Raw genomic sequence first — 56,107 nt, forward strand, 5'->3', positions numbered from 1 at the left:
GACTTTCTTGGGATTCCGTTTACGCTTGGCCTTGTGGTAACCGGTGTGAGCGTTGTGTTAGCCGTCCGGTGGACGCTGACGTTTTTTGTTCGCTGGATGCGAGAGGCGTTGGCAATCGACTACACGCGCAAGATCCAGACACAAGCATTCGATAACGCACTCGATGCGCGGATAGAGTACTTCGACCGCGAAGGGTCTGATGACATCCTGAACGCAATCGTGACGCAGGCCGAGTATGCCGGACGGACAATCAAGTACGTCGTGGACCTGATCGAGCAATCTCTCTTAGCCCTAATGTACTTACTCGTTGCACTTGTTCTCGCTCCGTTTCTCACACTATTCGCGATCGTTTTTCTCGGCGGCTTTTCCGTTCTCTTTCGGTACGTCCTTGAACCGGGATACGAACTGGGGGATCAAGTCGCTGAGGCAAATGAACGGTTACAGGAAGCCGCACAGGCTGGAACGCAGGGAATCCGCGATACCAAGCTCTTCGGGCTCAAATCGGAGTTGCGAAATGACTTCCTCGAGTCGGTGAACAACTTCGCCCAATCGAGCATCAAACTCCGTCGGAACGAGCAAGGGATCAACAGTTTCTACAATTTACTGACTGCAGTGTCAGTATTCCTGCTAATTTACCTCGCAATCTCATTCGCTGAGATGTCCCTCGGAGCGCTCGGTGTGTTTCTCTTCGCAATGTTCCGCCTCGGACCGAAGGTCAGTCAGGTAAACAAGCTAATCTACAAGGTGGAAAACAACCTCCCGCATCTGGTTCGAACGCAGCAGTTCCTTGACAAACTCGAGGCGAGTCAAGAACTCGAGACGGCGAGCGAACCCGTCCCTGAGGAGATCGAGCAAATCGAGGTCGATGATCTTCACTTCTCCTATCAGAGTCAGGACGATGAGGCTCTCTCAGGGGTATCCCTCGAGTTCGAAAAAGGTGAGTTCATCGGCTTCGTCGGGCAGTCCGGTGCCGGGAAGTCGACGATCGTCTCACTGTTGTCGCGGATGTACGAACCCGATTCCGGAGAGATTCGGGCAAATGGTCGGTCGATCCACGAAATGGACGTCGACGAGTGGCGGTCAAAGATCGCGGTCGTGCAGCAGAACCCGTTCATTTTCAACGACACGCTGGGATACAACCTGACGATCGGGAATCGGGACGTGAGCGACGGGGAGTTAGATCGGGTCTGTGAAATTGCGAAGGTGGACGAGTTCCTCGCAGAGTTGCCCGACGGCTACGAGACGCAACTGGGTGACGACGGCGTGCGGTTGTCCGGTGGACAGAAACAGCGGGTGGCGTTGGCGCGGGCACTGTTGAAAGATGCAGAGGTACTGGTACTCGATGAGGCGACGAGCAATCTCGACTCGAGTCTGGAGCAGCAGGTTCAAGAGTCCATCGAGAGTATGGATCGGGAGTATGCGATGGTCGGAATTGCGCATCGACTGTCGACGGTGAAAAATGCCAATCGAATCTACACTGTGGAGGCAGGCGAAATCATCGAGACTGGCAAACACGAGGAATTGATCGACAACGGTGGACAGTACGCCGAGTTGTACGCGATTCAGTCGAAAGGATAAACAGTTAATTATCATTGGGGTACAGACCCTAACCGAAGAGAAAATTACAGTGTGATAAAACAGACCACTTATGTCAGGTAAAATACTATCCGTAATCCCTGCTCGAAAAGGCTCAAAGGGAATACCAAGGAAGAATTTACGGAAGCTCGGAGACCATCCTCTTGTAGCCCATGCAATCAAAACAAGCAAGGAATCCGATTTGATCGATCATGTGGTTCTGACGACAGATAGTCGGGAAATTGCGCAGATAGGACGTCAGTATAATGTTGACACAGTGATTGACCGTCCGCATCGTCTATCAAAAGACGAGGTGCCTCTTGCTCCGGTTATTGAACATGCTTTTAATCAAGTAAATAAGGAATTTCAGTATGTTCTCTGTTTTCAACCAACTGCACCCTTGGTCTCGGTAAACTCTATTAACAAAGGGATTACAGCAGGAACGGACGAAAAAACAGACAGTGTTGTGTTTGTTAGGGATAGTAGTCATATATATTGGAGGGAGAAAGAGGATGGATATGAACCTATCTCAAGCGAAAGAAAAAACAGGCAACAACTGGATCCTATTTATGAGGAAATCGGAGTTTTTATCTCAGATAAAAGCGTAGTAAAAGAAGGAAATCGAGTTGGAAACTCCCCTGAATTCCACGAAGTAGAGTCACAAGAAGGCATAGACATCGATACATACTCCGATTGGATTCTTGCAGAGAGTCAACTACAGCGTAAACAGATAATATATCGGTTGATAGGGAACGGAGATGCGGGAACGGGTCATGTGTATCGAGGAATTACGATCGCAGATCACCTCTTCGAGCATGATATTCTGTTCGGAGTTGAGCCGACAGAGGACCTCGCAATTGAGAAATTGGAGGAGAGCAACTACGACTACCAGATATTCGATGATGAACAGTCATTCTTGGAGTTCGTTCATTCGACTAAACCCGATGTAGTCGTTAACGATATTCTTGATACCTCCGCAGACTACGTTAAATCACTCAAACAGCACACACCTCACGTCGTCAATTTTGAAGATCTGGGCACGGGTACCGACCACGCCGATGCAGTGATCAACGCACTGTACGAACATTCCAACCCACCAGAAAATCATCACTTTGGATTCGAACATTTTTGTCTACGAAACGAATTCCTGTATGCTACGCCACGGGCAGAAATCTCGTCCGTCAACAGAATCATGATTTCCTTCGGAGGGACCGACGAGAATAACCTCACCGCCAAAACCCTGCGTGCGCTGTCAGATATCGATCGAGATATCCATCTCGACGTGGTTTTGGGACTGGGATACACCGAACAAGAGTGGCTTGATCCAATACTGTCGGCGTATCCATCAAACGTTAGCGTCGAAATCAATCAGGACATCAGATCTATGGCGGAGCATATGGAACAGGCGGACCTTCTCATCACGTCCAACGGTCGAACGCTGTACGAGGCGGGATCGTTGAATGTCCCCGTGATCTCGATCGCTCAAAACCATCGCGAACAGAAACACCCGTACGCACACATCTCGCGAGGAGTACTTTTCTTGGGACAGGCAGATTACGTCACCGAGGAGAACGTACTAACTGCAGTCAAAGATTACATCACGGATAGAGAGAAGCGTGAAACGATGCGCGAGGCACTGGAAGACCACGACATTGCCAATGGCGTCGAGAGAATCAAACAGATATTGTTCGAAGAAACCAATGAAAATTAACAACATAGACATCGAAAATCGCACGCAACCGTACTTGATCGCCGAAATCGGCGTCAATTATTTTGACATCGCTGAACAGCGAGGTATTTCACCGATCGCTGCCGCAAAAGAAATGGTGAGAGAAGCGGCCACTGCCGGAGTTGACGCGGTAAAGTTTCAGTCGTATTCGGCGGATCAACTCGCGTCTAAAAACTCACCTGCATACTGGGACACAAGCGAGGAGTCGACAGAATCGCAGTACGAACTGTTCGCCCAGTACGACGATTTCGGAGAAGCCGAGTTTGAAGAAATAGCGACGTGGACGGCCGAGAATCACGATGTCGACTTTCTTTCGACACCCTTCGACTTCCACGCCGTTGAGTATCTTGAAGACCTCGTTCCAGCGTATAAGATCGCTAGTGCGGACATCACGAATCACCCCCTCCTTCGGCAGATCGCGCAAAAAGAAAAACCGGTTTTACTGTCGACAGGAGCGAGCACGATTGGTGAGATTGACCAAGCAGTACGCGTCATCGAAGACGAAGTTGAGGATCCAGAAATATGCTTACTCCACTGCATTCTCCAGTATCCTACCGATCCGGAGAATGCCAATCTTGGTATGATTAACCATCTGGATGAAGTGTATCCTGAGTATATGATTGGCTATTCAGATCACGTTCCGCCGGACGATGGGATGGTCACCCTACTGAATTCAGTTGTCAACGGAGCAGAAGTCATTGAAAAGCACTTTACACTCGATAAGTCGCTTGAAGGGAATGACCACTATCACGCTATGGATCCAGAAGATGTTCGAACATTTCGGGAAAATGTTGACCACCTTTCAGTAACAACTGGACGGTCAAAGAAAGAACCTATTTCAGCGGAAACAGATAGTAGAGAGTACGCTCGTCGAAGCCTTGTCGCTGCGACGGAGATTAAGCCAGGGGAGGCAATTACGCGGGAGCAACTGGCTATCAAACGACCAGGGACTGGAATATCGCCGACGATGCTTGATACAATTGTAGGAAGAAAAGCACGAGAACAAATAGCACTGGACAGTATTTTAACGTGGGATCTGGTTTAGCAAAACCCAGATTTTAAATTACTGTGTCAATGCCGTTGTAGTCGTGGTAAACAGCCTCACATGCAGAAATTTATTCGTTTCTGGATCGACAGCAGCGTACAGACAGAACTATTGCCGTTGATTCGAATCACTGTCTGTTAAGCGCAATGTGATCCAGGTTCACGTCAGTGGCGGGCTGTAGATCGGCTTTTTGTACCCAGTCATAAATGGACTTCCGCGACCGTTCGACGCCGATTTTCTCTAGTTGGGTAACGTATTCGAAAGTAATAGTCCTGTCAAGTGGAGCCGAATACTGAACTCCACAAAATCCAAGTCCATATAGTCGCTACGACCGCTTAGGCAATCGATTTCAGCCATCAACCGGCCACAATTCATCTCGCCTCACTTTTTAGTCTGAACTAAGCATGACTAATTGGATAGCCCAAGAATATTTGAGAGGGTAAAACAAATAACAGATAGAGATGGGAAAAGATCCAGATATTGCGTTAGTAGTTCTTGACACATTACGAAAAGATTATTTTGAAGAAGAGTTTGAATGGTTACATTCAACCGGAACATATTTTGATAACGGTTGGTCCACATCACACTGGACGATTCCAGCACACGCGAGTTTATTTAGTGGGAGATACGCCTGTGAGATCGGAACGGGGGCAAAAAATCGGCGTTTGACGGTCAAGAAGACACTTGGAGAATTACTTTCTAACGCAGGTTACCGAACCATGGCAATCACGGCCAATCCTACAGTTAGCCCAGAGTTTAACTACAACTCGGGATTCGATAGATTTGATTCGTTATTTTCCCGTTCTTGGAAACAATATGTCAATCCAGGCCTGCCAAGCCCGCTCAAGTATCTCTTTTTTGTAACCCGCTCTCTCCAATCTGATTCTTCATTAGAAACATTGAGGTCAGCATACGAACATAAAATCAAATTTGATGAAGTTGACCTTGCAAATGGGGCAAAACAGGCACATACCCGGTTTCCACAAACAGATAAGGAACCTACGTTTCTGTTCGTGAATTTAATGGAAGTTCATTCTCCCTACAAACCTCCCCAAGGCTACAGAACGGGGCCGGCTGCACGACTTACAGCCACACAAGCTTTACTGAAAGATGGACCAGAACAAGATGGTGATCGAATAATTAACGCGTATTCTGATTCCGTCTCTTATCTTTCCGACGTATATAACGAGATCCATTCAGATCTGTGTCGTGACTACGATCTTGTTATCACCATCTCTGACCATGGCGAGGCTCTTGGAGAGGGTGATTACTGGGGTCATCCACCTGTTCTCACACCCGAGATTACCCGTGTACCGATTCACATTGCAGGCACAAATGAAAATAAAACCGTCTCAACCCCAGTCAATCTCTTAGATGTATTTCAGACTATCTGTGACGCAGCTGAGACTTCAATCCCATCTAACTCCCATGGAACCTCGTTGTTTAATAGCCATGCTGGGTCACGCTCATTGTTAGTTGAGTCAAGTGGGATGACTGAGAGGGCACTTGAAATTGCCAAGAATCTTGATGTTCCTGAAAAGGAAGTAGCACGCTTAGATAACCCTCGATATGGACTCGTCACAGATTCAGGTTACGCCTTTGAGACAATAGCTGGAGATCTCTATACGATCGGATCAATTGATAATGCCCAGAATCGTCTGGAAACGAAGCTAGATAAGATTGAAATGGTTGACGCAGAGGAATCATCATCCCCGTCCAAGGAACTCTTAGATCATCTTCAAGATCTAGGATATGCATGATACATTGCATAAATTATATTGCACACGAAGGTTTACAGTTAGGCCCGTGCACCCCAATAAAAACTAGCATTCGTCCCAAAAACTAACATTCTGAGAAAAATATTAAGGAGATTGTAGTGCAGTTAATGAGTGGGTGCGTACTAACGTATGCCTTGGCGAATATTCTATAATATATGTGAAAGTTATTTACAGCCACTTGGTGACTACGGTAGTGTTTTTATAAGCCGTTCCATTTCATCGTGTGTTTTATCAATCGCATTAGCAACATGATCAAAAGAATCAAAGCCATCGTTGAGGTCGTCGTTAATATTGTCCAATATCTCTTCAACCGGTCCTTGGTACGAGCCTCGATCAAATGTGGCGATATCACTGGGGGCAGATAGGGACTCGGAAACGCCGGTTCCCCGTCCATCCACCTGAAAAAGATAACTAGGATGACGAATCGCGAGGAATGAGATGTGTCCGTGAACGCGATACCCGATATGCAGGTCGATATCTCGATATTGTCCCAACTTTTCGGGTTCGTAAGCGGGATTGATTACCGTATATCCTCGTTTGTCTGCCTCATATTTGAATCGGCGAAGGTGAAGCGAACGAATGAAAGGAGTATGGTCGTCGTAGGAAATTCCTCTATGGAACGAACAGTACAAATCTGCGTCCGGAAACTCCTCGCTCACACGGCGAAGCAAGTATCGAAACTGTTTTCGGTAATACCGTGATCGGGGTACGGCCGTGGAGATAGCAATACTATCAATAGTGGACGGTTTCTCGAATGGTTTTCCGAGAGACTCAAGATCGTACCATGCGGGACAGCCGACAAGCTTGACGTTAGCTATTCCATGCTTTTCGAGGACTCGCTTTGTAGGGAGGTCACGCACTCCAGAGAATTCGATTCGTTCATGTATGCGTTCGAGAAGTTCAAGGGATTCAGACGTGAATTCATACGAGTCTTCGTCTGTTCCTTTCCATCCCGGTCCGAGAGGATAAACCGGGACACCCTCATCAAGAACGTCATTAAGTGAAGGATAGATACTAGCGAAGTTCCCGGAGGCATACGCTGGCCCGCCAGCGATTATTACAGCATCGGTTTCTTGTACTCGAAGAAGTTCTTCCTCAGAAATATCCTTTCGGACCATTTCTAACTCCAACAAGTCCGCTTCTTCGAGATCTGTATACTCGAATAACAGCTTCTTAGCCCGGTTCCGAATCAGATAGTCACCAACATTTTTCTTGGCCCCGTGAAACAAGGTATATTTCATCTATAGCCCACTCCAAGGGGAGTCTACTAAGAAATTCCGGAGACAAACCGAGTGATCCCATGTATCATAAACCGAGTGATTTATGCCGATTCTCGTTAGCTATATTGCAGGCTGTACATGGATAAGACGGATCATCGAAACCTAGACGGCCAATCGGTTCTTGTTACGGGGGGTGCGGGTTTCATCGGCAGTCGCCTTAGCACCAGACTTACAGAAAACACAGAATTAACAGTTGTCGACAATTTTTCAGTCGGCAATATATCTGCCGTACCAGACGAGGCCCGAATAATCGAAGAAGACATAACTGATCGTGAATCCGTCTTAGATTCAATCACAGACGTAGATGTTATCTTCCATCAGGCAGGTCTCGTTAGCGTCTCGCAGTCAGTCCAGTCTCCTTACGAAAGCCATACCAGCAATGCAACGGGAACAGTGAATATCCTTGATGCCGCTAGAGAGCACAATGCGAGAGTTGTTATTGCCTCAAGTGCCGCGATCTATGGTCATCCTGAGTACACTCCAATAGACGAGAAACACCCGTTCGACCCTACGTCTCCATACGGGCTTGACAAGCTCACGACCGACTACTACACTCGTCTCTATTCCAATCTCTACGATCTCGAAACAGTTGCCCTCCGATATTTCAACGTCTTCGGCCCTGGACAGACAGGAGGGAATTACGCAGGAGTAATACCGACATTCATTAAACAGGCTCTCTCCGGGGAAGACATCACTGTTCACGGTGATGGCGAGCAAACTCGTGACTTCGTTTACGTAGACGACGTGGTTCGGGCGAATATCTCTGCTGCACAGACAGACCAAGTTGGAGCAGCGTACAATATTGCTACCGGAGAATCGGTTTCTATCCGGAAATTAGCCGAAATAATTCGTGATATAACTGACTCTAATTCTGATATTGTGCATACTGGGTCTCGATCCGGCGACATCAAGCATTCGGTTGCGGATATCTCGAGCGCAGAAACCTCTCTAAGATACCAACCATCAGTCACACTGGAAGAAGGGCTCGAACGTACCATAGACTGGTGGCAGAACAAGAACTCCGAATCGTAGTCCTATTCGCATATCATATTTGGGACTGGTAGTGCTAGTAGCAGTCTTCCTGATACGGCGTACCCTCATCAGCCAAACGCTCAAGGATGTCACATACATTTTCGGTTGCATTCGGTGCAAAATAATAGTCGCTCTTGAACGAGTTCTTTTCTGTTCCTAATGCAGCGACCAGTTCATCAACCGACGCAATCAGTTCGGCCGATCCCTCTTCAATTAGCGGCTCAAGAACGTTCGGCCCCGCACAATCGTAGACATACGTTTCGAGATCAAACGCCAGTCCTTCATATATCGCAGTCGAATAGACACCGACCTGTACACTTGATTCTGAAAACAACTCATATAGTGGTGGTTCAGACCCATCGATTACTTCGAAATTTGCATTAACTAGCCACGGATACTCGTCTTGCCATCGATCGTATTCTCCAGGATGGAGTTTATACACGATATCGTGGTCGATTTCCGAATGCCGGTCGACTTCAACCGCAAATTTTGAAAGTTCTTCTCCGATTGTTCCTTGTGAAATAAAAACAATCTGCTCCTGAGATGAAGTGCTTTCGTACTGATTGATGGATCGCTCAAGATACGGATATCCGACTGTCAAGACTCGATCGTCCGGAATCGGAAACGTAGCTTGTGTCTTCCAGTAGTCACCCCACACGAGCAAATAGTCGGGAAACGTAATTTTGTCCCGGGTTCCAGGGTACGTGTATCCCAAATGCTTCGGATGAATTATGCCGTGTTGAAGCTCCGCAACTGGAATATCCATCTCAGAACATGATTCGATGAACGTCTCTCGACCGTAGCTCACAACCAGTAAGACGAGTTTGGGATCTATCCGTCGAAGCATCTGTTGATATAGCCGATGAAGAGGGCGACGGATCTCTAACTTGTACCGTACTTGCTCTGTGAGGTCCAATTTGACTTTGAACTCTTCCTCAATTTGATCCTCAATGTAATCGATCTGATCAAGTTCGGTAGCGTTGAACTGGGGAATATCAATCCCTGTCTTTCGCCAAACACGTGCAAGACTATGAATAATATCTCTATACTTGATGTTATCTGTCTTAGCAGGCGTGAGATGTCCGTTCTGATATTGTTTTTCGAGATAGGCAAAATCTACGTCCAATTCCTCGTAGATCGGATCAAAATAAATATCCCACCATAAATCATCCTTCAACTGTTTTCGTCTCGCGTGACCATATGTTAAAAAGTTCTTGTCAGTCACCAGCAACGGATTTTTATCTACAGCAGAAGTCACGAACGACTGTAATACGTGCAAATACTGCTTCGGTTTCGACTTAATCGTTGACGAGGTATGCGCTTCGTTTTCTACCCCAAGTTCTTTTTTTATATCTCGATAAACGGGATGACGAATTCGTTCCCATATGGGGACCCCGTCTATCCTAACATCGAAAAATTCGGCTGCTTTTTCAAGTTCTAAGAACGTTTGAAAGACATCGTCTGTGGTCGCGGAACTCATTTGTATACCGGGTACTTCGAGAGGAGTGGTAGAAAGGTTTGTCAATATTAATCTTTGTCACCGAATAGAAATAGGTGCGTTCCTCACTACAACAGGAAATGTGTTATCCTGTGTTTTTCACATCAAATGGTCCAGTGAACAGCTATGGAAAACGTCATGTGATAAATCTTGAGGATTCGTTATTCAGCAATCTCAACCCTTAAATGTCTGTTCCTGTACAAAGATACCAAGGAATGGAACTCTATGACCTACTTGTAGAGGGTGCATCAGCTGGTATAGAACTGCAGGATGAATCGGGGAGTATGCCTTCAGGTAACAACGGACCTTGGAATGACCCCGAAACGCCGGTACGAAACACGTCTCACTGGTTGATTACATTTCTCAAAGCATACAATATCACTGACGATGATCAATTTCACGAAGCAGCGGTAAGTGCACTTGAATATCTTCAATCGGAGGAAACACGTCCACAAGGAAAGACCTTCCATCACCGTAAGAACCCAGAGAAGGACTTCTGTAACGGTCTTATCGGACAAGCGTGGGCGTTTGAAGCCCTAGTGACCGCAACCAGGGAGTTGGGCGACCCAGAACCAGAGTCACTCGCCGAAACTGTGTTCCTGCAACATCCCTTCGATTACGAACGAGGACTGTGGCAAACTGTAGAGATCACTGGTGAAGTGTTAGGATACGATATGACCTTTAATCATCAACTTTGGTTTGCAGCAACAGGGGCTATGCTGTCAGACGAAGAAATACTGGAGCAAGTTAGGATTTTTCTAGACAACCTCGAGGAAAACCTTCGTTTGTACGACAGTGGGCTAGTGTACCACAAGGTTTGGAGGGACTTTTCCGTTAGTGATCACGTGAGGTATCTAACCGGAGGGAACGACCTAGAGTTCGGACTTCGTAGATACCGTGATATCGCTCGGACATTATTATCGAGGAATAACTACGATGAGCAGATTATCTACCGTTCAATCGGATATCACTCCTTCAACACGTATGCCTTTGCAATGTTGAAAGAACGGTTCCCAGATCATGACTTTTGGGAATCAAAAAAGATTGGATCAATTCTGAAATATTCTCGTTCCAACGAGTATCATAAAGCGATCCAAGATAACGATTACGGCTATCCGTACAACCCACCGGGATTCGAGAACGCCTATACGCTATCGGTGTTCGAACCCGATAGTCAAACTAAACAGCAAAAGTGGGTTGAGGAACAAGTAGATCGGACTTTCAATTTTGAGAGTAGTTTATTGGAATCTGTTCCAACGGACGCAACTACATACGCAGCTAGGATCTACGAGGCTACACGTTTGCCGAACCTTGAGTTTGGACCTGATCATGACGCAAAACCAAAGTGAATCGCCGTTCGTTTCGGTAATCGTACCTGTGTACAATGCTCCGGAGGACATTAGAAACTGCCTCGGTTCACTTGTTGAACAAACATATCCGGACAAACGATGGGAATTACTTGTAGTGGATAACGATTCCACAGACAGAACACCTGAAGTAGTCAAAGAGTATGACGAGGCGAAACTACTTAGGGAACTTGAGATTCAAGGATCATACGCAGCGCGAAATAAAGGAATGAAAAACGCAGATGGTGAAATAATTGCGTTCATCGACTCTGATTGCACTCCTGAACCCGACTGGTTGGAGCAAGGAGTCAAAGGACTTTCATGTAAATCGGCTGATCTCGGCGGTGGAAAGGTTCGATTCACCTATTCATCAACACATAGTGCCGCTGAAATGTATGATTCTATGGTGAATATGCAAATAGAACAGAATATAAAAGAACGGTCTGTCGCAAAGACGGCGAACCTTTTTGTCCGAAAAGAAGTCTTTGAGGCGATCGGAATGTTCCCTTCGGGAGTCAAATCAGGAGGTGATGTGGCTTGGACGAAAAAAGCAACAGACGAAGGCCATCAGCTAATTTATCTTGAATCAGCTATCGTTAGCCATCCGGCTAGATCGTTCCGACCTTTACTTCGAAAGCAATGTCGAGTAGGTAAAGGAAAGTACGATTCAGGAACTAACTCCGGTATTCAATATTTTCTAAGGCAATTACTTCCACCTAAACCAACAACATTCCGAGCGACTCTGAACGAAAAGTTATCGGCAGAGCATCTATCTCGAAAGTCAGTGGTCGAAATATATTTTGTTGGATGGGTATGCAAAATTGCTACTGCGACCGGCTGGTTATTCAGTAATATAAGAAGCTGAATTAGTGTTTCCCGAATTGACTTCGTGATTGGTGGGTGTCTCGTCTTTATTTGGGGAAAAATAGATTGCAACGCTAGTCGCAAGTCCAACGACTAACCAAGCAAACGGTAGATGGATGAAGTCATACAACAATTCTCCGACCAAGATGCACAGAACAATGGCTAACCAAGTTAAATTCAGGTAGAACTTGAATGACTTGGTAGAATTTGCAACATTGCGGGAAAGGATAATGAATGGATAGACATACATTGGAAGGGCTAATATTGTTCCAACGATTCCACGCTCAACCAGAAATTTCACATAGGTCGATTCTGGAGTTATCCAACCGGTATGTACTACATAGTTATTTAACCCAACACCATGTATAAAAATATTTGGATTACTTAACCATAATCGAATTGCATAAATTCTAGAACTTAAGTGGGCATGAATCGAATTTTGCATTCGTGACAAAATAACCTGTTCTGGAAACACGAGCGTTAAGAGGATTATTCCACCCACAATTGTCACACAGATGAGAGCTATTTGTCGAAGTGATATACTTCTTAATATGAAAATTAGGAACGTTATTCCACCAACTATTAGGAACGTAAATATTCCCGACCGAGACACAGTTGCGAAGAGAGCCACGAATAGAATCATAGTCGCGCCACCTGCAATATATGTAAAGACTTTCCGATTGCAGAGTAGCGTGTACCCTGCCATGAGAAATATACCCATTGCCAAAGCAAGAGATGTGTGTGGTGGTTGGGTCAAGGGTAAGGCTAGCCGGGGAAGACCTCCAACTGTCGTCACCTCGAGTTCGCTAACGAAGTTGAGATACGGAAAGAAGTCCTGAAAGGGGACTTCAGTGATTAGAGAGTCGTTCACGTACCATTCGTAGTAAGTATAAACGAAAAACAGGATATAGATTGAGTACGTGGTAGCAAAGATTCGAATAAAATACAGTACGTCTGACTTTGATTGAATGATAACAATGGCGAGCAGAGTAAAAACTAGCCCTGATGAGTTTGTAAATAGCATCGGAACAGTGTATCTAAGATCGGTTGCCACCGATACGGAAAGAAATAGACTGACAAACGCTAGGGAAAGAAAAGCAAGGGCATATAATTTTCTTTTTTGGATGTATAGATGGGTACGCTGTTCAACTCCGTTAGATCGGTACTGTCGTAGCGCGTTAGCAACAAATGCTACGAACGTCGAAATGAGTAAGAAACGAAAGAGCGACATATTAACTGGATCTAGCGGGATTCGATAGAGATCAAAGGGAAGTGAAAGTATAGTGAGGGCAAATAATGACTTTCCTTTGAATGATTTACTAAGGCCAAAAATGAGTCCGACAAAGGATGCAAGGCAAACAAGTATAGCAATATTAATCATTCCTTTGGGCTATTCTCGTTTCTCGAGTTGATAAAACCACCGAGAACAAGAAAGCCCTTGCCGAGACGATATTTATTCCAAGGAAATGGGAGGACTACTAATCCCCAGAGATCCACAATCAAGGATAGATGTTATATCGTTCTCAACAAAGTCTTGCCTCAAAAAGATCATGCTCTCGTCAAACGTAACGGGAACAATAGGAGGAAACTACTCTCCTTTTGAACCATCTTAAAGAGGTAGTTCACGGTAACCAATTAGCAGGTTTGAAAAGAGTGTTAGTTGAACTTACTCCAAATTAATGAACCTTCGCGAGGCTACGATGACCAGCTTAAACAAATACATTCATTCTCAACCATTCAATCATAATTAAATGAACAAAGAAGATCAACTCCCTTTTGTTTCAGTCATAATCCCAGTATACAACGAGCCGGACAATATCCGAAGTTCTCTTTCCAGCATAGTCGACCAAACGTATCCTGAGACACGATACGAAGTGTTGGTTGTCGATAACGGATCGACCGATGAAACTAGAACAGTCGTTCGTGAATTCCCCGTTCAGCTACTTGTCGAAGACGAAGTCCAAGGATCATACGCAGCACGAAACAGAGGGATTGAACGAGCCACCGGTGAAATTCTGGCGTTCACTGATGCTGACTGCGTGCCTGAGCAGGAGTGGCTTTGGAGTGGTGTCTCGAAAATGCATCAAGCGGACGCAGAACTTGTTGCCGGACGTATCCGATTTAACTTTTCCTCGGAGAAGACCGCTGCCGAACGGTTTGATGCAATGGCTCATTTGCGGAATGATAAAAAAGTACAACGTGGTGTCGCAATGACAGCGAATCTCTTCGTATGGAAAAAAGCGTTCGAAGAGATAGGTAAATTCCCGCAGAACCTGACATCTGGCGGCGATGTATACTGGACCCGGTCCGCAACGAACTCAGGCATGGAACTCGTCTATTCCCCAGAGGCGATTGTAAATCACCCATCACGTCAACTTCGTCCGCTCCTAAAGAAGATGTATCGTGTCGGGAATGGAAGCATCGAAATGTGGTACTTGGACGATCAAACGACCGCTTGGAGGATTGTTTCCGGATTGATTCAGTTCCCGTTGAAGGTATTTCAGTTTGTGAAAAGTGAGAGCAGTAACAAAACGGAACGAAATACACAAACACCATCTGATCGTGATCCCGAACAGACCATCGACGTCTACCTTGCTGCCGTACTCGCGGTCATCGCGCTACTGATCGGAAGGGTTGTTGGCCTCGTTAAATTGCTCTCGCGCCTACTCCACCGTTAGAAGCTGATAGAAGCTACGAATTGTTCTTCCCTTCGGTTCGACTGGAGGTCTCCCAGACAACAATATTGGATCCGCGAACGAAGTTCCATAATCCGAGCAACATGCCGTAGTTTGAGTGAAGAAAATAAAATGGAACATGAGTGACGACCGGATCGTCTACCTCGAGACGGGCCGCGAGTGCGCCGATTGCAGCAAGGAGATAAAAACCAAACTGACCGACCAGCAACAGTTGATAGAGCAGCGAGCCAGTCATCAGGACGAGGCTTGCGCTTGCAACGAACACTAAAAATAGCAGGACCGGTGATAGCCAGCGAACAAGTTTATGAGACCACAATTGATACGAAAACAGCGGATATCGAATCGGATTCAGTAGGTCAGGATAGTTCGCTATTGCGTGCCAACATCGAGTGACGATCCGAACGCGCCGGCGGGACTCCGACGTTGACGAACTCTCCGTATCCTCCCACGCGACTGCCGTAGGTGCGTACGTGACAAGTTCTCCTTGGCGAACGATTTCTAACGGCTCGGCGAAGTCACTAATGGCGTCTCGAGGAAGCGGGATGTACGATTCGGCACGGATCGCGTAAATTGACCCGTTGCCGGTCACGAGGGAGTTAACATGCGACTCGAAGCGCTTGATCAGCGATTCGTAACGCCAGTAGACAGATTCGCCTTCCACGCCATTGGATTGGCGGTATCGAAGTTCGCCGACTACACAACCGACGTCAGGGCCGAAGTTCTGCACTAACTGCTGGATCGCGTCCGATTCGTACATACTGTTTGCGTCGGAGAATACCAAAATATCCTCGTCAACTAGTTCGGCTACTTCGTTTTGGCAGGCCGTCTTTCCGACGCGACCTTCGATTCGCACGAGTTCGACGCCGTGGTCAGCATACTCTTTGACGATCTCGTCAGTTCGATCTGACGATGCGTCGGAGAAAACGACAATTCTGAGTTTCTCATCTGGGTATACTAGCTGGAGGCAGTTCTCGATCTTTTCACCGATAATCTCTTCCTCGTTGTATGCAGCGATAATTAGTGCGACAGGTGGATGCTCAGATGGTGAAGCGTCGGATGTTCGACCGCGTATGCGGCTTCCGATCCACATTGAGAGTGGATAGACGGCGTAGGTATGGACGAGTAAATACAGCGCACCCCAGAAGGTGATCAGGGAAAGAATTTCAATTACCATCGCTACGAGTGAGTACACTTCACGAAGGATCGATTTTAAGGGTTTGGTTCATTTTCGTGAATTAAATTGCGAGATGCCGATTATGTTATTCTAGTTAAATTTCGACTCGTATGTGTTCTATAATGTTTTCAGATTATATATGATGGAAATATTTAGTGTAAGCTAGTCAAATACTCAGGATATTCGAATAACCAAACCATTAGCCATAGATATATGACTCAGACTGGTTCAATAAGAATATGACCGCAGTCCGTCTGGAAGAGGTCCTAAAAAAAGACCCAGAGACAATCAGTACAGACTTCTCGCACATTCAGCATATGTATACTGGACATTTTTCTGACTATTATTATAATAGGTTCGACCGATCTCTCGATATTGCTGACCTTCATCCTGCTAATCAGGCCCTTATTATCGGAGGTGGTACTGGAGTCTTTGCCCTTTCGCTAGCCAAATACGTTGATGATGTTCATTTCACAGACATTCCTCGAGAAGAGCCGATGTTTTCAACTGCCCGCACTCTCTTTGACTATTCGACAGTCGACGGTAGTGGGGTTAAGTATACGGCGGCTGATGCAACCAACCTTCCATACGATTCCGATTCATTCGATGTGGTGTTTGCGCTTGACGTGCTCGAACACATTCCAGACGAGCGAGCAGCAATCTCCGAACTTAAACGCGTTACAGCGTCCAATGGACAAGCCATTGTCTCGTCGCCGATCGAAGTAGGACCGGCGGTCGGCATCCGTGAAGCATACCGTTTTATTGACGGCCGGCGCTGCAAAACAAAATCGCTCACAGAACTTGGTTTATCTATCATCGGAAAATCTCCACTTGAAAGAAATGACCATCACCGTGGATATGACTTCCGTCAGACTATTAAATGGCTATCAGAGGAATTCAACGGCACCTCAACTGAATATTGTCCCTACCCAGCGCTCAAATGGCTAAATCCGACTGTGATAATTAAGAGTAAGTAGGCGACATACCCGGTTCGGTGATCCTTCCCTGGAGTTGGGTCTCAACTGACTCCTTGAGGATATGGTGAATTCCTAGTCGAACTACCATCGTTGTCGTCTCATACAACCACACGCTCCAGTCGGATTTACCTGCCAATTTTGTTCACGCAGACTGCTCGGAACGCGGTCGCCCCGACAGATGTCGTCGGCATGATATTTTAAAATAGTCTTCCTGAGCGAATACTCTGAATGATCATATTGTTTGTTCTTACTCATATTGACAATTCATTTATGATCTTATCTGAGGGATATGAATTGGCCGTGCGACAACCGAGGGTAGAGGACAAACGTATTGTCTTTGAGGACATATTATTCTAATACACTCTCACACCACAGTGACTCGAGACCCGGAAACCTATGTCAAATTATATTTATTCACAGTCTTGGTCTAAGGCGAACACCGCGCTCACCCAGGACAAAACACCTATACCTCTCCGACGGACTCACCACAAATATGAACACTTCGGGTGAGCCATGGACGTGATCGACGATGACGGGAACCTCTTTGGCGCGGTCAACGTCGTCGACGCACTCGTGGTCCTGCTCGTTCTCGCGGTTGTCATCGCTGGGGTTGCCGCTGTCGGTGTCCTCGGTGCAGAAGTCAACGACCCTGACGAGGATGATGAGAACCTCACCGACACACGCTATGCAACCCTCGAGATCGGAACCGAATCGATCACAACCGCCGAAGCCGTCACCGCGGGCGACGAGCTGACAGCAGGCAACGAACGCCTCGAGATTACAGACACGTACGCAGTCCGGACCGCGAGCGACGACGCGCATCTCACTGTCCGAACCGAAATCGAGGCGACAGCACACGACAACGGGACGCTCGAGTTTGCCGACAGGGAACTCACCACGGGCCAGAACGTCTCAATCGAGACGGATGCCTACGACGTGACGGGCACGACCACCGTGCTCGAGAACGACACGGCCGACCTCCCGACGACCGAGACGGACGTCGTGTTCGAACAGACCGTCGATCACGCGACGGCCGAGCAGATCGACGCTGGTGACGTCTCCCAGATCGGCGACGAGACGACAGCCACGCTCGAGAACGTCTCCGTCTACCCTATCGCTGCTGACCAGTATCGCGTCATCGCGGGGGCAACACTCACAACGCTCGAGGGTGAGGACGAATACAACACCGTTCGCTACGGTAACGCCATCGTCGAACCCGACTCGAGTATCGCGTTCGCGACCGACGGCTACACGCTCGGACCGACGATCCGCGAGACGGGGACCACAGCCGAACCGGGCGAGGACACGACGACGACCGTCGAGATCGACCTCGAGGGACTCGAGGATCGCGAGGCGTCCCAGTTCGAACCTGGCCTGAGCGAAACGATGGGTGGGGACACCTGGGCAACGATCACCGATGTCGAGCGCGACCCCGCCTCGGTCATCGTCGAAACCGACGACGGCGACATACACGAACGCGAGCATCCGACACAGGACGACGTCACCCTGACTGTCGAGTTAGACACTCGCGAAACGACCCTCGGGACGCAGTTCAAAGGGACACCGTTGCGTAACGGCGACAGCGTCTACCTCGATTTCGGCGTCACGACTATCGACGAACGCGCCTGGATCATCGACTGACCGCCTATGACAGATTCGAACGTCGACACCCACGCAGACCGCGATTCCATCGAGCAGCGCCTGCGAGCGGGTGCTGAACGATCCAGACTCACAGCCACGACACGAACCCTCGCACGCTACGTCCGCCACTCGTGGTGCTATCGCTGGCTCACGAAAGAGCCCGATCCGGACGTCATCGTGATCGACCTGCGGGAAACGTACACCGTCGGCCCGTTCATCCGGATTCTCGACGCGATCATCGCACAGTTCGCTCGAGCAGCCCACTCCTCGCGTGCGGTCGACATCGGCCGCGACATCGCGGCTCGCTTCGAACGCCGACCGCTTCGCGTGCTGGGCATTGCAACGCTCGCTGCACTCTCCATCTCGCTGCTTCTCTCGGTCGCTCTCAGCCAGACAGGAACGCTCTGGCTCGGCGCACACGTTGCACTTGCCGGCGCGGCAGCACTCGGCCTGCGCTCGGAGCGAACGCTCGAGGACCTGACTGAAACCCGAACCTGGGAACTGCTCAGTGCGGCATTCGAGCCGCCGGAGCCACCGGAGTCAGAAGCACACGAAGCCTCGGCTGACGAGGAAACGACTCCAGATGCCGACGCGGACACCAACCGGTGCTAAAACGCAGTCGCGGCTACGACTCTGGCTGTGACTCTGAGACTGCGTCCTCAGCAGCATTGATTCGGACGGAGTCCGTTGTGACAACGATTTCTGTACCCTCGTGGACAAACCGGACAGTCAACTCGCCCTGGTGGTCGACGAGTGCATCGAGAGCATCCGGCTCGACAATATCGTACAGCGGCCCAACCGACTCGGGCGGCTGGTCCGTGTAGGCCGCGAGCGCGGAAACCACGGCGGTACTCGCAGACTCACCGCGTTGAATAGTGTATTCCATGGTAGGGACGGGAACGGGGACTCCCAACCTGAGAGGAAGAACCGCTGACGAATAAGACTGACTGATTAGTTAGTAAAACAGAGTGCCAGATATATCGGTACTTGTGAATGATATAATTATACACAACCACTATCGGTAATCAATTCGAATTCCCACCATCCCACTCCGAGACACCCACCTCTCCATTACGAACGCCGACGCAACACTGCGGCCCAGAGATCCGTGAGGACGGTCCAAAGCTGCCGAATCACGATTTTCACGTCGAACCAGAACGACTGGCGCCGGATGTATTCGAGGTCGTAGCGCAGTTTCTCGTTCGGGTTCGTACTCTTCGCGCCGTTTACCTGTGCTAACCCGGTCAAACCGGGTTTGACGAACCAGCGCTTGCGCCAGGAGGGAGCATCGGCCTCGAGGAGGACTTCCTCTTCGGTCCAGGCGGCCCGCGGGCCGACGACGCTCATCTCGCCGATCAGAATCGACCAGAGCTGTGGGAGTTCGTCCAGATGCGTTCGTCGTAACAGGCGACCCACGCGCGTAATTCGGTCGTTTTCCGCATCCGCAGCGGGAGTCACCGATTCGCCCTCGGGGATCATCGTCCGGAACTTGTAGACGGGAAACGTCTCGCCGAAGCCGGCGGTCCGGTCCTGATCGTACAGCACCGGTCCGGGACTGTCGAGTTTGATCGCAGCGGAGATCACGATCATGAGCGGTGCGAACACGAGCAGTCCGACCGTCGCAAAGACGATATCGAACAGTCGCTTGCCGAGGTGGTCGAGCGGGTCCCACGGCTCGAGGTCGACATCGACGAACTCGTCGACATCGCCTTCGGAGACAAGCACGCTGTCCGCGTAGTCCCGATGAACCTTCACATCGACGCCGTATTCGTGACAGGCATCGAGCGCGCCGAAGAACTCCGCGCGGTCGGCGTGACGAAACGCTAGGACGACCGTATCGACGTCGTGCTCGAGCAAGACATTCTCGAGGCGTGAGAGCCCGCCAAGGCGTGCGAGGCCGTCAACGTTGCCGTAGCCGTTGGCCGCGAGGCGGTCGGCATCAGTTTGTTCGATTCCGCCGTCGGGTGCGGGTCGGACGGACTCAAGGTCGGTTCGAGTGCCGACGACGGACGGGCAGAGATAGCCGTGAACGGGGACCGAAAGCAGCGGGGCGATGCGGTCGATTTGATCGAGGTCGTCCCCGACGACGAGCGTCCGTGCGGCACCGTTGCCAGGGCGGCGACGAATCCAGACGAACCACGCGGGTACTGCGACCGACAGAATACCGAACGTCATCACGAGCGTCGCCCGCGGGAGCCGATAGGTGTAGTTGAAGTACCCAAGCGTCGCGAGGACAGAGCCGGCCACGAGCACGCGCTTTTGAGCGAAAAAGACAGTATCGAGCACGCGCCGCGGATGGGGCCGATACAGCGGCGCGAGACACCCCATGACAGCGCCGATGCTCAGGATGAGCGCCCAGTAAAACTCACTCCCCGAGAGAACGGTCACCTCGAGGCGGTTGAAGACTGGCACGTGCGTCGTAAACAGACGCTGTGGAAACGGGTGATTCGCAACGGCGACGGCACCCGCGGTCACCACAATCACGCCGACGACGCTTACCAGCCGGTACTTCCATCCGGTCAACATTCGTTCCGTCGCACACCAGCGGGTCGTATAATATATTTTATATTTTATCCTGAGCGTTTGTCCACCGAAGATACTCACTCTGATCGGAGTGACTCTCGATTGTCGTGTTATGTCAGCAACAGTAATCAGTCAGCGTTGCCGAGGCAGGCACACTCGCCTGCTCGAGTGATTCACGATTCTCCTGAGTACCCAGATGCAGTCCCGCGATTCCGAGTGCCCACTCGAGACATTCCGCTCACGCACAGACTGGCAACAGTATGAACTGACTACTCGAGTGCGACTGTCTCGCCGGTTTCGACAGCCGACGCGGAGACCTCGAGCGTCTCATCGCCGACGGTGTACTCGCCCGGGTACGGCACTGTCACAGAGAGTTCGCCATCGTCGTCAACCGTCACCTCTCGCTCGTAGACAATCGTCTCGTCCGAGACGGACTGTTCGGTCTCGAGGGCCACCGTCTCGCCGGGTTCGCCAGTCGCCGTGATGTTCGCACCGGGGACGACGGCAAATGCCGAGGCCTCCTCGTCGAGGTAGATTGCCTGATAGTGCTCGAGTGGGTCGCCAGTGCCGCCGGTGCCGTGCTCACCATGGAGTTGCACGTAGGCGTTCGTTCCCATGACCTCGCCGCGGTCAGTCACGACGACGTAGCCGACCCGCCCATCGAACTCGTCGGCGTACCAGGCGTCCGGGTCGTCGTCGGCTGCGAACTCGTCGTAGGTGTTCGCCGCGTAGGAGTAACTCTGTGAGTCGCCGCTGACGAAGTAGTTGTACATCCGGTTGTCACCCCACTGACTCAGCACGAACTCGCCGCTTCCGTCGCGCTCGAGGTCGGTGGCGTGTGCGTCAATCGCCATCGCCGCGCCGAACTCACCCTCGCTGTAGGTCGTCTGTGCGCTCAACGACGGAACGAAAAACAGGTTTAACCCACAGATCAACAGGACGACCCAGACCAGCGCGAGGAGTTTTTTGCGGTCGGCTGGAATCCGAATACTCTGCTCGCGCTCGCCACCGTCGGCAGCGGCTTTGCGGGACCGCCCGTCGCGTCCCTCATCCGGTTTCCGGTCCCGGAACGGCTGTGGCGCGCGCGCCAATTCAACCCACGACAGCAAGTAGACGAGTCCCAGGCCACCGAGAATCGAGAGGATGATCGTTAACTGCGCAGCGAATCGAACCTGAAATGCCGCCATCACGAGCCAGTACACGCCATACACCGACAGCAACAGCCAGCCGGGTTCATAGCGCTGTACGGTCACCCAGCACGCCCACAGCAGGACACCAATCGCGAGATAGAAGCCAATTCCGATCTGAGCCATCGGCTCGAGGATGATCGCGTTCTCGGTTGCAAATAGTGAGCCGATCTCTGTTGCACCGTGATGTTCTCTGTAGAAGACGTCATCGGCACGGTCCCGCAGCCTCGCCCATTCGTCCGGGCGAACGGATCGAAACGCGAGAATTCCGACGACTGCTGTGACTGCCTCGAGTCCGACCAACCCAGTCGTTGGCCACTCGAGGCGCTGCCAGAGTTCGCCAAGCCCGGCAACAACTACGGCCCCGACGACGACGAGCACGGGGACGAGTGCGGTAAAGGGTTCGTGCCAGCCCCAGCGGACGTGCAGGAAGCCGGAGACGCCCGCAGCAATCGCCAGTCCGACGAGGACGGGTGCGTTCGCCAGCGTCGGCGAAATTCCGTTTCGCGCATCGAGAGCGACTTTCAGCCCGACGTAGCCGGCAACGGGGATGAACATCAGTGCCGAGCCACCCCAGGCGTGGGCCGACAGGGCGAGTGCAACACCGAGAACGCCGGTTGCAAGCCACGTTCCCGGCTGCTGGAGGTGCGCCCGGATTGCCGCCCGCGAGGACCGTTCCCACTCTCGGCGGCGCTGTACATCGACCGCCAGCCAGCCCAGTGCCAGCAGCGTCACGCCGAGCCAAAAGTACTGATAGGGTCGATGCTCGAGGAAGCCAGCGGACGTATACACTGCGTGGACGGGCGTCAACGCCAGCAAGAAGACGGACGCGAGGCCGACGCGGACGTCGTCGGTGAGGGTAACGGCGAGCCAGTAGACGACGATCCCAAGCAGGAGCGTCATGACGATGGGCACCCACGCGGCGACCATCGCCGCGGCCCACTGATCGCCGCCGAGCAACGAGGCGAACAGCCAGTTTGCAGCGTGAGTAAAGGGGCGCGTGCTAGCAGCACCGCCGGGCATGTCGGTGATGACGCTCCAGTCGGTCAGCCCGTCCGAACTCGCGAGTAACTCCTCGGTCCAGTAGCGATAGTAGTACGGGTCGTTCCCCGGCGAGACGACGTGATCGCCCTGAAAGACGGACCGATAGTTCAACAGGCGCATCGCGGCCAAAACGGCAATCACGCCGGCGAGTCCAGCCAGTGCTCGCCCATCGAGGTCGACGGAAACGCGCTCGGCGAGTGTTGGGCCCGTCTCTGCGTCCTCCGCAGCGAGTGACTCGCCCTCGAGTGCCGTTTGTACTCCCTTGCGACTCGCCACCTCGTACTCGCCGTTGGTTTTGGTGACGAGTTCACGGGAGACAAGCTCGCCGAACGTTCCCGAATCCAGCGGGAGGTCGTCGAACGTCCACGTCTCGTGGTCGGCATCGACGGCGAGGACTGTCTCGAGTGTCGCCTCGCCGTCGTCGGTATCCGCACAGAAGTCGGCCGCCGCGTCGGCGACCGTGGCGGGGTCCGGTTCCTCGGCCATTAGCGCGTATGTCGCGCCGTGATTTGATAAAGGCTGCGAGCACAGTCGTCCTGCATGCACTCAGCGACGGGAGGCGATAACTGCGAGCGTGACGAGGACGACAACAACGAGGACTCCGCCAATAATTGGCCACTCGAGCAGGCCGTCGTCATCGCTGTCGTCTGCAGCGGCGACCGTTCCCGATCCCGCGTCGTCCCCTGCGAGTTGCAACACGGCAACGACCTGCCCGTGTGAGGCATCGGTCTCGTAGGTCCAGCCGCCGACCTCGTCGTAGGCGACCGCATCCTCGAGTGGGTCGACGTCGGTGTCCCAGGCCTCGTGTGCCTGCTGGACGTAGCCGACAACCTCGAGATCGTCCGCGTGTTCGCCCTCGAGTTCGACCGCGCCGTACTCGACAGTCTCGTCTTCGGGGAGGCCGTGCCACTCGAGACAGTGTGAATCCATGTAGCCATCGCCCTGTGGCACGTCCGGATCGGTACCGAACTGGTCGCTGTCGAACGGGCGGTCGTAGTGCTCCGTCAGTGGGAACTCAACAGTGAACGGCTCGGCGTCGCCGTGCCACTCGAGTGACTCCCCGGTCGAGATCGTCGCAGTTGTGTCAGGGACGCTCTCGCCAGTGATTGGCTCACCGGCTTCGTTGAGTAGCGTCACGCAAATTTTCCCGGAGCCCTCTCCCAGGTAGGGTTCTCGGTACTCATCGCGCGGATTGATATAACTCACCCAACTCCCGTCGTCGGCTGCCTCCTCGAAGAACGGATCGCCTGGCTCTGGTGCCGGGATCTCGGCTGCGTCTTCGGAGACACCCTCATCCTGTGCCACTGCAAGTCCCGCACTCGAGGGCGGCCCCATACCGACGCCAAGGAGGAAAATGCTGGCAAGAACGACACCGCCGACGCAGGCGACCCCGATGCGGAGCCGGCGCGAACGGAAATCGGCCGACGTCATCGCTTCCTCCGCAGGCGCGAGTCTGCTCGAGTCTCGACAGTCAGCTGCCCACTCAAGGGCGGTCGCAGTCGTCGATCCCACCGCTGCTGTGCTGTGTCCCACTGGGGTACCATTACCGCGAGACACGACCGGCCCAGTAGTAGATATGAGCGTCGTACAGCCACACAGATGACGACTACAGACGACCCTTCGGTCGAGAAACTGGCGCTCATTCGTCGAGACGAACTCTTCGCCCGACGGACTCGTGCGCCAGCCACGAGACGGCGGACCCCGACGCCGGCAGCAAGTATTGGTCGGCCTACAACAGACACTCGAGCTGACTGGATTATGTGTTGAACAATTAACAAAACCCTGGACGGTGATTCGGCTGGTATGGGATGGTCCCAGCTTCCGGGCATTGATCCTGACCGACGAGTCCGTTCGCTCGTGGTCGGGAGTGGATATTTGATTGCCGTACCAGTCGCGCTTGTTCTCCTCCCGGTGCTCGTGGTGGGGGCCGTCGCGACCAACTACCGCGGGGTCGCCAGCCGACTCTCACAATTGCCGGGTATCAGCCCGGATGGCGGACTGAAAGCCGGTCTCGTCGCCGGCGGCGGCCTGTTCGTCCTCTGGGGCGTGGTCCTCGTCGGGGCAACCTACGGCGGCGTCGGCGGTGAGTTCGGCCCTGGCGCGACTGAGGACGAGCACGCAGATGAGCCGCCAGCCGACGCGTTCGACCCAGATGCTGACCGAACGCTCTCAACCGGCGAAATCGTCATCCTCTACGAGACGACGATGGATCGCGGCGGAATCGACCTCGTCAGCGCCGAGCCAACCGGCGACATCTTCGAGGTTGAGTACCAGCGCAGCGCAACGTCAGAAGCCGAATTCCTCGAGCACGCGGGCTACGTCACGGGAGCCTACGTCGGCGCAGTCGGTGAAGGCCTCGAGACGACGCGGATGGACGCCACTGTTCTCGATGGTGACGAGGAACTGCTCTCCTGGCACGTCGACAGCGAATGGGCGATGGCCTACCACGACGACGAGTTCACGATGGACGACGTGATCGAACGCTCGCTCGCGACCGCCGAGGAACTCTCCGCCAGCGATGCAGAAGATGTCGTTGACGACGGATCTGACGGGGACTCGAGCACCGAATCCGGCGACACGAACGCCGATGCGGCTCTCGAGGATAACGCAGAGACTGCTGAAACGGATGAAACAGAAACTGCAGACACAGAAACGGACGCTGACGAGGACGACGAACCCAGCACCCCAGACTCGTAACCTCGGTACAATAGACCCTCTCAGTCCGTTTCGGCTTCCGGTGTCGCCGTACTCACGGACGCCTGTGGCGTTCCGGACTCGGTGCCGACCTCACCTTCGCTCTCGCGCTCGAGGCGCTGTGTTGCGCGCTCCCGGTCCTCGGGATACCCCACGTCGATGCGCCAGCCTTCCATCCGAAGCGCGTCAATCGTCCGTCCGGAGTGGATGAGCAGGTCGATGGCATCCGAGAGTTCGTACTCGCCGCGGTCACTCGGCTGGACGAGCTGACAGGCGTGGAAGATCGCCGGCGTAAAGGTGTAAAAGCCAGTCATCACCAGATTCGATGGTGGCTCCTCGGGCTTCTCGATGACTTCGACGATCTCGCCGTACTCGTTCGTATCGAGGACGCCGTATCTCGAGGCTTCCTCGTACGGGACTTCTTCGACGAGGAAGGCGGCATCAGCACGGTCCTCGCCCTGGCGGTTGATTACGTCGGCGAGGTTCGACCGGAACACGTTGTCGCCGAGCATCAACATGAAATCGTCCTCGATGTACGGCTCGACCTGCAAGATGGCATGTGCGAGGCCGAGTTGTTCTTCCTGATGGGCGTAGGTGATCGGCACACCGCGGTACTCGTCGCCGTAGCGGTCCATGAGCTGTTCTTTCAGGTAGCCAACGACGACGATCAACTCCTCGGCCCCGACCGCGAGCAGGTTGTCGAAGACGTCTTCGATGATCGGCCGGCCATCGACCTCGACCAATGCTTTCGGTTTGTCTTCCGTCAGCGGTCGCAGGCGAGTCCCCTTTCCTGCTGCTAAGACGACAGCTTGCATACCCAACGGCCACGCCAAACCCGGGTAAAAAGCTAGTCCATGACTGCTCCAGTAACGGAGACGCCAGCCTCGAGTCACTCGCTCTAGCCTCGAGTGCTAGTACTAGGACCCACGCGAGGGACTAGTAGCACAGTGTCTCGCGATAGCTCATCGATACTAGGACGAGGTGTGATAGGTCAACAACGCAGAATGATTTAAACTGTGGGTTGCTGCTGCTCTTTTTTACCCGGGGCTGGCACACCCGGTGAGAAGGGAGTGAGTCGTGAGTAACAGACGCGACAACACACAAGCGAGTACTGCGACGACCGGCCGTACTCAGTCAGCGTTCGTCCCGGCACCGGTCGCTTCTTTCAGGAGTTGGAGTTCCTCCTCCTCGGAGATGTTTTCGGCCTGAAAGCACGCATGGAGGACCTTATGCGTCAGTTCGGGATCGGATAGGACGCCAGTGGCGGTCTCACGAGCCGGTTCCGACTCTGTCTCGGGAGTCAGAGACCGCTCCTCGAGCCCCTCGAGTCGCGTTTCCAACGCTTCGACCTGTTCGGTTAGTGCTTCGAGTGCCTCGAGTGTCGGCTCGACTGCGTCGTCCGCCAGCGTCTCGTGAGTATCTGTCGAGCGCATTGGGTCGTCATCTCCGGTGGTGTCGCGTTCGTGCTCGGGTCCGCGGGGATCACAACCCGAATCCGCATCCGTCTCGTCAGTCACAGACTGGTCGCCCGCCTCGGCGTCAGCGTGGTCCTGGTCGGTTTCCTCCCCGATCTCGAGGTTCGGTCCACTCTCGTCCGCCTGCTCGAGTTCTTGGTCGGTTTCGTCCGCCTCCTCGAGTGGAACTTCGTCGAACACTGTCGCAACGAACGCACGGCGGTTCGACCAGTCGAAACCCTCGATGGAGTTGACGCGCTGGCTGATCGTTGCACTCGTGACACCGAGTTGGTCGGCCAGTGTCGCCTGCGTCGCCGTTGGCTGCCGGGCAATCGCCCGCAATGTCTCGCGTTGCTTTTCGGTTACGTCCGCCGGCTCGAGTGAGTCGTCCTGCCCGTCCCCGTCGGACTCCGCAGGGTCGACGGCTCCTGCCTCAGCGTCGACAGCTGATTCATCACCCGTCTCCGGTTCGTCGGTCGGTTCAGTCACTGTCGGCGCACTCGAGGAGTCCTCCCGAAAAATGCTCGAGTCACTGTCATCAACAGCAGCATCTTCATCGGATGACCCATCCCCATCGCTTGCTGGTTCGTCACCAGCGCTTGCAGCTCCGTCGTCACTCACCGCAGCCTGTGCTCCCGGATCGCCGTACTCCTCGAGCACCTGCTCGACAATCGAGACGGTGGCACCGCTGACGCCGTCGGCGATGGCTTCCATCGATGCATCCGGACGGGATTCTGCAGTGTCGAGGATCTTCTTGTGTAAGACGGCCCGCGGAACGGACCCCCCGTGTTTGGTAACTCTCCCAGACGTCGTCGACGTACTCGATTTCGACTCCATAGACCACTCGCGTACACCAGCAGATTCCGGCTGGCCCGTTATATGTTTCTCAAGTAGAATATACATACACTCAGTGCGTCATATTACTGAATTGACTTTAAGTAGTGTTGATGTGCAAATACTGTCGCCCAGCACAGATGACCCGTCTCAACCGATTCGAATTCCGACACACAAATTACCCAGCAGGGAAAAGACGCACGAAAGCGCAACTCGAGCGTCTCTCGGTTTGCGTCCGCTGACCACCTATGGACCGAAGCCTCGGCGTCACTGAGTTCATTCGCACGCACCTCCCGGAGTGGGTCGTCCCGATAGCCGAGCTCACGGCCATGCTCGGCGACGAAGTCCTCGTCGTGGGCGTCTTAGCCGTCCTTGCAGGCGTCGATGCCTATCGATCCGCCCGCTGTGGGCGCGGACAACTCATTACCGACCAAACCGCGTTCGTGCTGGCGATTGTCCTCGGTGGCCTCGCGTTCACGCTCATCCTCAAAACGGCGTTTGGCCTCCCTCGGCCACCAACCGAACTCCAGGCAGTCCCACGCGGAGGCGATGGCTTCCCGAGCGGACACACGATGGCCGCGACACTCCTCTGGACCGCACTCGCCCTCTGGGGACTCCGCGGGCGACTCACACGCCGGACTCGAGTGGCCATCGCGGGCGCGATCATCGCTCTCGTCAGCGTCTCTCGACTCATCCTCGGCGTTCACTATCTCGTCGACGTCGTCGCATCGGTCATCTTCGGCGTTGGTTTCCTCCTGATTGGCGCAAGACTCACTGATACAGAGCCGACGAAGGCGTTCGCCGGTGCCGCCGCACTCGGCGCGCTCGCACTCGTCGTTGCCGGGATCTCGACTGACGGCGTCCTCGCGTTCGCCGGGTGTCTCGGCGGGGCGACGACCTGGTGGGTCATCTCGAGGCCAGCAGTCCAGAATCGCTGGGCGGCAGTCGTACAATAAGGGGCCGTTTCAGGCTGTCTCGTCATCTTCTCCATCACGTTCGTCCGCTCGATGCTCGAGCAGTGCCTCCGCGATAGTCAACTCGCCGGCAGCAACCCGCCGCGCGAGTCCCTCATCAATCGCGCGATTGTGCTCGCTCTGCTCGCGCGAGCGATCCTTGATCACCTGTAACTCGCCAGCCGTCGGCTCGATCTCACGACGGTCGACGAGTTCGCCCTCGAGACGGGCGATGTTCACCGCTGCGAGGACGTCCTCCATCCCGCGTGCGCCCGTTCCGAGATAGGGAGTCGTCCCGGTTTCATCGACGAGTTCGACCTGCACGTCCTCGAGGTCGTTGACGAGTTTGGCACCCTGGAGTCGAGAGCCGTCGCCGATTCGGACGAGCGGGTTGGCCGCCTCGCTGGCCTCGCGCTGGATAACGTCGACCGCGTCCGTGAGTGGCACCTGAAACGCGGCGACGACCATCTCGCCAGCCAGCACAGCGATACCGGGCTTTCGGCCGGGATCGACGCCGATAATCGTTCGCCCGCCATCGCCGCGAACAGCGGTCAACGCCTGATCGACGGCGCGGCGTGGCTCGTCCGGGGCCGCGACGATTGTCGTCACGTTCTCGAACTCATCGGCGTGGGCCTCGTCGGTAACGACGACCGCGGTTTGCTCGGGTAGCGACTCGTCCGGCTCGAGCGTCGTGAACTGCGAACCCCGATCCCGAAGCTCGTTGACGACGCCGTGATACACCTCGAAGTCCGACGTTGCGACGACGATCACGAGCGTTCTTCGTGATGGTTCGAAATAAACGTATTCAGCGCCGCCGTCGATGACCGGACAGCTACTCGAGTGCCGTTTCAATCCCGTTTCCAGCTTCGACGCGTTCTTTCAGCCGCTGGACGAACCGCGCGGCGGGTGCACCATCGACAACATCGTGGTCGACGGTCACAGTGAGACAGAGCAGTTCTCTGGGCTCGATCTCACCGTCGACAAGGCTTGGCTTGCGCTCGATGCCGCCGACTGTCATCTGCAGTGGATAGGTCGTCGGGCTGATTCCCCAGCCGCCGCCAGTTCCGAACATACCGAGCGAGGTCACGGCGACAGTTCCTGCGATGCGTTTCCAGTGGCGAGGTGACACTCGCGGCAGTCGCCAAAACAGCCGTCGAATCGGTCCAGGGAGTCTGAGTCCCAATGAGGCAAGGCGCGACTGGCGACCCTCGGTTGGATCCGTCTGTGCCGTTCGAATCTCGTCGTGGATCGACCGGAGTGAGCGCCGATTTGCAGTTCGAATAACGTGTGGAACACCAACAGGACCGTTGCTCCCCTGGGTTTCGATAATCACCATCACGTCAACGGTATCAAACCGGACGATCCGACCGCACCAGTCACGAAACGATTGCATCTCCGGGTGGTCCTCGAGTACGTTCGCGAGACAATACACGAGAAATGCAGTGAACGAGAGGCTGCCACCAGTCTCCAACTCTCGCTCCCGTATTTGACGTCGAGGGACAGTGACATCGAACTCGACGAGGCCGTGAACGACGCTTCGTCGCCCAGCAACCCGCATGTAGTCGACAGTTCCACGACGCTGCATCGGAAACGGTTCGACCGTCTCTCCCTCATCAGTCATAGGTTGTGGAGGACAACGACAGGCATACGCGTTTGCCTGCGGTCGCGCGTTCGACACCGGTTGGCCCCACACTCTTGTGTCGCCGTCAGTAGGAAATCGTCTCGAGGTTCTCGACGGCTTCAAAGTCGCCGTCGCGGGTCACAATTGATGCGTCGTGGTATCGACAGATACCAGCGATCATGATATCTGCGAGATTGATCTGTGTCCCTGCCTCAAGCAGTTCTGCATGGATCTGTGCTGCCTCACGTGTTGCAGGTGCATCGAACGGCAACGGTTCAGCCCATTCTAGTCCCGCGATAACGGTCTCGAGTGATCGATTGTCAGCCCATGCCGCATCACGATATAATTCGAACAACACTATCGTTGGCACATAATAGACAGGCTCGTCTTGCGCGTCCAAAAATACTTTTGCAGCGTCGTTCCCTCGAAGATAATCAATCAGAAACGAAGAGTCGAGGACGATCATTTGTCACCATCACGTTGCTCACGTTGCTGACGCCGGTCGTCAAACGCGTCATCAAGTTCCTCTCGCGTGCGACCTGCTGCCGAAGCAAACCCATCGTCGTCAGCGAGGACACCAAATCCGTTCATGATATCAGTATCGGATTCCGTCAATCGGATAACCGTGTCTGTAAAGCTCTCGTCGCTCCGTTTGTGAGCTTTGAGCCGTTCGTAGGCCTCCTCCGTGATCGTCACTGTTTTCGTTGCCATGTGAACGTACGTGTACACGTACGTCTTTTCTGTGAATAAATCTATTGGTGAGGGAGCGACTCTCGGATACTCACTTTCCGCTTACTCGAGCGCGTCAGCAGGATCGACGACTTCTCCGGTCGCCGGATAGACGCCGACTTGGTCACAGAGATCGCCCATCGGGCAGGCATCGGGGTCCTCGAGGCAGGCCGGTTGCCGCGCCGTGCAAAACTCTCGGCCGAACTGGATCGACGCTGTATGCCCGAAGCCACATTTCTCGGTGGGGACGTCGCGCTCGAGGACGGCGCGAACGTCCTCGTGGTCGGCGTCGGGTGGGGCAATTCCGAGGCGGCGATAGATGCGGTGGACATGTGTATCGACGGGAAAAACACCGCCACGGCCGCCGGCAAAGAGGAGGACACAGTCTGCAGTTTTGGGGCCGACGCCCCGGACTGAGAGCAGCGTGTCACGGACCGCGGACGGCTCCTCATCTGTGACGAACTCGTCGAACGCTACCCCAGAGCCGAACTCCTCGAGGACCCACTCAGCGACGTCAATAAGGGTCTCGGACTTTTGATTGTAGAGTCCGGCCGGTTGGATCGTTTCGGCGAGTGTCGACTGCTCGGCCTGGGCAAGCGCATTGGCGAGATCTGGGCTGGACTCCGAACTGGCGCTCGAGTCGTCTGCACTGCCATACCGCTCGAGCAGTGCGTCATAGGCGGGCTGGCTCGCTTTGTCGCTCGTGTTCTGACTCAAAATTGTGCGAACGAGACAGGGAAAGGCGTTCTGTCCGCCGTAGGTTTTTTGCCAGTAGCGTTCGCCGAGACGGTCGATAACGCGTTCAGCGCGGGTCTCTGCCGTTGCCGGATCGAACTCGGCGGCGACGCCACCGCCAGCGTCACCGCCGCTGATGTTGACCGACGGCTCGCGGTCGTCGTCCATAGCGAACGTACTCACTCGCCGGGTATTGGTATTGCCCCAAATGAGTGCCAAAGTCAGCGGGCTATCGTCGTCGCCGCATCGGGTCTTTGAGTTTACAGGCGAACTTCTCATCACACTTCGAACAGACCGCAGACCGGTCGAAATCATCCCGGAGCGTCCCTGGTTTCGTCCGCGTCTGCAGCACTTTTCGCTTGATATCAACCGGGATCTTCTCCGAACAGTGCGGACAGATCACACGTTGTGTCATACTGACTGGTTGCGACAGTGGGTGATTTATCCTTTCGGCCGAAATAACAATTACAGAACATCTTCTGAACTACTCCTGTGCGAGCAGTCACGAACTATTTCTGGGGCGCTCTCATCGGAGTACGCATGGGAGATGTCCACGTCGTTGCCCTCTGTGGCAGCTTACGCGATACGAGTACGACTCGACTGGCACTCGAGCACGTCCTCGAGGCGGCTCGAGAGCGTGGTGCGAGTACCGAACTGGTCGATTTGCGCGAGTACGAGTTGCCCATTTTCGATCCGGACCGTGACCGCGAAGATGCTGGCGATGCGGACCAACTCGCGGCAAAATTGCAAGCGGCCGATGCAATCGTGCTCGGGTCGCCGATGTACCACGGGTCGTACGCCTCACCGTTGAAGACTGCACTTGACTACTGCGGCTTCGACGAATTTGAGGACACGACCGTGGGACTGCTCGCCGTCTCCGGTGGGGCGTTTCCGGTGACCGCACTCGAGCATCTCCGTTCTGTCTGTCGGTCGCTGAAAGCGTGGGTACTCCCACATCAGGCAGCGGTCCCGAACACCAACTCGGCGTTCGAGGATGGCGAGTTCGTCGACGAGAAACTTGCAGATCGCGTCGCAACGCTCGGCCAGCGAGCAGTCCAGTACGCCGTTATCGAACCCGATCCTGGCACGCTCGAGAGTGATCAGAACGTGGGTGCGAAAGGGCAGTAAGTGGCTCAGTTCGCAAGCAGTCGCTGGAATCGGTGCTGATGGGCGATGAACGCGAACAGTCCGAAGACGACGCCACCGAGTTGGACCGCTTCGATCCGAATCACGACCGTCGTCACCTCGAGTGCAATCGGGGGCGAGGTGAGCGTCACGTCGATAAACCAGGCTGACGCCAACAGGGTTGAAGCCCCAATTGCAAGCAACACGGCGGGAACGACCGGGACGAACGACGTGTCTCGGATCGAGTGATGGCCGAAGACGCGCCGTTCGAAATCGAACTGTGCCGTAAGAACGAGTGCGAGCGCGAGCGTGGCGAGTGCGACGCCAGCGCCACCACCGATCTGTTCTGCGAGTAACAGCCAGACGACCCACCCGCCGGTCAGGATTGTCGCTGCGCCGAGACGTCGCGGTTCGAGCAGGTCGCCTAACTCGTCGACTGTGGCACCGAACACACCGGCTCTGAGCAATGCCCCACAGAACAGAATCCCGAGTCCGGCGAGTGCCGTCGAGGGTGTCCGTGACCCAATCACGAGCCCGAACCAGAGCGCAACGGCAAGCGTCTCGAGCGCCGCAGCCGAGAGTGCAGCGGTCAGACCCACGACTCGCTGTCGCGTCGTCTGACCGAGGACGCCAGGCTGGCGAATGACGCTCATACATCGCCGTTCACAGTAGACCACTTTCGTTATGCGAGACATTACCACCGATTGCGGCCACTGCTCGAGACTTTATAGGACGGTAACACGATATTTAGACAGACAGTGTCGCCGAGGAACTGGTACGAGAGAGTGACGAATCGCTAGTAATGAGTGTTCACCAGCGTATTATGACTCGTCGCTGAGTAATTGAGACACGCGGTCACCCGTGACAGGGCCACCCATGGTGCTCACAGTCGGCTGTACTGGATCGAAACAGCCACAACTCGAAGAAAGCGCCGCCATGCGTGACCATGTCAAGAACAGATTACCAGAAACGGGCGCGCGAGTAAGCATAGATTACGTTTCGAGTACGAGCGCGAATCGATTGAAACGGTGGATACAATTATGTACGGCCATGGTGACGGATGCGATTATGCCCGAGACGGAACAACAAGACAAAACCCTGTCGGAGATTGTGGTCAAAGAAGCAGTTGGGAAAGGACTTGACAGCCCGATGCGAGAGTCGATTCTCGAGGCTGTCGAAGAGTCGGATTCGTCCGCACAGCAGCGTCGCCTTCCGCTCGTCGGTGCGGTTTTCGGCCTCGGCGCAGCGCTTGGATTCCTCGTTGGCCAGCAATCCAGCGACCTCGAGGGGTCGCCACTCGACAGTCTCAACAGTCTCGACGAACCCGAAATTATCGACGACGTCACCGAACAGGTCGAGGAAGCGACCGGGTCAGAGTCCGAGGTGCTCGAGGAGACCGAGACAGAGTCTGAAACGGAGCCAGCGGTTGATATGGACACCGAAAGCGACGGCTCGAGCCGGCTGCCAAAGCTACTGCTCGCAGTCGGACTCGTCGCTGGGGCCGTGGCACTTCGTCGTCGAATGGGCACCGAGACTGAGGAGGAGTGGGAACCAATCGAGGAGTTCGAGCCGGCGACGACTGCTGAGATGGACGACGAGGAAAGCGAGGACGACGACGAGATGGACGCTGAGGCCGACGCCGACGAAGCGGAGGCTGGCGCGGACGACGACGAATAATCGACGGTTCTCTTTTCGGGGCGACCGGCCGCCGGCAGCCGAATACGGTGACGAAGGAGCTAAGGTGGCGACGCCGACAGTGTGAGCCAATGGAGACGACCCACCGCGTCGTCGTCGATGATGCTCGGTCGCTGTCGGCACTCGAGGACGATTCCGTCGACCTCGTCGTCACCTCGCCGCCGTATCCCATGATCGAGATGTGGGATGACCTCTTTACGACGCTCGAGCCTGCCATCGGTGACGCACTCGAGGCCGGCGACGGACAGGCGGCGTTCGACGCGATGCACGCCGAACTCGAGGCCGTCTGGGACGAACTCGAGCGCGTGGTCGTCGACGGCGGCATCGTCTGTCTCAACGTTGGCGATGCGACGCGCTCGCTCGATGATAGTTTTCGCGTCTATCCGAATCACGCCCGGGTTCTCGAGGCGTTCGAAGCGCGAGGGTTCGATCCGCTGCCGGACGTGCTCTGGCGCAAGCCGACGAACAGCGCGGCCAAGTTCATGGGCAGCGGGATGATTCCGCCGAACGCCTACGTCACACTCGAGCACGAGTACATCCTGATCTTCCGAAACGGTGGCGACAGCCGTCAGTTCGAGCCCGGTGCTGATCGACGCTACGAAGCGGCCTACTTCTGGGAGGAGCGCAATCGCTGGTTCTCCGACGTCTGGACCGACGTTCAGGGCGAACTGCAGGACCTCGATCTCGACCTCGAGGATGCAGCCGACCTGCGCGAGCGATCCGCAGCCTACCCCCTCGAAATTCCCTACCGGCTGTGCTGTATGTACTCGGCCTATGGTGACACCGTCCTCGATCCCTTCTGGGGGACCGGGACGACGACACTCGCCGCGATGTGTACCGGGCGAAACTCGGTCGGCTACGAACTCGAATCGGCGTTTCTTGAGGCCTTCGACGAGAGCGTGGCAGACATACCGGCACTATCGCAGTCGGTCGGCCAAGCGCGACTGGCGCGCCACAAGGAGTTCGTCAGCCAGCGCCGCGACGAGGGCTCCGACCTCGAGTACGATGCCGAACACTATGAGACAGCCGTCGTGACAAAGATGGAACGCCAGATTCAGTTCCGCGAGGTGACGGCTGTCGACCCGCTCGAGGGCGGCGCACACCACGGCGAGCAAGCGTATCGCGCGACACACGAGCCACTGTCGCTCGAGTGAACGACTGGTCATTTGAGGTCACGCGAAAGTCCGTCCGAAACTCACAGCACTCCCCCGTCGCTATCGACGCGACACTTTTATTCATCCCGCCCGCAGGAGAGATATGGATCACAGTCTCGTCTCAGCCGACTCGAGTCCACTGCGTGTCGTCGTGGTCGGCCCGGAACCGTGGCGACAGACTGTGACGGCAGGTCTCAAGGCAGAGACAGATGCCAACGCCGGTTCCGAGACAGCCACCGTCGACTCCGAGACAGCCACCCCCCTCACGATCTCGGCCGCCGTCGACTCGATACCAGCACTCGAGCCAGAGACACTCGCCTCGAGCGACTGTCTGCTGACCTGTGATCGTGACGCCATCGCCTCCATCCGAGACAACGACACCGACGCCACAGTGGCGTTGCCGAGCATCTACGTGCTCGAGCCAGATGAGTCTAAAGCTGCGTCGCTCGAGGTGATTCTCGAGGTTGCCACCGACGTCATCACACAGGCGACCGCCGAAACACCGGCCGTGCTCGCCCATCGGCTGGGCCGTGCCCTCGAGAATGTGACCACGACGAGCGAGATAGACGCGAGTGACACCGCTCGAGCGCACCCAGAGACAGTCCCCAGCGCCGCAGAGGTCGGCCACAATCTCCTGACTGAGATGACTCAAGCCGAGCAGTTCCGTCTGATTCGTGATGCGACAAGCCGCCTTCTCACCGCCGACTCGAGCGACGACGTACTCGAGTCGGTCGTTGCACTCGCCGCCGACGTACTCGACCTCGAGGCGGCCGTCTACCGATTTGACGAACAGACAAACGAGCTGTACGCAGAGACAGCATCTAGTGGATTCGACTCACTTGTCGACCATCCCGACCGAATCCAGCCCGGTGACGACATCGTCTGGGAGGCGTTCATCGACGGCCAGATTCAGACGGCACCTCGAGACGCAGCGAGAAGCGATGAGGATGCCGACAGTAGCCAATCCCACCGCGACCGCTGGAGTCGTGCCCAGAGCGGACTCTACGTGCCACTCGGATCGCACGGCGTCCTCGCCTGTCTCTCGGCTGACCCGGACCGCTATGACGACGCAACCGTCGAACTCGTGTCGCTGTTTACGATGATCACCGAGACGGTCCTGAATCGACGCAGCCGAACACACCGTCTTCGCGAACGCGAGCACGAACTCACCGCACAGACCGAACGCCTCGAGCGACGTCATGCAGTCACACAACTCCAAGCCGATCTCGAGACCCACCTCTTGCGTGCCGATTCGCGCGTCGAGGCCGAACAGGCGATCTGTGACCGACTCAGAGAGATCGAGGGGTGCTCGATGGTCTGGATCGGCGAGCCAAATCCCGGCGGCACACAGCTCCAGTCTCGAGCAATCGCCGGGCGCGAACGGGCGTATCTCGAGTCGGTTGCGATTCCACCAACTGATGACTCCGCTGCCGAACCGGCCGGTCGCGCCGCCCGTACTGAGTCGTCGGTGTCCGTCGAAAACGTGGCTGCAGACGTCCACAACGGCGAGTGGCGGCGTGCAGCACTCTCGAGTAACTACCAGTCCGTTGTTGCCATCCCGCTCATCTCTGATGGCTCTCTCTACGGTGTGGTGACTCTCTACGGGAACCAGCCCGCCGCATTCGACGATACGCTTCGAGCAATGCTCGACGAGATCAGCGCGACACTTGCGTCTACACTTGACTCGATCACCCGCTCGAGCGCCGACGAAGAGACAGCCATCACTGAGGTTGAACTTGAACTGCAGTCAGGTTCTGTCCTCACGGCAATCGCGTCCCAACTGGCAGCGTCAGTCGAGTTAGCGGGAGCAACAGCCGATCAGGCTACCTCTCCAATTGCCTTTCTCGCCCTCGAGTGTGCACTCGAGGAGGGAACTGTTGATCGCATTCGAAGCGTCAGCGGCGTCGCAAACGCAGCAGTGATCTCTGACGTGTCACAGCGTCCGATTGTGCAGGTCACGCTCGCTGAGCCATATTTCGGCTCCATCATCGACAGCTACGGCGGCTCGGTCCGGACACTGGTTGCCACCCCAGAGACGACAACAGCGACGATTACCATCCCCGCACGCGTCGAACTCCGTGCGCTGCTCACCGAACTCGAGCAACGCGGCTTCCCAACGACGATGCTCGCCCGACGCGACCGCTCGAGTGACGAACTCACCACACCACCCAGCCCCGGGTACAACACGCTGCTCGAGGCGTTGACCGACCGACAGCGCGAAGTCGTCCAGACGGCCTATCACGGCGGCTTTTTCGACTGGCCGCGAGAGATGACCGGCGAAGCAATCGCTGACTCACTCGAGATTTCCTCACCAGCGTTTCACAAGCACGTTCGATCCGCCGAACGGAAGCTCTTCAGCCGCGTATTCGATGATCGAACGGTCGATGGTTAACTACGTAACCGTCCGGACCGACACCACGTTATACAGTTAACGGTCACACTCTTTAGTCGGACTGTCAAATGAATAGCTGTCCCACACGGGATTGGGGATATTTGTTATGACTGAGATGACTTCACGTTCCGTCTCATCGGCGCAGAGGGAACCGTATACAGCACAGTACGACCGACTCGATGACACACCACTGTCCGTCGCCGTTGCACAGGCAGTTGCAATGTTCCGAACTGTCGATGTCATGTCGCTCGACCCACTCCATCACGCGATCAACGCTGATGCACTCGAGCGACTGTTCGAGCCACGCGCAGACAGCCCGCGGACTGGGGGCACAGTCAGTTTCGAGTATAACGACTGTCTTGTCACCGTTACAGCTGACGGCGAAATTCGGGTCCAAGACGCCTGAGACGGACGCTTGTACGTCGGTGCCAGTGCAACCGCAACCGTCTTGGGGGTGTGCCGGTACCGCGGTACAACAGACCGTCTGAACCACTCTATTTGAACGGGTAATCGAGTCTCCGGACAGACATGTCTCTCGTTCTCGAGCGGGCCGACTCAACACCTCCAGAACAGTCAGAGCCGAGTGTGAACTGGCGAGACACCAATATACAGGCTAGGAAGTAGACTCAGAATCGAACTCCGAACTCGAGGAACCATCGACGGACGACTCAGCCGCGGACTCGACGGCCGTCACTGTAACCGAACCCGTCCCATCGACGGAGATCCGATGCTCACGATAGACGAACTCGAGAGACGCACCAGCGGGTGCTGGTTGTTGTGCCATCGACTCGATCAACGAATCGAGCGCCTCCGGATCGAGAATCTCGTGAAGCGGCGGCTCGAGATCGAGTGGATCGACCGCACTCGAGTCGGCGATCTGTTGCACAATGCGCATACTGGGTGAATCCCCCGGTCCCATACGCTGCAGTGCTCACTGCCCATACATATATCCATTGGTGGTTTTCTGACGTATGGCTGCCGTGTGGCAGACGAACGTCAGACAACTGGTGACGAGAACAGACAGACAGACACCGCTTTTCGTTCGTGACTGTCGTCGAAAAATGCCCGGGGAGGGATCTACACCCGACCTTTACATGCCCACTGAAATAGTATAAGTCATGACTGCGAACCCGGAACAGTCGATCAAACGCCTCCGAGAACGGATCGAGGAGGTCGAAGACATGGACGAAGACGATGCTCAAGCGCTCCGGCGCATGTCCGACCGCATCCGCATCCTCGGACCATCGAAGTACTCCGACTTCGCTCATGAAAAGTACCTCATGCGAGCCGTCAAGATCGCCCAGGAAGTCGGCGGTCTCGCCGATGCCCTCGAGGATCGAGACGCCGCTGAACGCATCGTCGCGTGGATCAACACCGAGAAGGCCAACTCGCCCGAGACCAACAAAGACTACCGCGTCACCCTCCGACAGTTCGGAAAACTGGTCAGCGGTGACGACACCGACGAGATCCCCGAGAGCATCGAGTGGGTTCCGGGTGGCTACCCCAGCAACTACGATCCCGCTCCCGACCCCGGCGACATGCTGCGTTGGGAAGAGGACGTCCTTCCCATGATCGAAGCCTGTGTGAATCTTCGCGACCGTGCCCTCGTCGCACTTGCATGGGACCTCGGACCACGACCGTACGAACTGTTCGACCTCTCGCCGAAGCAGATCACCGATCACAAATACGGCCTCCAGGTCACCGTCGACGGAAAGCAGGGAAGACGGTCGCCCGTCCTGATTCCGTCCGTCCCCTACGTCAACCGCTGGCTCGAGGTCCATCCTGGCAGTGGCAGCGACCCACTGTTCTGCAATCTCAACGGCGGCGGTTCGATCTCGAACAACCGTGTCCGGGACATCCTGAAAGAGAAGGCACGCAAGGCCGGCGTCGACCGACCCGTCACTCCCTCGAACTTCCGGAAGTCCTCGGCCAGTCACCTCGCTAGCCAGGGCGTCAGCCAGGCCCACCTCGAGGACCATCACGGCTGGACGCGTGGGAGCGATATCGCCGCTCGCTACGTCTCCGTCTTCGCCGAGGCAAACGACCGCGAGATCGCGAAGGCCCACGGGAAAGACGTCCAAGAGGACGAACCCGAAGCCCTCGCGCCGCACACCTGTCACCGATGTGATCGGGAAACGCCCCGAGAGAAGGATGCCTGTGTCTGGTGTGGGGCAGCGCTCTCCCAGCGGGCAGTTGACAAAGACGACGAGCTCAACCGACGCTGGATGGAAACCGCTCGCGATGTCGCTGACATCGAGGGTCTGACAATCGACGAGGTCATGGACGCCCGCGACTCCGTCGACGAAAACGCGTTCCTCCGGCAGGTCCTGTTGAGCGACGACTGACACCATCAGTTCTCACCTCGGTCACCGTCGACGATCTCGAGCATCCGGTCGATGTCCTCCGAGATCGGCAGGTCGGCATCGGCAAGGCGTTCGAACAGGTCGCGCTTCTCTTCGACGGTCTCTTTCGCTTCAGTTTCGGGCTCGGACATGGATTCGGTGGTGCTCATTGATCGGTCACCTGATTACGGACGTAGATGCGCTCGGACCACGGACGGTCCATCAGTTTGATGCACGTGATGAGCCCGCCCTGGCGGGCGAACAACACGGTGTCGTTGCGTCGGTGGTACCGGGCGACAGCGCCGCGGTGAGTACTTGGGTAGTGGACTGGCGCGGCCTCCTGCCACGCCTCTTCAACGTCAATGTCCTCGAGGAGTGCCCGGTCGTGCCACTGGTCTTCGACGTGGCCGGTGATCTCACCGAGCGAGTGTTCGGCAGCACGCTGGCGTTCGTACTCGGCGATACCGGCATCGATTGGCTGGACGCTCATGGTGAGATCACTCCGTTGGTGAGAGCAAGCGTTGTCCAGAGAGCGGCTGCGACCACGCCGAGGAGGGCGGCCGTCTGGAGTGGGTCCAGCCGCGCTCGCTCGGCGAGTCGGTTGTCATAGTAGGCTTCGCGAGCTTCCGGAGAGACACGTCCATCGCCGTCACAGGGTTCGAACACCGTGTTTCCGGTGTGGAAGCACTCGCCGTGTCGGTCGCCCCCGCAGCGGGAACAACGCGTTAGCCATCCCGGCATCACCGACCACCTGCTGGAAGATCGCGGACATCTCCGTAGCATCCGAGGTAGGACGTGATCGTTCGCGCCCGCCCACGGGTAACGCCAAGCGCCTCGCCGACATCACCAAGCGTCTCGTGTTCGTCGACGGCCGCTTTGACATCGTCTCGAGTTACCCCCTCTGGAAATTCGATGTCGGTCTCAGCCTGATCGTCGACGCCGTCGACGGTGATCGGTTCGGCGGTGTGGTCGTCCTGGACGTCGTCGCCGGTGCCCGCCGGCGCGTCGTCCGCAGCGTCCTCCTCGAGGTCGACGTCTCGTGCCTCTGACTGTGGCTCTGACGTTAACTCTGAATCGGGTGTGGTGGTGTCGTCCTCGGTGGAGGTGCTGCTGTCGTCGTTTTCGTCGGTTTCGTGAACGCCGTGTTCTTTCATCCGGCGGTAGACTGCGCCGTAGCCGACATCGAAACGGTCAGACGCGGCGCTAATGTTTCCATCGGCCTCGTCGTAGGCGCGCTGGAGGTCCTCAGTCGAGGTGTGATCGAGGACCTCATCGGTGTCGTCAGCGTCGCCCTCGAGGTCGGTAGTCGACTCGACGGGTGCCTCTACTTGCTCGACTTCCCGCGGGAGATCGCGCCCCGTTGCGAGCTCATCTAGATCAGCGTCAGCGGGGACGGTCACTGTCACCTGGCCGCGGATCGCATCGCCGTTCGACTCGAGCAGCTGTGCGCCGTCGACGGTGATCGGCGAGTCTTGAAGGGCGTCGACGACATCGGCGAGTCGGCGAAGGTTCTCACCGTCGACGCTCATCGCGAACGCCCTCCTCGAGAGACAGAGTTGTCACTCGTTGTATTTCGTGGACTCATGTGCTCAACCAGCCGGATACTCCCGATCCGACGTATTAACACAAGACTGGAATCTTTAAAAACGTTCCCGCGCAGGAGGTTTCTCACGCCTGTTCACCCCCTTCGGTTCGCGTAGAGTTCTCAGAATCTGAAGCGGGTTGATCAGACTCGAGATCGACACTACACTCGAGACAGACGCGGACGTACTCGGCGTTGAACATCGCCCGCAGCTTCTGCCATTTTGTGGTGGCGTCAGCTTCGAGGCTCTCGAGTGGGAAGTCCAGTTTGTCAAAAGAGTACGTCTCGCAGTACTCGCCGCACTCGTCGCAGTAGTTGTCGTGACGCCGGCGACCGAGTCGGAGTTGTGGTTCGCAAATCGCGATGGCGACGAACTGGGCGAGGCGAAAGCGGATCTGGTAGAACATCACCGGTCACCTCCCGGCTGTAGTGTGCGGCCGCCGTCGGCAGCAACACGGCGTCCGCCGGCTGACAGACCAATATCTTCAGGGCCGTACTCAGCGCTCAGATGGGGCGCAAAACGTTCGTAATCCTCCCCCATGACCGCATCACAGTGAGAAATCGGACAAGCAACCATTCTGAGCCATTCGCCCTTGTGTGTCTCACTGTCAACGCGGACGAGATAGCCCTCAGTCCCGTCTTTAGCCTGATCAGGCACCCCCACCACCCCTACATATTTGTCAGCAGAACTGTAACGACTGAATATGTCACCAATTGCAACGGTGTTCGGGTTGATCGTACTGGCGTATCTGGCAATCTGTGCAGTATTAGGGTACTCGGCGTTCGTGTCGGGATGGAAAATCGGATGCTCTATCGACTCGCTGCGAAGAGAAATTGTCTGAAAGAGAGCAGGTACCGGAAGTGACGCCTCTTTTTGACCAATATCGTCAACACAGTGACCGCCGTCGGTCGCGACACGCTTGACCTGGACGTCGTGAAACTGGTCGTGATCTTCGGCAGCGTCACCGGCCGTCTCGAGATCGCCGCGCTCGAGCACACCGCAGGAATTGCATTCCGCCACAAACTGTTCACTCATCGCGACCACGCTCCTCAAACTGCTCGAAGGCGGTTGGCTCTGGCCCGAGGACGCTCGTCACTGCGCCGCCATTTTTGACGACGAGCGGGACCTCGGAGCAACACTCCAGCGCTGCACCGACCGACTCGTACTCGTCCTCACAGAGGTCGCACGTATAACCCGAGTCGCCACCGTCGGTCACGACCGGTGGCTTCTGGACCTCGCCACAGAGCCGGCACTCATCGCCAGTCGGGACGATGACGTGGTCAGCACCGATCTCCGGGCAGCGGTGGGCCGTCCGCTCGGGGTCGACCTCGAGGTCGCCCTCGCAGTGGTGGCAGCTGGTCGCCGAGATCGCACCGTACCCGACGACAGTGTGGAACTCACATGGCTCGCAGATCGCAACGACGAGGTCCTCTGGAGCGTGGCCACCGTCGGTCATCACCCGCCGCCCGAGTCGGGCACAAACACGCTGGTGAACGTCGTCGCGACGGTGCTCGACTCGGTGAGCCATCGCCGCCGTCCCGATTGCCGAGCGTTCGGAGTCGCCGGCATCGATCAGCGTCGCGGCCTCGCGAACAGCACGGTCGAGGCGCTCGGTCTCGGAGACGCCGCCGTCCGTCGCGAGTTCACTAGCGCGTTCGAAGGTGGCGTCCGTCGCACCGCTCTCGTCAACAGCATGGGCATCCTCGAGCACGCGACCGAAGCGTTCGCGACGCGCCGCGGGGATCTCGGAGTTCTCCCGTGGGCGCTTGCACACTGACGCTGGGATGTCGTCGCGATCAACGAGCGTCCACTCACCGTCGTCATAGCGCGCTCGGTAGCGCGTCTCGATGCCGACCTCGAGATCGGCGGTGACGCCCAGGACGGCGACCGAAGCAATCTTCGAGTCGGGCACCCGGCCGCGTTTGATCGCGACCGTGTAGAACCGACGCTCGCCGTCGGTTGGGTCGTCGTGGTCGGCGTCGGCGAACATGCCGTCAGTGGCCCACTCGACTGAGCCCCACTCGAGGTCCTCGCGGTCGGTCTCGAAGAGGGGGGCCTCCGGGTAGAGGCAGTTGTATGACGCCATCAGGCGTCACCTCGGTTACTGTCGACGTCGATCCCAACCGCGTCGGAGACGTCAGCGTCAGAGGCCTCCATCGGGTTGCCGAGCAGATCGCCGGTTGTGACCTCGAGCGTGAAGATCGTCTCCTTTGGTCTCGGGCCGGTCGCGAACACGTTGCCTGGTTGGATAACCGAGCACGTGCTCATGTCGACATCACGTACGTCGCCGCCAGCCTCTTCGACTGCCTCGAGCAAGGCCGTCAGTGCACGGGCGTCATCGGAGTTCATCGGCACTCCTCTAGCTTGACCGCGTAGGTCGTTCGGATCCACTCGCTGCGGTTGTCGCCTTCTACACGCAGTCGGTAGCCCCACACGCGCTCTGTCTCGAGCGTCGCCGGCGTTGGCTCGAGCCGCTTGGCGGCGTCGAACTCGTTCGCGACGCGGATCTGCTCGAGCAGTTGGGACTCGGCGCGTGGATCGCCGCCCGTGGAGTGCTCGAGGATCTCGGCGTCGTCCCCGGAAGGGCTTTCCGCGTCGCCGTCGTCCGATTCAACTGGACGGGGTCGGAGGCCTGTACAACCTTCCGTCCAGTCCGTCGCGTTACTGCGCGGCGGTTTTTCGTGCGTACTACTGTCCGCAGGAGTGTCATCTCGGCCGTGGGGACGGCCGGCTGTACTGCCTTCTGTGGGTAAAACTTCATTACCCGGTGTATTCTCGTTATTCATGGATTCTGAAATCCCCCTGGAGAGGGTTCGGAATCCAAGTCCGGCGTGCTCTAACACGCTGGGCACCTTTTAGCGCCGCGCGAGGGACTTGGCTTCCAATTAATCCTATAGGTTGGAGCTACTTAATGATGCCGACGGGAAGATCCGATATGGAATTACGAATTGACTAACCCCGATGGCATTAAGTCGGATCATCCCGTTAGGAGTAAGTATGTCCACAATGATCGATAACCGAATGCTCTTTCAGATGCAGACTGACCGGCTGGTCCTTCAGGACCTCTCTGAAGACGGTCGGAACCTTGCTGCCAACGTCGCTGACAACGTCGATCTGCATCGCAAAACGGTCGCGCCACGACTCCGACAACTCGACGACTACGGCCTCGTCCACGATATTGGACGTGGCGTCTACGAAATCACCGATGATGGTGAAATCGCACTCGAGGTTATGAACGACCACTCCGATTTGAGTGGTGGCGAACTCGGGGATCTCGTTGAGCAGGAACTCGAGTCTTGAGGCAGTCACTTTTGTTCACCTCAACTCGCCTTCGACGAGACCCATCGCCTCGTTGATCCAGTTCGGAATCGGCCGCGTTGCCGGGTCCCGATCAACACACCGCCCCTCCGCAAACTCGAACGTCCACTCGTCAGTGCCGTGCTCGATACGGACCGTTTTCTCGTCGCCACCGTACTCGATCTCGAGCGTTGCTTCCGTCGGCACCTCCGGCGGAACGTCCGTCTCGAGTTCGCGCTCGAGGTCGATCTCGATTGTTCGGCTGTCGGTTGTGGTCGCCATGACAACTCGAGATGAGGGCCGGATACCGCATAAAAACCCCTTGAATTTCCGAATCCTCAGCGCGTCGTGACTGTCGATGGGCCTACTGAAACCCTTATCAGATGGTAAGAATTGATTGTTGATATGGATTTCACAAAATATTCGTTATGTCTCCTATTCCAGCCTTTCGTCTTCTGCTAAGGTGAAATCCTCATGTTCTTGAATCGTTTGGATAGCTGTTTTTCGTTCGGAATCAGACTGAGGGTCATACTCATCATTATTAAATGGTGTTACCGCCCCAGTATGAAGTTCGAGTTCGCCATCGCTGTTCTCCTTAAAATAGTAGACCCAATGGCGGTTTGCCGAGTTCCACGTATCGACTCGAACAACACGGGCACCAACAGGGTCGTCTCCAAGATCAGTGATGTCAGTTGGAATTCTCATTCACCAGTATACACACTCTGATTAAGCAACATTAGGTTATGGGTGACTGACGTCCCTCGTATTCAACAACCACTACCCGACAAGGCCTAAAAGGATCAACTGCACCACCGCAATGTGAGTTACCTATACTGACCGATCGGAACTCGATTTTTGAAGTTAGCTCTCGTGCTGAACTTGCGCGCTGTATTCACTATGTTTCCAAGGAGCATCGCCGATTGAAGGTTTCAGCAGAGTCCTATCGATGGAAGGTCGATCACCGGCTCGACGTTGATGTCGATCACGCTGTAGACGCGATCCTTCGTCGTTGACTCGTCGTACTCGACAAGATCGTACTCCTTGAGCTTCGGAAATTTCCCGCGCCGAGCCCGTTCGCCGATTGGATGCACCGGGCCGCCGGCGTAGGTCTCGTCAGCGATTGCCTCGTAGCACTCGTGCAACTCTGCCCCCGCAATCTCGCCCGCATCGTGGACGATTGCGTACAGCACCTGGTGGTGGAACGGCAACGACTCGAGGTTCAACTCCCGGATGCGATGCTTCGCGTGTTCGTACGCGGTCGCGATCTCGACGCTATCGATCTGGTGGAAGCCCTGGTCACGGGCAATCTCGGCAGCTGCCCGCAGCGTCTGGATCCCATCGCGAGCGACACCCGCGACCTCGTTGGCGATTGTCTCGAGGTATTCGCGGGAGACGACATCACCGTGGAAGCCCTGGATCGCTCGGCGCTCAAGGATGTCTGCGAGCTCGGTGACACCGTAGCGACCAACCTCGATATGGCAACTTCCGAACGGGTGGCTTGCGACGACGTCCAACCGGGAGAGCCAGTCGGTCCCCTCGTGGGCGATTGCGATAACGGTGACGTGGGCGGTCGCCAGCAACTCGTTGATCGCTTCCGTCTCGGGCAGGTCGTCGCCTTCGTCCAGGACGACAACCGTGCCACCGTCGACGGCGCGTCGAAACTCACGGCAGACTGACTCGGTCGGCGTCGTCCGCACGACGTCGTCGGGTCCGTTGGGGTGGCGCTCGAGGACAGCACGGAGCACAGCGCCGGTTGTCTTCCCGAGGGAGTCGACGAAGATCGTCGTCACACCCCGCTGGCGCTCGAGGCGGTCGGTCACCTTCTGAGCGAGGAGTGTCTTCCCGACGCCCGATGGCCCGGAGATGAGCATGTCCGTCTCTCGAGGCTCTGGGTGGGTGTACCGGCGAAGTAACTGCTCGATTTCGGTCTCGCGATGTAGAAGGTCCGGCGGGACGAATTCGTCGTCAAACACCCGTGGGTCGGCGATCATGTGCTACATGACAGCAAGGTGGTTTAAAAAGACCCCTTGTAATTCCGAATCAGATGCACAGTTATGTAGGCGAACAAGTACCTGCTTCAGAGATAATCAGACGGTTCTCCTTCACTTCGAATTTTAGTTCAATTCGTAGCGGTTTTGCATTATCTGCAGTCACTACAATTTCTGCACGTTGCCAGTTAACGTTCGAAAATTGATCTATAGTCCAATCCATTCGGTGTAGCATTGGATGAACTGTTCCAGAAGAAGATTCTTGAGAGAAATGAGGAGTCTCAAATCGGTCATCCTCTGAGAGCGCTTGGGGTACAGGTTTATCCTCTGCAGGAACTTGAACTACCCTTTCAGAAGGTGTTTCGTTATCCGGGATATTCCGTGGTTTGGTTCTCAGTAGGTCTAGTTCAAGTATTTCCTGAGTGTTAATGGTTGTTCGGGCCGGACGGTCAGCTTCTGACCATCGAAGGGGGGTACGAAGTTTGAGAGTTACATTGTCCGGTCTACCATTTGGTGTTTTTATATCCTCTAAGTGACTGTCTTCGCCAACTAAGATTAAGAAAGCTTTTGCGTTCTTTGCAGATTTTTCACCATTATTTTTGACTTCTAAATGCAATGTCCTTTCTCCTTTGATAAAATCCCCTGGATTCCCCTTTGGATTCGAAACTATGGGATAAATTTTGTCGAATACGTAACCTGTCGATATTAGTATTGGTCTTGTAACTCTACGATATATGTAATTTGAAACTAAGCCCGCAAATAATGTTGCTGTCGCAATAATCACTGTCTCTGCAGTAACCACAGACTGTTGTTTAAAATTCCTTGATATAAATGTTGTGTATAAGTCATCTCAGAAGGGTCTGTTTGTTAAAGTTGAAAATCCTCACAGAGACAATATATCAATCCTAAAATAAGGTCGCTCAGTCGGGCTGCTCGAGGAAACGATCCCGCCAATAATCTGTTTTCGCCCAACGCTGGTTGCAGTCCTTTCGATGCGGGATCTCGTCGATGTTCATTGCCGACCGGCCACAGCAGCAACACTCAATTTCGCCAGTTGGTTCGCCTTTCCGAAAGCCGTCGATATCGACCGACGTCTCGCTGCGGATAACCTCGTACTCCGTATCGGGAGCGAGTGCATCACGCATACTCAGCGGCCCTCCACGACGCCATCTGCGGTCTCGAGGCCGACATCTTCGACTGGTTCACGACCGACCGGCTTCCACCGACCGGCACAGCGGACATACTCAATGCGCATGTGGCCGCCGTCGGCCGGTTCGAACGCGAGCTTCCGAGCCCGGCCGTCGACGCCGCGCCAGCGAACGTCGAATCCACGGTCAGTCATCGCGACCACCGCGGAGTGCCGCTGCAGTGTTCACCGAGCTGATCGTCGACGTCGCCGCGGTCGACAATCGGCGGGATCTCCCGCTGCCCGGTCGCGTAGGCAACCCGCTTCAGGTGCTTGCACTCTCGGTCGCGAAACTCGTGGTCCGGACACTCGCAGGCCTCGAGGCGCGCGTCGATGAGATACTCACTACCGGACTGGGAGACGACGAGGTACTGACCGGGGCAGTCGCGAACGCGGCCCTGGTCCTCGAGGACGGTCAGGTATTGCGTGAGTGCACGCCGGTCAACGCCGTCGACGGACTGCTCGGCGGCCGCCATCACTCGCACACCTCCTCCCAGACCTCGGCACGTTTCGCAGCTCCCTCGTGGGCCTGCAGCCAGTTGCGAGCCTCATGGACGGCGTCCTCGATCTCTTCTTCGTTGCCCTCGAAAAGCTCGAGGTCCTGTCGTTGAGCAATAATTGCACACGCCTCCGCGACGAGGACGTCGATGTGGTCTTCGAACGCGGCCTCGAGCCCCTCGGCTGCCTGATCGGTTGCACTGTGGAGATCGTCGCGAAAGCCGTAGCGCTCGTCAGTCTCGGCGGCGGCGTGTTGTGCGTAGGCAATCGCCGTCGCGTAGTGGTCGACGAGCTCGTCGCCGTCGTCGATTGTGAACATCCGGTTCTTGAGGATATTCGAATCAAACGTCTCGACGCGGTCTTCGACGGCGTCACTGACGACGCTGTTTGCGCGGTAACTGCGGTTGACCATCATTCCTCACCCCCGTCGTCATCGTCGCGATCATGGATCGGCGTCTCGAGTTGCAGCCGCGACCGTGGGTAGGCGTACGGTTTGAGCGCCTCGAGGGTCACATCGGTCCGCTGGGGGAACACGACTTCGACGACGTCGTCATCCGCGGGGTAGTCGGGGTTTACATCCGCGACGGTCGGGCCGGACTCGAGTTCGTACGCGTCGGCGCGAAGTGTATCGAGGTTCACGACGAGCATCGTCGCGTCCTGGTCCTCGCGGTCGGTGACGTGATCGCCGACGTCCAGCTGCGGAAACTCGTAGTCGGGTTCGCCGCCGTCGGTCGCGACCGCGGCCCGCGTCTGCGGTTCGACCGTCGCTCGAGCGCGTTCGCTCTCGAGACGTTCGGCCTGGATGTGCGCTTCCTCGTCGGTCGCATCGCCCAGGTCGCCCGCGGTGATGACCGTCATCGGCCGACCTCCGTGGCGTCGAAGACCTCGAGTTGGTACAGTAGGCCGACGTCGTGGCCGCGGCGGGCGAGCTCCGAGCGGATGCCGTCCCAGTCTTCAACGCCGGCGACGCCGATGAGTCGTTTGCCGATCTGGGTCGTTCGGTCGAGCGTCTCGCGGTATTCGGTGAGTGGCTCGAAGACGAGCGTGCCGCTGTCGGTGGTCTCGAGTTCGTACTGTTCGTCCGCAACCGTCTTTGGGGTAGGTGTCGTAGTCGACATTGCTCTGTGTTCCAGGGCACAGGTCGGGTGTTCTAGCACCCGGCCGAGAATCGTTTTCCCGACCACCCTGCGCCTCTGTCCTACAGTACAACACTTGCGCATGTAAAGGTTGCGGTTGTCAATAGCGAGTGTAGATAGACGACCGAAACACTTTCCCACGGCCGTGTAGAACGTTGCACTTGTAAATGGCGGTGAGAAACCAGAGTGGTGTGAGCCTCACACCCGATGATCTAAACGACCTCGACAAGCAAATCGTCGAGTACCTCGCTACAGAGGGCCGTGCGTCACCGACGTTGTTCATGCGCGCGGAAGATATTGACACCTCGAGACAGTGGGTTTCGAGTCGATTCACACGACTGGCCGAACACGAGCACATCCGCGATCTCCACGACACCGGGATCTACGAGCTCGTGGAAGACCCGCGCGACCACGGAGATACCGATGAGTGAACAACAACCCCTGTCTGGCCTTGGAGTCCGCGAACAGTCGCTCGTGAAGACACGCGATGCGTCAGCAAAGTTGTAAGCGACAGGAAAGTACAGGAGATCTTGATGGTGACGATAATGGCGATATGACGGACCAACTGCAGGATCCTCAGGAGTTGGTCGAACAACTGCAACTCAGAAAGGGACGTTCGAGCGTCGGATCGAGATTTCGGAACAGCAGTTGAAGAGATATTTTCTGTCTCTTGTCTACCTTTACAACACAATCAGAAACTGTATTACTACATGAAATAACAAAACAGTCACTGGACAGTATGGGTGAGAATGAGACTGAAAAGGGGGAGGAATTATCTTATCAAGAGAAATCAGATGACTCTGATCAAGCAGAGTTAGAGGACGAAGAGTCGAAAAGCGAAATTGACACACATGAGATTGTAGAAGAGCCATCTATAGAAGCCCTAAAATACGCGTTTGAGAATTCGGTACATGAAATAGATAGGCAATTGGACGTTCTAAGCGGTTTAGAGAAACGGTCATTGAAACTTGCCCAAGCGACATTGGTTTTTATTGGTTTACTTGCAACAGGAGCATCGCTAACAGAACCATCTACATTAACTGAGCGGGTTATTGAAAGCCCTACCTGCGCTGTTGGTACATCGCCTCGCTGCCTCACTAGTGATCAACTCGCCACAACAACATTCTTTTCCAGTTTTGTGGGATTACTGATTCTTCTTGTATTCGCTGCTCCTGAGAAAACTGGTCGGAATCGTCGAACGACGCAAAAGGACCTTGATTACCTCTTGACCAATGATATATCTGAAAGAGAGTATTTGAACTATAAATTAGAGAAGTACAAAGAGAGAATTAAAACTAACCGGTCTGGGATTCGGTCGAAGAGTTGGGTTATCACTGTGTCTCTTTTTTTCGTAACTGCCTCAGTTGGATCACTTACTGCACTTGTGTATTGGCTCGCAACAGGCCAACCAGTAGGGCGTGTTGGGTTGATTGCATTAGCACTATGTCTCATCGTGGTATTATTTGTTGCATTAACTGGAGGGGTAGAAAAGCACGTCAAGAAAAACCCATTACTTCGTGATTAGGGTGCCTGGCAATCCGCTGCTGACCACCTCATCAAGTATAACCTCGAATTCCACGATGCCACGTCCGAAAAAACAAACCAGAGCGTCTAAACGTGATAGTAAGTTTGCGAGAGGATCACCAGCCTAACCATCCGTCATCGTCCTCATCGTCAAACCGATCCGATATTGAATCGACGAGTCCATTGTTGTCATTTTCTGTATTAGTTTCATCCGCATCATCAGAATCTTCTGTGCTATCAGAGTGCACATATTCCTCAAGGAAATCATAGTCTTCCAGATCGGATAACCTCAAATCACGTAGTGAACCGAGATGAATCGCCTCCCACCCGAGATCGGAATGGACATTTCTAGCAATAGTTGTAGACCGATCAATTATTTTGGTTTGAATATTCGCCAGCGTTCCTCGGATACCCCAATGAACCTCACTCAGAAGTAGTGCATAAGTTTTATTTCCAACATGCCTCTGGACTCTGAATAGGCCATGGTTTGCTGCGTACCGTGTTCCCGCAAAAGAGAGATTGTAGGCCGTAGATGACTGTAGGAGACAGACCTCGCAGGCCAGCAAAAGTATGGATATGAACAACTCAATCTGTGCTTCTTCTATTTCATCTTCTGTCCCATTTTTTGTAACTTCTTGATAGTTCTTAGCGTCGTTTAAACAGTTTTGACAGGCTGCAACTACTGGGAGATATTTGTCTACTTTCCCAACTTGCTCGTCTACATCCTCTAACGAATCAACAAAGTTAGAGGGTATACCAAGATTCAGATCGTTATTGACTACGTCGACAACCTTTCTTGTTTGACGAAGTTGCTCGTTTGTGGCTCCAACACCTTCCTCAAATTGTTCGACATCGATATCCTCGTAATCTGTGAGTTCGTTAGCCAACCCCTCAAAGAAGGCGGGATCGTCGTCTAACTCTTCACGAACACTCGCGCCAGCCCCTTCTAAAATATCTTCTATAACGCTCTCGTAATCTTCATCTGCTGAGACATTAGCTGAGTTGGCTAAACCCAGAACAGATCCTCCAGAGACTAAGAATAGCTGTCTACGAGTGAGTTTCATGTTTGCTGGTATATTTCCACTCATAAAAACTAGCCGGCGGTGTTTCCTGTTCATAAACTCGTCACTGGAGTGAGTACTCTCAGATAATTGGGGGTGCAAAAGGTCCGTCGGAAGCTGTCCTTTAAGTACAAAGCCGCAGCCAACGTCGGTGATGCCCACGAACGACCTACAACGCAGAGACGACCTGATAATCGCCGCAGCGCTGGCCCGATTTAGCTACTACATCGAAGGGGTCGATCCAGAACTGGGGGAAGAGGCGTGGCAACTCGGTGCCGACCGACTCGTCGACTACGACCTCGAGCCGATGGACGCCGTCGACGAACTCGAGATCGGCGAATAGGTCCCCGAACTCTTATCACACAACCGTCCAATCAGGTTGATATGAAACGGCGGGGGTTTCTTGCAGCGAGCGGTACAGCAACGGTAGCCACACTCTCTGGGTGTCTTGGGTATGACACGGATGACGTTCGTGAGGCGGCATCTGGAATGTCTGAGCGAGTTACACGCGAGTCCATCAGCCCGTCAGAGCCAGGTGATGAACTGGATGCCGCCGGTGTCCGGTACATCCTTGGGCAGCTTGGTATGGATGTTACCGGAATGGAGGGACGGCGTCTCGCGAACGTTAGTAGCGCCCGGCTTCGGTTAACATACCGGAGCGCACACCCGACCGACTCACCGGTTGGAGTGGGTGATGTCACAATACCCTTGGGGGATACGGATTACGGCCCTGACCCAGCCGAAGCAGTCGTTGAAACCGCATACAATGAGTTCTCTGACGAGTTTGGATCCCCCGAAGCCGAAATGGCAGTTGTAACAACGGTTTTCGCTGCATACGCAGAAGGCGGTGGTGACCACGATGGGATTGATGTGACTGTTATCGACGGCTTCGATGAGACGATCTACACGTACAGTGTGGAAAGTGAATGGACGACGCGGTGGACAGATGGTCCCGCGCAATATGAAGAGATCCACGAGCGCGTTATGGATACGGTCGAAGGCTAACTGGATGGCACAATCCTATGCCCCTGAGAGAGGGGACCAGAAGCTGACCGATTCGTCTATACTTCTCAGATAGTTGAGTCCGACAAAAATAGTTTGTATATCGCCCCCGTTTTTGATAGTGGGTTGCTGGAGAGGGGGCGATTACGTTCTACAGCCCTCTTCGTTGGTAATAGAGGGCTGTCAATGCGATCAGTGTATTGATCGCGGTCAATCCCTCAAGGCTCAGACGGAGGCCGATTTCGATTATGATCATACGTCGGCATCAAAATACCCCACTCACAGGTATATAGTGGGTAAAGACCGTTCAATCTCTGATTGGAATTAAAGCTATTCTTTAGATTCTGAATATCTGCTAAAGAACACTGTTAGCACCGTTAAAGCACACCTTTAGAACACCAGACGGGGGTTGAGAGATAACGATAAGGCGAGCGAATCGAGAGTGTTAGTCTGATCACCTTTGAAAAAGCCGGAAGAGTCGCGATCAAACTCGAGATCGACGAGTAGCACCCAATCCATGTTGGCTGCAGACCTATCCCTCAAGGAGCACTATGGCCGATGCGGTCAGCAACTGATCGACACCCCACAGTCATCTCACCCCCATTCCTTCGTGCGGTTTCCAAAGTACTTGGCAAGCAGACTTAATACGGGCAATCCCCACTTTTGAAATAGCAAGGGGTGGGGGATTGTCGTTGCCACGGCTCCCCGTGCGAAGACATCACCTCCTTGCTCACGCACCACCGAAGATGGCACTACAGTCGTCTTCGAGAATCCCAACACCTTACGCCGACGCCACCGACCCCACTGATCGGTGGCGTCAACGGCCTTTTGACGCCACAGTACTCGAGACCGACTCTTCAGTGTGGTACAGCATCGGGACTCAGTCGGCACTCTTATCACAAAACCGTGCAATCTGTTTGATATGAACCGACGGAAGATCTTGCTTGCAAGCGGTGTTACACTCTCGACTGTCTTGGCTGGCTGCGCTGGCGACGAAGATGACACTGCCAATGGGGACGATCCCGAGCCTGAAGATGACGATAGCGACGATACAAATGGAAACGGAGACGATAACGGCAACGGAGAAGAGCCAGAGGAAGACGAACCTGAGTCTGACGACGATCCAAACGGGGACGACGTCGACGATACCGACGAGGACACTGATGAGGAAGAGGATGAAGCGGAGGATGTTGATGAACCTGAGCCACAGACGTTCTCCGGCAGCGGCGCTGCTGTCGAAAGTGGTATCGACATCGTCGGCAACCTGACCGTCGTCGACGCCGAACACCAGGGCGAGTCGAACTTCCAGGTCTCGCTCGTCGGCGACGGCGAGTTCGACGACAACTTTGTCAACGAGATCGGCGATTATGCCGGCGAAACGGCTGACCTGATCGACGCCGGCGAGTACATGCTCGATGTCGAGGCGGACGGTAACTGGGAAGTCGAGATCCGCCAGCCGCGCGCAGCCAGCGGTGACTCACTGCCACAGTCACTCGAGGACGACCGCAACCGCGTCCTCGGGGCGTTCGAATTCGATGGTACGCACGTCGCCGAGGGGTCACACAGCGGCGAGTCGAACTTCGCTGTTCACGTCTACGCTGCTGAAGCACAGTTCGGTGAGTTGGTCTTCAACGAAATCGGCCAGTACGAGGGTGAGACGACGTTTGGCTTCGACGGCGTCGGCTGGGTCGCAGTCGTAGCCGACGGTGACTGGT

General features: G+C 55.1%; 62 protein-coding genes and 1 pseudogene (2 of these 63 cut by a window edge). 25 read left to right on the forward strand and 38 right to left on the reverse strand.

Translation table 11 applies throughout. The features are described from left to right. From B2G88_RS17095 to B2G88_RS17105, 3 genes are all read left to right on the forward strand, one after another. Positions 1–1,578: the 3' portion of an ABC transporter ATP-binding protein gene (locus tag B2G88_RS17095; protein WP_087715491.1), read on the forward strand. 228 nt of this gene lie to the left of the window's left edge; the window shows 1,578 of its 1,806 coding nt (coding positions 229–1,806); its start codon lies off the left edge, out of view; the stop codon is at positions 1,576–1,578. 70 nt (positions 1,579–1,648) lie between these two features. After that, positions 1,649–3,286, forward strand: coding sequence for a cytidylyltransferase domain-containing protein (locus B2G88_RS17100; RefSeq protein ID WP_087715492.1), 1,638 nt, complete (start codon positions 1,649–1,651; stop codon positions 3,284–3,286). Next, positions 3,276–4,349, forward strand: a complete 1,074-nt coding sequence (locus tag B2G88_RS17105) for an N-acetylneuraminate synthase family protein (RefSeq protein WP_087715493.1) — start codon at positions 3,276–3,278, stop codon at positions 4,347–4,349. The genes B2G88_RS17100 and B2G88_RS17105 overlap by 11 nt, the downstream gene beginning before the upstream one ends. 21 nt (positions 4,350–4,370) lie before the next feature. Here the strand turns inward: B2G88_RS17105 and B2G88_RS17110 are convergent. Next, positions 4,371–4,706, reverse strand: a pseudogene (locus tag B2G88_RS17110) (IS6 family transposase); the annotation flags it as partial. Between the two features lie 104 nt (positions 4,707–4,810). On the opposite strand from B2G88_RS17110, the gene B2G88_RS17115 reads away from it, so the two are divergent. Further along, complete coding sequence (locus B2G88_RS17115; protein ID WP_087715494.1) at positions 4,811–6,109, forward strand: sulfatase-like hydrolase/transferase; 1,299 nt, start codon at positions 4,811–4,813, stop codon at positions 6,107–6,109. Positions 6,110–6,312: 203 nt separating this feature from the next. On the opposite strand, the gene B2G88_RS17120 is transcribed toward B2G88_RS17115, so the two are convergent. After that, positions 6,313–7,368 carry a polysaccharide pyruvyl transferase family protein gene (locus B2G88_RS17120; RefSeq protein ID WP_054862375.1) on the reverse strand — a complete coding sequence of 352 codons (1,056 nt, stop codon included), beginning with the start codon at positions 7,366–7,368 and terminating at the stop codon, positions 6,313–6,315. A 117-nt stretch (positions 7,369–7,485) separates the two neighbouring features. Between B2G88_RS17120 and B2G88_RS17125 the strand changes: the two genes are divergently transcribed. Continuing rightward, the gene (locus B2G88_RS17125) at positions 7,486–8,439 is read left to right on the forward strand and encodes an NAD-dependent epimerase/dehydratase family protein (protein WP_087715495.1); all 954 of its coding nucleotides are present in this window, start codon (positions 7,486–7,488) and stop codon (positions 8,437–8,439) included. A gap of 34 nt (positions 8,440–8,473) precedes the next feature. Here B2G88_RS17125 and B2G88_RS19825 read toward each other — a convergent pair whose 3' ends face one another. Continuing rightward, complete coding sequence (locus B2G88_RS19825; protein WP_217895831.1) at positions 8,474–9,919, reverse strand: hypothetical protein; 1,446 nt, start codon at positions 9,917–9,919, stop codon at positions 8,474–8,476. Between the two features lie 233 nt (positions 9,920–10,152). Between B2G88_RS19825 and B2G88_RS17135 the strand changes: the two genes are divergently transcribed. The 3 genes from B2G88_RS17135 to B2G88_RS17145 all read left to right on the forward strand — a co-directional run bounded on the left by B2G88_RS17135 (position 10,153) and on the right by B2G88_RS17145 (position 14,825). After that, on the forward strand, positions 10,153–11,286 hold the full coding sequence (locus B2G88_RS17135) for a glycoside hydrolase family protein (protein ID WP_087715496.1): 1,134 nt from the start codon (positions 10,153–10,155) through the stop codon (positions 11,284–11,286). Then, the gene (locus B2G88_RS17140; RefSeq protein ID WP_087715497.1) at positions 11,267–12,148 is read left to right on the forward strand and encodes a glycosyltransferase; all 882 of its coding nucleotides are present in this window, start codon (positions 11,267–11,269) and stop codon (positions 12,146–12,148) included. Before B2G88_RS17135 ends, B2G88_RS17140 begins: the two co-directional genes overlap by 20 nt. A gap of 1,750 nt (positions 12,149–13,898) precedes the next feature. Next, positions 13,899–14,825, forward strand: coding sequence for a glycosyltransferase (locus B2G88_RS17145; protein ID WP_087715498.1), 927 nt, complete (start codon positions 13,899–13,901; stop codon positions 14,823–14,825). Positions 14,826–14,838: 13 nt separating this feature from the next. Here the strand turns inward: B2G88_RS17145 and B2G88_RS17150 are convergent, their stop codons facing one another. Next, positions 14,839–16,017 carry a glycosyltransferase gene (locus B2G88_RS17150; protein WP_054862381.1) on the reverse strand — a complete coding sequence of 393 codons (1,179 nt, stop codon included), beginning with the start codon at positions 16,015–16,017 and terminating at the stop codon, positions 14,839–14,841. Between the two features lie 239 nt (positions 16,018–16,256). Here B2G88_RS17150 and B2G88_RS17155 point away from each other — a divergent pair, with 239 nt between their 5' ends. The 3 genes from B2G88_RS17155 (at position 16,257) to B2G88_RS19990 (ending at position 19,247) form a co-directional block, all read left to right on the forward strand. Then, on the forward strand, positions 16,257–16,994 hold the full coding sequence (locus tag B2G88_RS17155; protein ID WP_087715499.1) for a class I SAM-dependent methyltransferase: 738 nt from the start codon (positions 16,257–16,259) through the stop codon (positions 16,992–16,994). Positions 16,995–17,507: 513 nt separating this feature from the next. Further along, positions 17,508–18,635 (forward strand): DUF4330 family protein, encoded by a 1,128-nt coding sequence (locus tag B2G88_RS17160; RefSeq protein ID WP_054862382.1) that lies wholly within the window; start codon positions 17,508–17,510, stop codon positions 18,633–18,635. 6 nt (positions 18,636–18,641) lie between these two features. Next, positions 18,642–19,247: a hypothetical protein gene (locus B2G88_RS19990; RefSeq protein ID WP_176393282.1), complete on the forward strand. Its 606-nt coding sequence runs from the start codon at positions 18,642–18,644 to the stop codon at positions 19,245–19,247. A 13-nt stretch (positions 19,248–19,260) separates the two neighbouring features. On the opposite strand, the gene B2G88_RS17170 is transcribed toward B2G88_RS19990, so the two are convergent. The 4 genes from B2G88_RS17170 to B2G88_RS17185 form a co-directional block, all read right to left on the reverse strand. Beyond that, positions 19,261–19,521 carry a HalOD1 output domain-containing protein gene (locus B2G88_RS17170; protein ID WP_054862383.1) on the reverse strand — a complete coding sequence of 87 codons (261 nt, stop codon included), beginning with the start codon at positions 19,519–19,521 and terminating at the stop codon, positions 19,261–19,263. A gap of 185 nt (positions 19,522–19,706) precedes the next feature. Then, complete coding sequence (locus tag B2G88_RS17175; RefSeq protein WP_087715500.1) at positions 19,707–21,161, reverse strand: sugar transferase; 1,455 nt, start codon at positions 21,159–21,161, stop codon at positions 19,707–19,709. Between the two features lie 266 nt (positions 21,162–21,427). Then, complete coding sequence (locus tag B2G88_RS17180) at positions 21,428–23,875, reverse strand: MFS transporter (RefSeq protein WP_087715501.1); 2,448 nt, start codon at positions 23,873–23,875, stop codon at positions 21,428–21,430. Between the two features lie 60 nt (positions 23,876–23,935). After that, complete coding sequence (locus tag B2G88_RS17185) at positions 23,936–24,820, reverse strand: hypothetical protein (protein WP_054862446.1); 885 nt, start codon at positions 24,818–24,820, stop codon at positions 23,936–23,938. Positions 24,821–25,264: 444 nt separating this feature from the next. Here B2G88_RS17185 and B2G88_RS17190 point away from each other — a divergent pair, with 444 nt between their 5' ends. Further along, the gene (locus B2G88_RS17190; RefSeq protein ID WP_140408894.1) at positions 25,265–26,086 is read left to right on the forward strand and encodes a hypothetical protein; all 822 of its coding nucleotides are present in this window, start codon (positions 25,265–25,267) and stop codon (positions 26,084–26,086) included. 20 nt (positions 26,087–26,106) lie between these two features. Here B2G88_RS17190 and aglF read toward each other — a convergent pair whose 3' ends face one another. Then, on the reverse strand, positions 26,107–26,898 hold the full coding sequence (gene aglF / locus B2G88_RS17195; RefSeq protein ID WP_054862386.1) for a UTP--glucose-1-phosphate uridylyltransferase AglF: 792 nt from the start codon (positions 26,896–26,898) through the stop codon (positions 26,107–26,109). A 315-nt stretch (positions 26,899–27,213) separates the two neighbouring features. Beyond that, a complete protein-coding gene (locus B2G88_RS17200) occupies positions 27,214–28,374 on the reverse strand; it encodes a winged helix-turn-helix transcriptional regulator (protein WP_176393283.1) in 1,161 nt (386 codons plus the stop codon). 245 nt (positions 28,375–28,619) lie between these two features. Here B2G88_RS17200 and B2G88_RS17205 point away from each other — a divergent pair, with 245 nt between their 5' ends. After that, on the forward strand, positions 28,620–29,327 hold the full coding sequence (locus B2G88_RS17205; protein WP_054862389.1) for a phosphatase PAP2 family protein: 708 nt from the start codon (positions 28,620–28,622) through the stop codon (positions 29,325–29,327). A gap of 9 nt (positions 29,328–29,336) precedes the next feature. Here B2G88_RS17205 and B2G88_RS17210 read toward each other — a convergent pair whose 3' ends face one another. The 6 genes from B2G88_RS17210 to B2G88_RS17235 all read right to left on the reverse strand — a co-directional run bounded on the left by B2G88_RS17210 (position 29,337) and on the right by B2G88_RS17235 (position 32,824). Beyond that, positions 29,337–30,095: a hypothetical protein gene (locus tag B2G88_RS17210; RefSeq protein ID WP_087715504.1), complete on the reverse strand. Its 759-nt coding sequence runs from the start codon at positions 30,093–30,095 to the stop codon at positions 29,337–29,339. Between the two features lie 61 nt (positions 30,096–30,156). Further along, positions 30,157–30,945 (reverse strand): 2-oxo acid dehydrogenase subunit E2, encoded by a 789-nt coding sequence (locus B2G88_RS17215; RefSeq protein WP_087715505.1) that lies wholly within the window; start codon positions 30,943–30,945, stop codon positions 30,157–30,159. A gap of 85 nt (positions 30,946–31,030) precedes the next feature. Next, positions 31,031–31,411 carry a type II toxin-antitoxin system VapC family toxin gene (locus tag B2G88_RS17220; RefSeq protein ID WP_054862390.1) on the reverse strand — a complete coding sequence of 127 codons (381 nt, stop codon included), beginning with the start codon at positions 31,409–31,411 and terminating at the stop codon, positions 31,031–31,033. Further along, complete coding sequence (locus B2G88_RS17225; RefSeq protein ID WP_054862391.1) at positions 31,408–31,656, reverse strand: antitoxin VapB family protein; 249 nt, start codon at positions 31,654–31,656, stop codon at positions 31,408–31,410. Before B2G88_RS17225 ends, B2G88_RS17220 begins: the two co-directional genes overlap by 4 nt. 81 nt (positions 31,657–31,737) lie before the next feature. Then, entirely contained in the window at positions 31,738–32,577 is an 840-nt protein-coding gene (locus B2G88_RS17230) for an endonuclease III domain-containing protein (protein WP_054862392.1), read from the reverse strand. 61 nt (positions 32,578–32,638) lie between these two features. After that, positions 32,639–32,824, reverse strand: a complete 186-nt coding sequence (locus B2G88_RS17235; RefSeq protein ID WP_054862393.1) for a hypothetical protein — start codon at positions 32,822–32,824, stop codon at positions 32,639–32,641. A gap of 125 nt (positions 32,825–32,949) precedes the next feature. On the opposite strand from B2G88_RS17235, the gene B2G88_RS17240 reads away from it, so the two are divergent. Continuing rightward, the gene (locus B2G88_RS17240) at positions 32,950–33,537 is read left to right on the forward strand and encodes an NADPH-dependent FMN reductase (RefSeq protein WP_054862394.1); all 588 of its coding nucleotides are present in this window, start codon (positions 32,950–32,952) and stop codon (positions 33,535–33,537) included. Positions 33,538–33,542: 5 nt separating this feature from the next. Here the strand turns inward: B2G88_RS17240 and B2G88_RS17245 are convergent, their stop codons facing one another. Further along, positions 33,543–34,187 (reverse strand): hypothetical protein, encoded by a 645-nt coding sequence (locus B2G88_RS17245; RefSeq protein ID WP_087715506.1) that lies wholly within the window; start codon positions 34,185–34,187, stop codon positions 33,543–33,545. Positions 34,188–34,602: 415 nt separating this feature from the next. Here B2G88_RS17245 and B2G88_RS17250 point away from each other — a divergent pair, with 415 nt between their 5' ends. From B2G88_RS17250 to B2G88_RS17265, 4 genes are all read left to right on the forward strand, one after another. Then, positions 34,603–35,211: a hypothetical protein gene (locus tag B2G88_RS17250; RefSeq protein WP_054862447.1), complete on the forward strand. Its 609-nt coding sequence runs from the start codon at positions 34,603–34,605 to the stop codon at positions 35,209–35,211. Positions 35,212–35,300: 89 nt separating this feature from the next. After that, positions 35,301–36,383, forward strand: a complete 1,083-nt coding sequence (locus tag B2G88_RS17255; protein WP_087715507.1) for a DNA-methyltransferase — start codon at positions 35,301–35,303, stop codon at positions 36,381–36,383. Positions 36,384–36,486: 103 nt separating this feature from the next. Further along, positions 36,487–38,775 (forward strand): GAF domain-containing protein, encoded by a 2,289-nt coding sequence (locus B2G88_RS17260; RefSeq protein ID WP_087715508.1) that lies wholly within the window; start codon positions 36,487–36,489, stop codon positions 38,773–38,775. 106 nt (positions 38,776–38,881) lie between these two features. Further along, a complete protein-coding gene (locus B2G88_RS17265) occupies positions 38,882–39,181 on the forward strand; it encodes a HalOD1 output domain-containing protein (protein WP_054862397.1) in 300 nt (99 codons plus the stop codon). Positions 39,182–39,388: 207 nt separating this feature from the next. Here B2G88_RS17265 and B2G88_RS17270 read toward each other — a convergent pair whose 3' ends face one another. Then, positions 39,389–39,694 (reverse strand): HalOD1 output domain-containing protein, encoded by a 306-nt coding sequence (locus B2G88_RS17270; RefSeq protein ID WP_176393284.1) that lies wholly within the window; start codon positions 39,692–39,694, stop codon positions 39,389–39,391. A gap of 199 nt (positions 39,695–39,893) precedes the next feature. Here B2G88_RS17270 and B2G88_RS17275 point away from each other — a divergent pair, with 199 nt between their 5' ends. Further along, positions 39,894–41,120 (forward strand): tyrosine-type recombinase/integrase, encoded by a 1,227-nt coding sequence (locus B2G88_RS17275; RefSeq protein WP_054862398.1) that lies wholly within the window; start codon positions 39,894–39,896, stop codon positions 41,118–41,120. Between the two features lie 5 nt (positions 41,121–41,125). Here the strand turns inward: B2G88_RS17275 and B2G88_RS19735 are convergent, their stop codons facing one another. From B2G88_RS19735 to B2G88_RS19740, 9 genes are all read right to left on the reverse strand, one after another. After that, positions 41,126–41,287, reverse strand: coding sequence for a hypothetical protein (locus B2G88_RS19735; RefSeq protein ID WP_176393285.1), 162 nt, complete (start codon positions 41,285–41,287; stop codon positions 41,126–41,128). Further along, a complete protein-coding gene (locus B2G88_RS17280) occupies positions 41,284–41,607 on the reverse strand; it encodes a hypothetical protein (RefSeq protein WP_054862399.1) in 324 nt (107 codons plus the stop codon). The genes B2G88_RS19735 and B2G88_RS17280 overlap by 4 nt, the downstream gene beginning before the upstream one ends. Then, positions 41,604–41,858, reverse strand: a complete 255-nt coding sequence (locus tag B2G88_RS17285; RefSeq protein WP_087715509.1) for a hypothetical protein — start codon at positions 41,856–41,858, stop codon at positions 41,604–41,606. The genes B2G88_RS17280 and B2G88_RS17285 overlap by 4 nt, the downstream gene beginning before the upstream one ends. After that, positions 41,858–42,646, reverse strand: coding sequence for a hypothetical protein (locus B2G88_RS17290; RefSeq protein WP_054862401.1), 789 nt, complete (start codon positions 42,644–42,646; stop codon positions 41,858–41,860). The genes B2G88_RS17285 and B2G88_RS17290 overlap by 1 nt, the downstream gene beginning before the upstream one ends. Positions 42,647–42,785: 139 nt before the next feature. Continuing rightward, positions 42,786–43,106, reverse strand: coding sequence for a hypothetical protein (locus B2G88_RS17295; protein ID WP_054862448.1), 321 nt, complete (start codon positions 43,104–43,106; stop codon positions 42,786–42,788). Then, the gene (locus B2G88_RS17300; RefSeq protein WP_087715510.1) at positions 43,106–43,735 is read right to left on the reverse strand and encodes a hypothetical protein; all 630 of its coding nucleotides are present in this window, start codon (positions 43,733–43,735) and stop codon (positions 43,106–43,108) included. Before B2G88_RS17300 ends, B2G88_RS17295 begins: the two co-directional genes overlap by 1 nt. Then, complete coding sequence (locus tag B2G88_RS17305; protein ID WP_087715511.1) at positions 43,728–44,786, reverse strand: hypothetical protein; 1,059 nt, start codon at positions 44,784–44,786, stop codon at positions 43,728–43,730. Before B2G88_RS17305 ends, B2G88_RS17300 begins: the two co-directional genes overlap by 8 nt. Next, on the reverse strand, positions 44,786–45,049 hold the full coding sequence (locus tag B2G88_RS17310; RefSeq protein ID WP_054862404.1) for a hypothetical protein: 264 nt from the start codon (positions 45,047–45,049) through the stop codon (positions 44,786–44,788). The genes B2G88_RS17305 and B2G88_RS17310 overlap by 1 nt, the downstream gene beginning before the upstream one ends. Continuing rightward, positions 45,046–45,486 (reverse strand): hypothetical protein, encoded by a 441-nt coding sequence (locus B2G88_RS19740; RefSeq protein ID WP_176393286.1) that lies wholly within the window; start codon positions 45,484–45,486, stop codon positions 45,046–45,048. The genes B2G88_RS17310 and B2G88_RS19740 overlap by 4 nt, the downstream gene beginning before the upstream one ends. A 211-nt stretch (positions 45,487–45,697) precedes the next feature. On the opposite strand from B2G88_RS19740, the gene B2G88_RS17320 reads away from it, so the two are divergent. Beyond that, positions 45,698–46,000 (forward strand): hypothetical protein, encoded by a 303-nt coding sequence (locus B2G88_RS17320; protein ID WP_140408896.1) that lies wholly within the window; start codon positions 45,698–45,700, stop codon positions 45,998–46,000. Positions 46,001–46,015: 15 nt separating this feature from the next. Here B2G88_RS17320 and B2G88_RS17325 read toward each other — a convergent pair whose 3' ends face one another. The 10 genes from B2G88_RS17325 to B2G88_RS17360 form a co-directional block, all read right to left on the reverse strand. Continuing rightward, on the reverse strand, positions 46,016–46,279 hold the full coding sequence (locus B2G88_RS17325) for a hypothetical protein (protein WP_054862406.1): 264 nt from the start codon (positions 46,277–46,279) through the stop codon (positions 46,016–46,018). Positions 46,280–46,432: 153 nt separating this feature from the next. Continuing rightward, positions 46,433–46,702: a hypothetical protein gene (locus B2G88_RS19240; protein ID WP_140408897.1), complete on the reverse strand. Its 270-nt coding sequence runs from the start codon at positions 46,700–46,702 to the stop codon at positions 46,433–46,435. 224 nt (positions 46,703–46,926) lie between these two features. Further along, positions 46,927–47,988 carry a Cdc6/Cdc18 family protein gene (locus B2G88_RS17330; protein WP_087715512.1) on the reverse strand — a complete coding sequence of 354 codons (1,062 nt, stop codon included), beginning with the start codon at positions 47,986–47,988 and terminating at the stop codon, positions 46,927–46,929. Positions 47,989–48,049: 61 nt separating this feature from the next. Continuing rightward, positions 48,050–48,787 (reverse strand): hypothetical protein, encoded by a 738-nt coding sequence (locus B2G88_RS19245; RefSeq protein WP_140408898.1) that lies wholly within the window; start codon positions 48,785–48,787, stop codon positions 48,050–48,052. 118 nt (positions 48,788–48,905) lie between these two features. After that, positions 48,906–49,130 (reverse strand): hypothetical protein, encoded by a 225-nt coding sequence (locus B2G88_RS17335; RefSeq protein ID WP_054862407.1) that lies wholly within the window; start codon positions 49,128–49,130, stop codon positions 48,906–48,908. 2 nt (positions 49,131–49,132) lie between these two features. After that, positions 49,133–49,327 (reverse strand): hypothetical protein, encoded by a 195-nt coding sequence (locus tag B2G88_RS17340; protein ID WP_140408899.1) that lies wholly within the window; start codon positions 49,325–49,327, stop codon positions 49,133–49,135. Then, positions 49,324–49,647, reverse strand: coding sequence for a hypothetical protein (locus B2G88_RS17345; protein WP_054862409.1), 324 nt, complete (start codon positions 49,645–49,647; stop codon positions 49,324–49,326). Before B2G88_RS17345 ends, B2G88_RS17340 begins: the two co-directional genes overlap by 4 nt. Beyond that, the gene (locus tag B2G88_RS17350) at positions 49,647–50,081 is read right to left on the reverse strand and encodes a hypothetical protein (protein ID WP_054862410.1); all 435 of its coding nucleotides are present in this window, start codon (positions 50,079–50,081) and stop codon (positions 49,647–49,649) included. The genes B2G88_RS17345 and B2G88_RS17350 overlap by 1 nt, the downstream gene beginning before the upstream one ends. Next, a complete protein-coding gene (locus tag B2G88_RS17355) occupies positions 50,081–50,527 on the reverse strand; it encodes a hypothetical protein (protein ID WP_054862411.1) in 447 nt (148 codons plus the stop codon). Before B2G88_RS17355 ends, B2G88_RS17350 begins: the two co-directional genes overlap by 1 nt. Then, entirely contained in the window at positions 50,524–50,787 is a 264-nt protein-coding gene (locus B2G88_RS17360; protein WP_054862412.1) for a hypothetical protein, read from the reverse strand. Before B2G88_RS17360 ends, B2G88_RS17355 begins: the two co-directional genes overlap by 4 nt. Before the next feature lie 209 nt (positions 50,788–50,996). On the opposite strand from B2G88_RS17360, the gene B2G88_RS17365 reads away from it, so the two are divergent. Continuing rightward, a complete protein-coding gene (locus tag B2G88_RS17365; RefSeq protein WP_245835429.1) occupies positions 50,997–51,236 on the forward strand; it encodes a hypothetical protein in 240 nt (79 codons plus the stop codon). A 308-nt stretch (positions 51,237–51,544) separates the two neighbouring features. After that, a complete protein-coding gene (locus B2G88_RS19250; protein ID WP_140408900.1) occupies positions 51,545–52,330 on the forward strand; it encodes a hypothetical protein in 786 nt (261 codons plus the stop codon). Between the two features lie 115 nt (positions 52,331–52,445). On the opposite strand, the gene B2G88_RS17370 is transcribed toward B2G88_RS19250, so the two are convergent. Continuing rightward, positions 52,446–53,417 carry a hypothetical protein gene (locus B2G88_RS17370; RefSeq protein ID WP_087715513.1) on the reverse strand — a complete coding sequence of 324 codons (972 nt, stop codon included), beginning with the start codon at positions 53,415–53,417 and terminating at the stop codon, positions 52,446–52,448. 127 nt (positions 53,418–53,544) lie between these two features. Here B2G88_RS17370 and B2G88_RS17375 point away from each other — a divergent pair, with 127 nt between their 5' ends. The 3 genes from B2G88_RS17375 to B2G88_RS17385 all read left to right on the forward strand — a co-directional run. Beyond that, positions 53,545–53,733: a hypothetical protein gene (locus B2G88_RS17375; protein ID WP_054862414.1), complete on the forward strand. Its 189-nt coding sequence runs from the start codon at positions 53,545–53,547 to the stop codon at positions 53,731–53,733. A 41-nt stretch (positions 53,734–53,774) separates the two neighbouring features. Continuing rightward, the gene (locus tag B2G88_RS19255) at positions 53,775–54,395 is read left to right on the forward strand and encodes a hypothetical protein (protein WP_140408902.1); all 621 of its coding nucleotides are present in this window, start codon (positions 53,775–53,777) and stop codon (positions 54,393–54,395) included. Positions 54,396–55,314: 919 nt separating this feature from the next. Continuing rightward, a protein-coding gene (locus B2G88_RS17385; RefSeq protein ID WP_087715514.1) for a hypothetical protein crosses the window boundary here: on the forward strand, positions 55,315–56,107 show its 5' portion. Its footprint extends 17 nt past the window's final position; the window shows 793 of its 810 coding nt (coding positions 1–793); it begins with the start codon at positions 55,315–55,317; the stop codon falls past the right edge of the window.

Source organism: Natronolimnobius baerhuensis (assembly GCF_002177135.1).
GTDB classification, from domain to species: domain Archaea; phylum Halobacteriota; class Halobacteria; order Halobacteriales; family Natrialbaceae; genus Natronolimnobius; species Natronolimnobius baerhuensis.

Coding starts and splice junctions, on each gene's coding strand:
- B2G88_RS17100 (WP_087715492.1), top strand. CDS start 1,649: ATGTCAGGTAAAATACTATCCGTAATCCCTGCTCGAAAAGGCTCAAAG.
- B2G88_RS17105 (WP_087715493.1), top strand. CDS start 3,276: ATGAAAATTAACAACATAGACATCGAAAATCGCACGCAACCGTACTTG.
- B2G88_RS17115 (WP_087715494.1), top strand. CDS start 4,811: ATGGGAAAAGATCCAGATATTGCGTTAGTAGTTCTTGACACATTACGA.
- B2G88_RS17120 (WP_054862375.1), bottom strand. CDS start 7,368: ATGAAATATACCTTGTTTCACGGGGCCAAGAAAAATGTTGGTGACTAT.
- B2G88_RS17125 (WP_087715495.1), top strand. CDS start 7,486: ATGGATAAGACGGATCATCGAAACCTAGACGGCCAATCGGTTCTTGTT.
- B2G88_RS19825 (WP_217895831.1), bottom strand. CDS start 9,919: ATGAGTTCCGCGACCACAGACGATGTCTTTCAAACGTTCTTAGAACTT.
- B2G88_RS17135 (WP_087715496.1), top strand. CDS start 10,153: ATGGAACTCTATGACCTACTTGTAGAGGGTGCATCAGCTGGTATAGAA.
- B2G88_RS17140 (WP_087715497.1), top strand. CDS start 11,267: ATGACGCAAAACCAAAGTGAATCGCCGTTCGTTTCGGTAATCGTACCT.
- B2G88_RS17145 (WP_087715498.1), top strand. CDS start 13,899: ATGAACAAAGAAGATCAACTCCCTTTTGTTTCAGTCATAATCCCAGTA.
- B2G88_RS17150 (WP_054862381.1), bottom strand. CDS start 16,017: ATGGTAATTGAAATTCTTTCCCTGATCACCTTCTGGGGTGCGCTGTAT.
- B2G88_RS17155 (WP_087715499.1), top strand. CDS start 16,257: ATGACCGCAGTCCGTCTGGAAGAGGTCCTAAAAAAAGACCCAGAGACA.
- B2G88_RS17160 (WP_054862382.1), top strand. CDS start 17,508: ATGGACGTGATCGACGATGACGGGAACCTCTTTGGCGCGGTCAACGTC.
- B2G88_RS19990 (WP_176393282.1), top strand. CDS start 18,642: ATGACAGATTCGAACGTCGACACCCACGCAGACCGCGATTCCATCGAG.
- B2G88_RS17170 (WP_054862383.1), bottom strand. CDS start 19,521: ATGGAATACACTATTCAACGCGGTGAGTCTGCGAGTACCGCCGTGGTT.
- B2G88_RS17175 (WP_087715500.1), bottom strand. CDS start 21,161: ATGTTGACCGGATGGAAGTACCGGCTGGTAAGCGTCGTCGGCGTGATT.
- B2G88_RS17180 (WP_087715501.1), bottom strand. CDS start 23,875: ATGGCCGAGGAACCGGACCCCGCCACGGTCGCCGACGCGGCGGCCGAC.
- B2G88_RS17185 (WP_054862446.1), bottom strand. CDS start 24,820: ATGACGTCGGCCGATTTCCGTTCGCGCCGGCTCCGCATCGGGGTCGCC.
- aglF (WP_054862386.1), bottom strand. CDS start 26,898: ATGCAAGCTGTCGTCTTAGCAGCAGGAAAGGGGACTCGCCTGCGACCG.
- B2G88_RS17200 (WP_176393283.1), bottom strand. CDS start 28,374: ATGGAGTCGAAATCGAGTACGTCGACGACGTCTGGGAGAGTTACCAAA.
- B2G88_RS17205 (WP_054862389.1), top strand. CDS start 28,620: ATGGACCGAAGCCTCGGCGTCACTGAGTTCATTCGCACGCACCTCCCG.
- B2G88_RS17215 (WP_087715505.1), bottom strand. CDS start 30,945: ATGACTGATGAGGGAGAGACGGTCGAACCGTTTCCGATGCAGCGTCGT.
- B2G88_RS17220 (WP_054862390.1), bottom strand. CDS start 31,411: ATGATCGTCCTCGACTCTTCGTTTCTGATTGATTATCTTCGAGGGAAC.
- B2G88_RS17225 (WP_054862391.1), bottom strand. CDS start 31,656: ATGGCAACGAAAACAGTGACGATCACGGAGGAGGCCTACGAACGGCTC.
- B2G88_RS17230 (WP_054862392.1), bottom strand. CDS start 32,577: ATGGACGACGACCGCGAGCCGTCGGTCAACATCAGCGGCGGTGACGCT.
- B2G88_RS17235 (WP_054862393.1), bottom strand. CDS start 32,824: ATGACACAACGTGTGATCTGTCCGCACTGTTCGGAGAAGATCCCGGTT.
- B2G88_RS17240 (WP_054862394.1), top strand. CDS start 32,950: ATGGGAGATGTCCACGTCGTTGCCCTCTGTGGCAGCTTACGCGATACG.
- B2G88_RS17245 (WP_087715506.1), bottom strand. CDS start 34,187: ATGAGCGTCATTCGCCAGCCTGGCGTCCTCGGTCAGACGACGCGACAG.
- B2G88_RS17250 (WP_054862447.1), top strand. CDS start 34,603: ATGCCCGAGACGGAACAACAAGACAAAACCCTGTCGGAGATTGTGGTC.
- B2G88_RS17255 (WP_087715507.1), top strand. CDS start 35,301: ATGGAGACGACCCACCGCGTCGTCGTCGATGATGCTCGGTCGCTGTCG.
- B2G88_RS17260 (WP_087715508.1), top strand. CDS start 36,487: ATGGATCACAGTCTCGTCTCAGCCGACTCGAGTCCACTGCGTGTCGTC.
- B2G88_RS17265 (WP_054862397.1), top strand. CDS start 38,882: ATGACTGAGATGACTTCACGTTCCGTCTCATCGGCGCAGAGGGAACCG.
- B2G88_RS17270 (WP_176393284.1), bottom strand. CDS start 39,694: ATGGGACCGGGGGATTCACCCAGTATGCGCATTGTGCAACAGATCGCC.
- B2G88_RS17275 (WP_054862398.1), top strand. CDS start 39,894: ATGACTGCGAACCCGGAACAGTCGATCAAACGCCTCCGAGAACGGATC.
- B2G88_RS19735 (WP_176393285.1), bottom strand. CDS start 41,287: ATGAGCACCACCGAATCCATGTCCGAGCCCGAAACTGAAGCGAAAGAG.
- B2G88_RS17280 (WP_054862399.1), bottom strand. CDS start 41,607: ATGAGCGTCCAGCCAATCGATGCCGGTATCGCCGAGTACGAACGCCAG.
- B2G88_RS17285 (WP_087715509.1), bottom strand. CDS start 41,858: ATGCCGGGATGGCTAACGCGTTGTTCCCGCTGCGGGGGCGACCGACAC.
- B2G88_RS17290 (WP_054862401.1), bottom strand. CDS start 42,646: ATGAGCGTCGACGGTGAGAACCTTCGCCGACTCGCCGATGTCGTCGAC.
- B2G88_RS17295 (WP_054862448.1), bottom strand. CDS start 43,106: ATGTTCTACCAGATCCGCTTTCGCCTCGCCCAGTTCGTCGCCATCGCG.
- B2G88_RS17300 (WP_087715510.1), bottom strand. CDS start 43,735: ATGAGTGAACAGTTTGTGGCGGAATGCAATTCCTGCGGTGTGCTCGAG.
- B2G88_RS17305 (WP_087715511.1), bottom strand. CDS start 44,786: ATGGCGTCATACAACTGCCTCTACCCGGAGGCCCCCCTCTTCGAGACC.
- B2G88_RS17310 (WP_054862404.1), bottom strand. CDS start 45,049: ATGAACTCCGATGACGCCCGTGCACTGACGGCCTTGCTCGAGGCAGTC.
- B2G88_RS19740 (WP_176393286.1), bottom strand. CDS start 45,486: ATGAATAACGAGAATACACCGGGTAATGAAGTTTTACCCACAGAAGGC.
- B2G88_RS17320 (WP_140408896.1), top strand. CDS start 45,698: ATGTCCACAATGATCGATAACCGAATGCTCTTTCAGATGCAGACTGAC.
- B2G88_RS17325 (WP_054862406.1), bottom strand. CDS start 46,279: ATGGCGACCACAACCGACAGCCGAACAATCGAGATCGACCTCGAGCGC.
- B2G88_RS19240 (WP_140408897.1), bottom strand. CDS start 46,702: ATGAGAATTCCAACTGACATCACTGATCTTGGAGACGACCCTGTTGGT.
- B2G88_RS17330 (WP_087715512.1), bottom strand. CDS start 47,988: ATGATCGCCGACCCACGGGTGTTTGACGACGAATTCGTCCCGCCGGAC.
- B2G88_RS17335 (WP_054862407.1), bottom strand. CDS start 49,130: ATGCGTGATGCACTCGCTCCCGATACGGAGTACGAGGTTATCCGCAGC.
- B2G88_RS17340 (WP_140408899.1), bottom strand. CDS start 49,327: ATGACTGACCGTGGATTCGACGTTCGCTGGCGCGGCGTCGACGGCCGG.
- B2G88_RS17345 (WP_054862409.1), bottom strand. CDS start 49,647: ATGGCGGCCGCCGAGCAGTCCGTCGACGGCGTTGACCGGCGTGCACTC.
- B2G88_RS17350 (WP_054862410.1), bottom strand. CDS start 50,081: ATGGTCAACCGCAGTTACCGCGCAAACAGCGTCGTCAGTGACGCCGTC.
- B2G88_RS17355 (WP_054862411.1), bottom strand. CDS start 50,527: ATGACGGTCATCACCGCGGGCGACCTGGGCGATGCGACCGACGAGGAA.
- B2G88_RS17360 (WP_054862412.1), bottom strand. CDS start 50,787: ATGTCGACTACGACACCTACCCCAAAGACGGTTGCGGACGAACAGTAC.
- B2G88_RS19250 (WP_140408900.1), top strand. CDS start 51,545: ATGGGTGAGAATGAGACTGAAAAGGGGGAGGAATTATCTTATCAAGAG.
- B2G88_RS17370 (WP_087715513.1), bottom strand. CDS start 53,417: ATGAGTGGAAATATACCAGCAAACATGAAACTCACTCGTAGACAGCTA.
- B2G88_RS17375 (WP_054862414.1), top strand. CDS start 53,545: ATGCCCACGAACGACCTACAACGCAGAGACGACCTGATAATCGCCGCA.
- B2G88_RS19255 (WP_140408902.1), top strand. CDS start 53,775: ATGAAACGGCGGGGGTTTCTTGCAGCGAGCGGTACAGCAACGGTAGCC.